51 protein-coding genes and 3 tRNA genes (1 of these 54 running past the window's edge) are annotated in these 57,671 nt (G+C 58.4%); 39 read left to right on the top strand and 15 right to left on the bottom strand.

The genetic code is table 11. The features are described 5' to 3' along the window. On the top strand, positions 1-963 hold the 3' end of the coding sequence (gene uppB, locus J5276_RS08550) for a polysaccharide biosynthesis protein UppB (RefSeq protein ID WP_112154939.1). 1,302 nt of this gene lie to the left of the window's left edge; the window shows 963 of its 2,265 coding nt (coding positions 1,303-2,265); its start codon lies beyond the left edge, outside the window; it ends in the stop codon at positions 961-963. A gap of 21 nt (positions 964-984) precedes the next feature. Here the strand turns inward: uppB and uppA are convergent, their stop codons facing one another. Together uppA and J5276_RS08540 are read right to left on the bottom strand one after the other, a co-directional pair. After that, the gene (gene uppA, locus J5276_RS08545; protein ID WP_003512617.1) at positions 985-2,217 is read right to left on the bottom strand and encodes a polysaccharide biosynthesis GNAT family N-acetyltransferase UppA; all 1,233 of its coding nucleotides are present in this window, start codon (positions 2,215-2,217) and stop codon (positions 985-987) included. Positions 2,218-2,315: 98 nt separating this feature from the next. Beyond that, positions 2,316-2,528 (bottom strand): DUF2842 domain-containing protein, encoded by a 213-nt coding sequence (locus J5276_RS08540; RefSeq protein ID WP_003512618.1) that lies wholly within the window; start codon positions 2,526-2,528, stop codon positions 2,316-2,318. Between the two features lie 227 nt (positions 2,529-2,755). Between J5276_RS08540 and J5276_RS08535 the strand changes: the two genes are divergently transcribed. Continuing rightward, entirely contained in the window at positions 2,756-3,874 is a 1,119-nt protein-coding gene (locus J5276_RS08535; RefSeq protein ID WP_003512619.1) for a COX15/CtaA family protein, read from the top strand. A 6-nt stretch (positions 3,875-3,880) separates the two neighbouring features. Here the strand turns inward: J5276_RS08535 and J5276_RS08530 are convergent, their stop codons facing one another. The 6 genes from J5276_RS08530 to J5276_RS08505 all read right to left on the bottom strand — a co-directional run bounded on the left by J5276_RS08530 (position 3,881) and on the right by J5276_RS08505 (position 8,846). Beyond that, entirely contained in the window at positions 3,881-4,726 is an 846-nt protein-coding gene (locus J5276_RS08530; protein WP_019565460.1) for an aminoglycoside phosphotransferase family protein, read from the bottom strand. Positions 4,727-4,736: 10 nt separating this feature from the next. Continuing rightward, entirely contained in the window at positions 4,737-5,669 is a 933-nt protein-coding gene (gene argC / locus J5276_RS08525; protein ID WP_019565461.1) for an N-acetyl-gamma-glutamyl-phosphate reductase, read from the bottom strand. Positions 5,670-5,740: 71 nt separating this feature from the next. Continuing rightward, positions 5,741-6,694 (bottom strand): agmatinase, encoded by a 954-nt coding sequence (speB, locus tag J5276_RS08520; protein WP_111799011.1) that lies wholly within the window; start codon positions 6,692-6,694, stop codon positions 5,741-5,743. 131 nt (positions 6,695-6,825) lie between these two features. After that, entirely contained in the window at positions 6,826-7,293 is a 468-nt protein-coding gene (gene rpsI / locus J5276_RS08515) for a 30S ribosomal protein S9 (RefSeq protein WP_003512631.1), read from the bottom strand. Between the two features lie 2 nt (positions 7,294-7,295). Next, on the bottom strand, positions 7,296-7,760 hold the full coding sequence (rplM, locus tag J5276_RS08510; RefSeq protein WP_038490710.1) for a 50S ribosomal protein L13: 465 nt from the start codon (positions 7,758-7,760) through the stop codon (positions 7,296-7,298). 249 nt (positions 7,761-8,009) lie between these two features. Beyond that, on the bottom strand, positions 8,010-8,846 hold the full coding sequence (locus tag J5276_RS08505; RefSeq protein WP_112154938.1) for an EamA family transporter: 837 nt from the start codon (positions 8,844-8,846) through the stop codon (positions 8,010-8,012). Positions 8,847-9,085: 239 nt separating this feature from the next. Here J5276_RS08505 and J5276_RS08500 point away from each other — a divergent pair, with 239 nt between their 5' ends. The 4 genes from J5276_RS08500 to J5276_RS08485 all read left to right on the top strand — a co-directional run bounded on the left by J5276_RS08500 (position 9,086) and on the right by J5276_RS08485 (position 11,905). Next, entirely contained in the window at positions 9,086-9,232 is a 147-nt protein-coding gene (locus J5276_RS08500) for a hypothetical protein (RefSeq protein ID WP_162163069.1), read from the top strand. 497 nt (positions 9,233-9,729) lie between these two features. Further along, a complete protein-coding gene (locus J5276_RS08495) occupies positions 9,730-10,164 on the top strand; it encodes a CoA-binding protein (RefSeq protein ID WP_025593243.1) in 435 nt (144 codons plus the stop codon). Positions 10,165-10,237: 73 nt separating this feature from the next. After that, complete coding sequence (locus J5276_RS08490; protein WP_035198148.1) at positions 10,238-11,521, top strand: O-acetylhomoserine aminocarboxypropyltransferase; 1,284 nt, start codon at positions 10,238-10,240, stop codon at positions 11,519-11,521. Between the two features lie 15 nt (positions 11,522-11,536). Then, entirely contained in the window at positions 11,537-11,905 is a 369-nt protein-coding gene (locus tag J5276_RS08485) for a cupin domain-containing protein (RefSeq protein ID WP_112154936.1), read from the top strand. 56 nt (positions 11,906-11,961) lie between these two features. Here the strand turns inward: J5276_RS08485 and J5276_RS08480 are convergent, their stop codons facing one another. Then, a complete protein-coding gene (locus J5276_RS08480; RefSeq protein WP_162632847.1) occupies positions 11,962-13,215 on the bottom strand; it encodes a cytochrome P450 in 1,254 nt (417 codons plus the stop codon). An 85-nt stretch (positions 13,216-13,300) separates the two neighbouring features. Beyond that, complete coding sequence (locus tag J5276_RS08475) at positions 13,301-14,548, bottom strand: diguanylate cyclase (protein ID WP_111789281.1); 1,248 nt, start codon at positions 14,546-14,548, stop codon at positions 13,301-13,303. Positions 14,549-15,003: 455 nt separating this feature from the next. Between J5276_RS08475 and clpP the strand changes: the two genes are divergently transcribed. From clpP to J5276_RS08450, 5 genes are all read left to right on the top strand, one after another. After that, positions 15,004-15,636 carry an ATP-dependent Clp endopeptidase proteolytic subunit ClpP gene (gene clpP / locus J5276_RS08470; protein ID WP_111789280.1) on the top strand — a complete coding sequence of 211 codons (633 nt, stop codon included), beginning with the start codon at positions 15,004-15,006 and terminating at the stop codon, positions 15,634-15,636. 291 nt (positions 15,637-15,927) lie between these two features. Then, positions 15,928-17,205: an ATP-dependent Clp protease ATP-binding subunit ClpX gene (gene clpX / locus J5276_RS08465; RefSeq protein WP_003512644.1), complete on the top strand. Its 1,278-nt coding sequence runs from the start codon at positions 15,928-15,930 to the stop codon at positions 17,203-17,205. 412 nt (positions 17,206-17,617) lie between these two features. After that, positions 17,618-20,035: an endopeptidase La gene (gene lon / locus J5276_RS08460; RefSeq protein ID WP_003512645.1), complete on the top strand. Its 2,418-nt coding sequence runs from the start codon at positions 17,618-17,620 to the stop codon at positions 20,033-20,035. Between the two features lie 288 nt (positions 20,036-20,323). After that, entirely contained in the window at positions 20,324-20,599 is a 276-nt protein-coding gene (hupB, locus tag J5276_RS08455; RefSeq protein ID WP_003496481.1) for a DNA-binding protein HupB, read from the top strand. 357 nt (positions 20,600-20,956) lie between these two features. Continuing rightward, a complete protein-coding gene (locus J5276_RS08450; protein ID WP_111789279.1) occupies positions 20,957-23,155 on the top strand; it encodes an esterase-like activity of phytase family protein in 2,199 nt (732 codons plus the stop codon). 207 nt (positions 23,156-23,362) lie between these two features. Here J5276_RS08450 and J5276_RS08445 read toward each other — a convergent pair whose 3' ends face one another. Together J5276_RS08445 and J5276_RS08440 are read right to left on the bottom strand one after the other, a co-directional pair. Continuing rightward, entirely contained in the window at positions 23,363-23,503 is a 141-nt protein-coding gene (locus J5276_RS08445; RefSeq protein WP_003512649.1) for a hypothetical protein, read from the bottom strand. 311 nt (positions 23,504-23,814) lie between these two features. Beyond that, positions 23,815-23,890: transfer RNA gene (locus tag J5276_RS08440), tRNA-Val, on the bottom strand. 226 nt (positions 23,891-24,116) lie between these two features. Here J5276_RS08440 and J5276_RS30340 point away from each other — a divergent pair. From J5276_RS30340 to dnaE, 26 genes are all read left to right on the top strand, one after another. Next, on the top strand, positions 24,117-24,248 hold the full coding sequence (locus tag J5276_RS30340; protein WP_003512651.1) for a hypothetical protein: 132 nt from the start codon (positions 24,117-24,119) through the stop codon (positions 24,246-24,248). Positions 24,249-24,337: 89 nt separating this feature from the next. Further along, a tRNA-Asp gene (locus J5276_RS08435) sits at positions 24,338-24,414 on the top strand. 41 nt (positions 24,415-24,455) lie between these two features. Further along, positions 24,456-24,532: transfer RNA gene (locus tag J5276_RS08430), tRNA-Asp, on the top strand. Positions 24,533-24,967: 435 nt separating this feature from the next. Then, positions 24,968-25,333: an NADH-quinone oxidoreductase subunit A gene (locus J5276_RS08425; protein ID WP_003512653.1), complete on the top strand. Its 366-nt coding sequence runs from the start codon at positions 24,968-24,970 to the stop codon at positions 25,331-25,333. Continuing rightward, on the top strand, positions 25,324-25,908 hold the full coding sequence (locus tag J5276_RS08420; RefSeq protein WP_003512655.1) for an NADH-quinone oxidoreductase subunit B family protein: 585 nt from the start codon (positions 25,324-25,326) through the stop codon (positions 25,906-25,908). Before J5276_RS08425 ends, J5276_RS08420 begins: the two co-directional genes overlap by 10 nt. A gap of 21 nt (positions 25,909-25,929) precedes the next feature. Next, entirely contained in the window at positions 25,930-26,532 is a 603-nt protein-coding gene (locus J5276_RS08415) for an NADH-quinone oxidoreductase subunit C (protein ID WP_003512657.1), read from the top strand. Continuing rightward, entirely contained in the window at positions 26,529-26,957 is a 429-nt protein-coding gene (locus tag J5276_RS08410; RefSeq protein WP_038490727.1) for a GFA family protein, read from the top strand. Before J5276_RS08415 ends, J5276_RS08410 begins: the two co-directional genes overlap by 4 nt. A 1-nt stretch (position 26,958) precedes the next feature. Next, positions 26,959-28,149, top strand: a complete 1,191-nt coding sequence (locus tag J5276_RS08405) for an NADH-quinone oxidoreductase subunit D (RefSeq protein WP_112154935.1) — start codon at positions 26,959-26,961, stop codon at positions 28,147-28,149. Next, positions 28,149-28,409 (top strand): hypothetical protein, encoded by a 261-nt coding sequence (locus J5276_RS08400; protein WP_013635948.1) that lies wholly within the window; start codon positions 28,149-28,151, stop codon positions 28,407-28,409. Before J5276_RS08405 ends, J5276_RS08400 begins: the two co-directional genes overlap by 1 nt. Positions 28,410-28,425: 16 nt before the next feature. After that, positions 28,426-29,535: an NADH-quinone oxidoreductase subunit E gene (locus J5276_RS08395; protein ID WP_019565474.1), complete on the top strand. Its 1,110-nt coding sequence runs from the start codon at positions 28,426-28,428 to the stop codon at positions 29,533-29,535. 10 nt (positions 29,536-29,545) lie between these two features. After that, positions 29,546-30,850, top strand: a complete 1,305-nt coding sequence (nuoF, locus tag J5276_RS08390) for an NADH-quinone oxidoreductase subunit NuoF (RefSeq protein ID WP_003502381.1) — start codon at positions 29,546-29,548, stop codon at positions 30,848-30,850. A gap of 155 nt (positions 30,851-31,005) precedes the next feature. Beyond that, positions 31,006-33,087 carry an NADH-quinone oxidoreductase subunit NuoG gene (gene nuoG, locus J5276_RS08385; RefSeq protein ID WP_019565476.1) on the top strand — a complete coding sequence of 694 codons (2,082 nt, stop codon included), beginning with the start codon at positions 31,006-31,008 and terminating at the stop codon, positions 33,085-33,087. A 12-nt stretch (positions 33,088-33,099) separates the two neighbouring features. Next, positions 33,100-34,146, top strand: coding sequence for an NADH-quinone oxidoreductase subunit NuoH (gene nuoH, locus J5276_RS08380; protein WP_013635951.1), 1,047 nt, complete (start codon positions 33,100-33,102; stop codon positions 34,144-34,146). Between the two features lie 36 nt (positions 34,147-34,182). Next, entirely contained in the window at positions 34,183-34,674 is a 492-nt protein-coding gene (gene nuoI, locus J5276_RS08375; protein ID WP_003512679.1) for an NADH-quinone oxidoreductase subunit NuoI, read from the top strand. Between the two features lie 141 nt (positions 34,675-34,815). Continuing rightward, positions 34,816-35,430 (top strand): NADH-quinone oxidoreductase subunit J, encoded by a 615-nt coding sequence (locus tag J5276_RS08370; protein ID WP_003512680.1) that lies wholly within the window; start codon positions 34,816-34,818, stop codon positions 35,428-35,430. Positions 35,431-35,459: 29 nt separating this feature from the next. Then, positions 35,460-35,768, top strand: a complete 309-nt coding sequence (gene nuoK / locus J5276_RS08365) for an NADH-quinone oxidoreductase subunit NuoK (protein WP_003496445.1) — start codon at positions 35,460-35,462, stop codon at positions 35,766-35,768. Between the two features lie 7 nt (positions 35,769-35,775). After that, entirely contained in the window at positions 35,776-37,773 is a 1,998-nt protein-coding gene (gene nuoL, locus J5276_RS08360) for an NADH-quinone oxidoreductase subunit L (protein WP_013635952.1), read from the top strand. Next, positions 37,773-39,284, top strand: a complete 1,512-nt coding sequence (locus tag J5276_RS08355; protein ID WP_013635953.1) for an NADH-quinone oxidoreductase subunit M — start codon at positions 37,773-37,775, stop codon at positions 39,282-39,284. The genes nuoL and J5276_RS08355 overlap by 1 nt, the downstream gene beginning before the upstream one ends. Before the next feature lie 18 nt (positions 39,285-39,302). Next, a complete protein-coding gene (gene nuoN, locus J5276_RS08350; RefSeq protein WP_003512691.1) occupies positions 39,303-40,745 on the top strand; it encodes an NADH-quinone oxidoreductase subunit NuoN in 1,443 nt (480 codons plus the stop codon). Between the two features lie 26 nt (positions 40,746-40,771). Beyond that, on the top strand, positions 40,772-41,512 hold the full coding sequence (locus tag J5276_RS08345) for a biotin--[acetyl-CoA-carboxylase] ligase (protein ID WP_162632848.1): 741 nt from the start codon (positions 40,772-40,774) through the stop codon (positions 41,510-41,512). Between the two features lie 207 nt (positions 41,513-41,719). Beyond that, positions 41,720-43,387: a ribonuclease J gene (locus J5276_RS08340; protein ID WP_019565480.1), complete on the top strand. Its 1,668-nt coding sequence runs from the start codon at positions 41,720-41,722 to the stop codon at positions 43,385-43,387. Positions 43,388-43,535: 148 nt separating this feature from the next. Further along, positions 43,536-43,841 (top strand): DUF1467 family protein, encoded by a 306-nt coding sequence (locus J5276_RS08335; RefSeq protein ID WP_003512694.1) that lies wholly within the window; start codon positions 43,536-43,538, stop codon positions 43,839-43,841. Positions 43,842-44,527: 686 nt separating this feature from the next. Then, a complete protein-coding gene (gene proS / locus J5276_RS08330; RefSeq protein WP_003512695.1) occupies positions 44,528-45,850 on the top strand; it encodes a proline--tRNA ligase in 1,323 nt (440 codons plus the stop codon). Between the two features lie 122 nt (positions 45,851-45,972). Continuing rightward, complete coding sequence (locus J5276_RS08325; RefSeq protein ID WP_003512696.1) at positions 45,973-47,280, top strand: lipoprotein-releasing ABC transporter permease subunit; 1,308 nt, start codon at positions 45,973-45,975, stop codon at positions 47,278-47,280. Between the two features lie 15 nt (positions 47,281-47,295). Then, positions 47,296-47,979: an ABC transporter ATP-binding protein gene (locus tag J5276_RS08320; RefSeq protein WP_174011330.1), complete on the top strand. Its 684-nt coding sequence runs from the start codon at positions 47,296-47,298 to the stop codon at positions 47,977-47,979. A 483-nt stretch (positions 47,980-48,462) separates the two neighbouring features. After that, positions 48,463-51,963 (top strand): DNA polymerase III subunit alpha, encoded by a 3,501-nt coding sequence (gene dnaE, locus J5276_RS08315; RefSeq protein WP_112154934.1) that lies wholly within the window; start codon positions 48,463-48,465, stop codon positions 51,961-51,963. Between the two features lie 12 nt (positions 51,964-51,975). Here the strand turns inward: dnaE and J5276_RS08310 are convergent, their stop codons facing one another. The 3 genes from J5276_RS08310 to J5276_RS08300 form a co-directional block, all read right to left on the bottom strand. Next, a complete protein-coding gene (locus J5276_RS08310) occupies positions 51,976-53,214 on the bottom strand; it encodes a L,D-transpeptidase family protein (protein ID WP_112154933.1) in 1,239 nt (412 codons plus the stop codon). Positions 53,215-53,379: 165 nt separating this feature from the next. Then, positions 53,380-54,663, bottom strand: coding sequence for a DNA polymerase IV (locus J5276_RS08305; protein ID WP_019565485.1), 1,284 nt, complete (start codon positions 54,661-54,663; stop codon positions 53,380-53,382). A 69-nt stretch (positions 54,664-54,732) separates the two neighbouring features. Beyond that, positions 54,733-55,041, bottom strand: a complete 309-nt coding sequence (locus J5276_RS08300) for a DUF3572 domain-containing protein (RefSeq protein WP_019565486.1) — start codon at positions 55,039-55,041, stop codon at positions 54,733-54,735. A gap of 131 nt (positions 55,042-55,172) precedes the next feature. Between J5276_RS08300 and J5276_RS08295 the strand changes: the two genes are divergently transcribed. Together J5276_RS08295 and J5276_RS08290 are read left to right on the top strand one after the other, a co-directional pair. Then, entirely contained in the window at positions 55,173-55,544 is a 372-nt protein-coding gene (locus J5276_RS08295) for a response regulator (RefSeq protein WP_003496409.1), read from the top strand. Between the two features lie 18 nt (positions 55,545-55,562). Continuing rightward, positions 55,563-56,933 carry a PleD family two-component system response regulator gene (locus tag J5276_RS08290; protein WP_019565487.1) on the top strand — a complete coding sequence of 457 codons (1,371 nt, stop codon included), beginning with the start codon at positions 55,563-55,565 and terminating at the stop codon, positions 56,931-56,933. The last annotated feature ends 738 nt before the right edge of the window (positions 56,934-57,671 follow it).

Raw genomic sequence — 57,671 nt, 5'->3', positions numbered from 1 at the left:
ACCGGCGCCATCACCATCGTCGTCACGCTGGCGGCCTTCCTTCTCTCCTGCATCGTCGTCATGCTCGTGGAACTGTTCACCGGGCGGGCGTTGAAGCCGGTTGGCAAGACCCATGTCCCGCCGCTGTCCGATCCACCACCGCCCGCGAGAGCGCGTGCTGACACGGATGAGACACCGGATACGCCGGAGCAACCGCTTCCCGCACGTGAAGAGGATGCGACGCCTGCGGTTCGTTCCATGCCTGCCGCTGCCCGCCAGTCCATTGTCGAACAGGAAGCGCAGATACCGGTCGCAGCCGTTGCTGCCAAATCGGCCCTGCCGGTTGCAGACGCTGCGGCTGCGAAAGTGGACGCTGCGGAAGAAGAGATCGACAATGCCGACAATTTCTCGATCGACTCCGTCGCGTCTTTCCTCGCCACCCGTCTTGCGAAATCCGTCGCAGCGGTCGTGTCTCCAGCTGGCGACAGTGGTTCGACCACCACCGTCATGCTGGCGCGCGCCCTGTCCGAAATGGGCCGTTCGGTCGTTCTCGTCGATATGACGGCATCGGCCTGTCCGACGCGCCTGATGGCGCCTGAGACCGGACTGCCGGGCGTCATGGACCTTTTGGCGGGTGCCGCCGCCTTTGGCGAAACCATTCACGGCGACCGGCTTTCCGATGCCCATATCGTGCCGCGCGGCAATGCGCAGCCGCGTGAGGCCATGCGCGCCATCGACCGGCTGACGATGATCCTCAGCGCGCTTTCCGACGCCTATGACACGGTTCTCGTGGAGTGCGGCGCGGTTCAGATATCGAGCCTTGAGAAAATGCTGCGCAATCTGCCGGCGGAAATCGTCGTGTCCGTTCCCGGTAATGATAGCGAATTGCTGGAAAAGACCCTCGGAGAACTGGTTGCCCACGGCTACGAGCAGGCATTGCCGATGACCGGCATGCGCAAACCGGACCGTCTGAGCGCCGCCTGAGATGCTGTGGCCGATAACCGGTCAGTCGGCAGCGGGCGTTGCGTCCATGCTCGGCCGACCGGCGCGGAAACGCTGAATGAACGCATAGAGTGCCGGATTGGATTTGATCAGGCTCTTTGTCCGGGCAATGGCAACATAGGCAGAGGCCGCCGCGCGGCCCTTCAACGTCACCGGCAGGAAAATATCATGCTGCACGGTGAAAAGCGGACACCAGCTGCGTTTGTAGGGCTGGTCACCGACGCCGAAATCGAAGATCGCCGCATTTTCACTGCAAGCCCGTTCGATCATCAGCCAGAACAGCAGCTCACCGGGGCTGATTTCCGCGAAGGTCTCATCGATAGAACCGAACTGGCAGATGATGTGATCCTGCTTGCGCGAAAGGCCGGATATGGCAGCGATGAAACCTTCATTTTGACCATGCAGACGAATGGCGTGGAGTTCCAGAAGACTGTCTGTGCCGATCTCCGGAAAATTTGCGAGGTCATAGAAAAAGTCTTTTACCGATTGATCGCGAAAAACATCCGGAATGCCCTGCGATGCGAACCGGGCTGCCTTCTGTCGGAAAAACGTCTGCAATAATTCGCACTTTTCCCGTGGCGAACGGGCGATCACATGGCTGTAACCACCCATTTCCTCGGCTCTCCGGCTCTGGATGCGGAATTTCTTCCGGCGCCTCTTGGCGTTGATCTGCCGAAGCGTGCTCTCAAAATTTGCCAGTAAGGGAATCTGGAAGGCCGGGTTCTGGTTTTCGACGGATGCCAGATGCGAGAGCGGGTTGGTCCTGCCACGCCAGATCAGCGGTATGTTCTGCAGGGCCAGAATATCCGCCTGGCCACGCAGCAGCTTTCGCGCTTCGCGGGCAATGGCTGCCGCCGTTTTGTGGCTGGCTGCTTCGGCGAAGGACCGGTCGAAAAGCCCGGTATTGATATTGTTGAAACGGCCGCCGGGAAAACGTGCTTTGCGGATGCCGCCTTCCAGAACGATTTCGAGCGGCAGCAGGAACACGGTCTTGCCGCTTTGCCTGCCGCGAATGATGAGGAGGGGTCTGTCCTGCGTTTGCCCCCAGATGGAGCACCAGCCGTAACCCTGATGCAGCGAATTGAGCGGGTCGCTCTCCAGCTGTTCCCAGTCGGCGCGGATAGTGGAGGCATCGTCGACGAGATCGATAGCCAGGCGATCGGCGCCCCGCCGCTCGTTTTGCACGGCGGCTGGTCCTTCACCCTCGCTGACTATGACCGGCGCTTCAGCCGCCATCCACGCTCTCCGGTTGTTTCGGTGAGACTATATCGTTGAGCGGCAAACAAGAGGTTTATAAAATTGCGACCTCTGGATGTCCCGTAGAAGGCAGGTGCCTATTCCTGTTTTTTGGAGCCGGCCATCCATTTGATGACCAGCATGGCGGGCAGTATCCACAAAAGCCCACTCAGCACGAAGTAGGCAAGATGCACCCACCATGGAGATTGCGCCAGCGTCGCCGACGCGATGGCTGTCGCCGCTACGGCGTAGATGACGACGAGGCAGATGATGACGATGGTGCCGATGAGCGATCTGAGGCGAGGGTGCATGAAATCTTCCGTAACCGAGCATGTATCCCAAAAGTGTCATCGGTTTTGGGGAAAAGACATGCGTAAAACAAAAAATCTAGATCGTATTGGTGATTCGAAGCAGAGACAGGACGATCTAGTGTCTGGCGAAACTATACCGCCGCGACCGGATGCCGCAAACCCTGAGGCCTTGTTTTGTTGTGCCGGTTGGGGCTAATCAACATGACTGTATGATGGAGACCTCAAAGATGCATTCGAGCGGCATGACGATGGCAAATGGTTCTGCGGAAATGGTGGTGGAGGCTGCCCTGCAGAAACAGGAGAAGGATCGCCGCCTGCTGCGCATCTGGCTGCGCGTCGTCCTCTTCACTCTGTTCTGTCTCGTGCTTGTCGGCGGCGCCACGCGGCTGACCGAGTCTGGCCTGTCAATTACCGAATGGAAGCCCATCCACGGCGCCATTCCGCCGCTTTCCGTTGCCGAATGGGAAGAGGAATTCCAGCTCTACAAGCGTATTCCCCAATATCAGGAAATCAACCGGGGCATGTCGCTCGATGAGTTCAAGACGATCTTCTGGTGGGAGTGGGCGCATCGACTGCTTGCCCGCGCCATCGGTCTCATCTTCGCCCTGCCGCTCGCCTTCTTCTGGCTGACCGGCCGCATCGAAAGGCGCTTGCGCCTGCCGCTCATCGGCCTTCTGGGGCTTGGCGGCTTTCAGGGCTTCGTCGGCTGGTGGATGGTGTCTTCCGGCCTCGTCAACCGTACAGATGTCTCGCAATATCGCCTGGCAACGCATCTGACGATCGCGTGCCTCATCTTTGCGGGCTGCATGTGGATATTGCGCGGCCTGTCGCACCATTCGCCAGATGCTGCCAATGAAACGACCGGCCGCCGTTTTGCCGCGCTGCTGACCTTCCTCTGTCTGTTCCAGATTTATCTCGGCGCGCTGGTGGCGGGGCTGAATGCCGGCCTGTCCTACAACACGTGGCCGCTGATGGACGGCTCCCTGGTGCCCGGCGATCTTTTCCTGCAACAGCCCTGGTGGATCAACTTGTTCGAAAACCCGAAGACGGTGCAGTTCGTCCACCGCCTCGGCGCCTATACGCTGTTTGCCGCCACGCTGTGGCATATGGTGTCCTTGGCTCGCGCCTTGCCCGGCACGCCGCATGCCCGCCGCGCCGTACTGTTCTTCGTGTTGATCTCCATTCAGGCGGCGCTCGGCATCACCACGCTTCTGATGCATGTGGACATTCATGTGGCGCTCGCCCATCAGGGCATGGCGCTGCTGGTGCTTGGTTTTGCAGTCGCCCATTGGCGAGGCTTCCTCGGCGAATACCCGGCACCTGTCGCGGTTGAGATCAGGGACTGAAAACCATTAAAATTGCTTCAGGACAGACTTGATGGTTGTCGCGACGGCCAGTTCGTCGTCGCGTTCGCGCGTGTTGCCATCTTCCTCGTGCCATGCCGCCGAAAGGCAGCCGTAGGCGAACGCATATTGCAGAAGCACCCGTTCGTTCCGTTTGAGCGCTTTCGCAAAAGTCGACGCCATGGAGGCGATGCGTGCCTCGCTGCGTGTCAGATCGAAGCGGTCGAGCGGATTGGAGAACATGTTGGCGACGTCGAGTGCTGCATCGCCGATCAGGCCTGCCGGGTCGATGATGATCCAGCCACGCGAACTGCGCATGATGTTTTCGTGATGCAGATCGCCGTGCAGCGGTCGAATATTGCTTTGGTGCCCGATAAGCTCCTCGGCAAGCGAAGCGGCTTCGATGTAGGGGCTGTCGGTGCCTTCGCTGCGATCGTGCTCGGCTTTACGGAACAGACTTTCGAAATATTGCGGCAGCGTCAGCAGGCTTGCTGGTGGCGTCTGCGTTGAAGGCTGGTGATAGTGAAGGAGAACATCGGCGGCGATTGCGGTCGTGGCATCATCGTCGCCGTCGCGAAAAAGCACGTCGCGCAATGTCTCATTGCCGGCATGTTCCATGAGCAATATGTCGTCGGAGCGATCGAGCAGCTTCACGCAGCCGACACCTGCCCGCCATTCGATGAAATCCGCCCCGCGAAGGCTGTCTTTCAGAACCTTGTGTTTAAGTACCTTGGCGATGGCAAGGGAACCATTGCCAAGTCTGACTTCGTAAACCACCCCGGCCGGCGTATCGGCAATCTGTTTTGCGGCCTCGATATTCCACGAGGCCGGAAAAAAGGGGATAGCTCGGCTCACGCAAAAAGCCTCATGCCGAGAGCATCAGCTCCATGTTCTGGACAGCCGCACCCGATGCGCCCTTGCCGAGATTGTCGAGCAGCGCGACGAGATTGATGTGTTCGCCGCCCGGCGTGCCGAAGACGAACAGCTTCATCGTGTCCTTGCCCGCCAGTTCCTCGGCATCGATGCGGGACAGCCCCTTGCTTTCGGCAAGTGGAACGACGCTGACGATGTCCTGTCCGGCATAATGGGCGGTGAGCGCGGCATGCACGGTCTCGATGGTCGCGCCGTCCTTGAGGTCGGCGGCAAACAGCGGAACCTGCACGATCATGCCCTGCGGGAAGCGCCCGACGGAGGGTGCAAACAGCGGCGCGCGGTCCAGCTGGCCGTGAATGGTCATTTCCGGCACGTGCTTGTGTGCAAGCGTCAGGCCATAGAGGAAGTTGTTGGCACTGATCGCATCGTCCCTGCTCTGATCTTCCATCTGCGCGATCATCTGCTTGCCGCCGCCGGTATATCCGGACACGGCGTTGACACTGACGGGATACCCATCGGGCAGAATGCCGGCGGCGCGCAGCGGACGCAGAAGGCCGATCGCGCCGGTCGGGTAGCAGCCCGGATTGGCGACGAAGCGGGCGGAACGAACCTTTTCGCCCTGTTCCTTGTCCATTTCGGCAAAACCGTAAGCCCAGTCCTTGTGAATACGATAGGCGGTCGAGGTGTCGATGATGCGGACATTGTTGTTGCCTGCCACCATGGTGACAGCTTCTCTGGAAGCATCATCCGGCAGGCAGAGAATCGAAATGTCGGCGTTGTTGAGCATGTCCTCGCGGATAGCGGCGTTGCGGCGCTCGGCTTCGGGAATGGACAGCAACTCGATATCGCGGCGACCAGCAAGGCGCGTGCGGATCTGCAGACCCGTTGTGCCGTGTTCGCCATCGATGAAGATCTTCGCTGTCATGTCCTTGTCCTGACTTTTCAGAGGGTTGCGAGTGTAATCGGATTCAGTTTGCTAAGCGCCCGGGCGTCGGTTCAGCCGGCCTTCGCCAGCCGTTCGGCGCGCAGGCCAAGCATATACATTGCAACGGTCGCTCCGGCAATGGCAGTGATATCAGCATGGTCGTAAGCGGGCGCGACCTCCACCACATCGGAGCCGCGAATATCGAGCTGGCCGAGTCCGCGAAGGACGGACAATATCTTGGCGCTTGTCGGCCCACCGGCCACAGGCGTACCGGTTCCGGGCGCAAAGGCTGGATCGAGGCAATCGATATCGAAGGTCAGATAAGTGGGCATGCCTGCCGTGTGCTTGATGATCAGCGAGGCGATATCGTTCGCCCGCATCTCCTCCACCTCGTAACCGTGGAGAATGCGGATGCCGAAATCCTCAGGCGCATGGGTGCGAATGCCGATCTGGATGGAACGATCGGCATCGATCAGACCATCGCGCACGGCACGGGCCACGAAGGAACCATGGTCAATGCGTTTGCCGTCGTCGAACCAGGTATCCTGATGCGCATCAAAATGCACCAGCGCCAGCGGGCCGTGCTTTGCCACATGCGCCTTCAGCAGCGGCCAGGTGATGAAATGGTCGCCGCCAAGCGTCAGCAGATAATCCGTCTTGGAGATGATCTTGCGCGCTTCCTTTTCGATTGTATCAGGCGTTTTCCAGTGATTGCCGTAGTCGAGCAGGCAGTCGCCATAATCGATGGTCGGCATATGGGCGAAAAGATCGCGGGCGAAGGGATATTGCGGGTCGTTATCGAAAATCGCGGAGGCGCGGCGGATCGCCTGCGGCCCGAAGCGTGCACCCGGCCTGTTGGATGTCGCCGCATCGAAGGGGACACCCCAGACGGCCGTCGATACGCCCTTGAGGATCTTGGTATATTTGCGCCGCATGAAGGAGAGGACGCCCGCATGGGTCGGGTCGGTCGCAGCCGATGTCAGCGTTGCTGCGGTGAAGGCATGGTCGATGGTTTTTGATGGCATTGATCACCCCATTGCGGTTTGCGCTGAGGGTGCTGTCTTCTCGCCGAAAAAACAAGGAGGATGGCAATGAAAAAAGGCGGAGCCGAAGCCCCGCCTTTTCGAAGTTTTGAACGAACGGTTCCGGGAAGCGATTAGCGCTTGGAGAACTGGAACGAACGGCGGGCCTTGGCCTTACCGTACTTCTTACGTTCGACAACGCGGCTGTCGCGGGTCAGGAAGCCACCCTTCTTCAGAACGGCGCGCAGGCCCGGTTCGAAGTAGGTGAGGGCCTTGGACAGACCGTGACGAACGGCACCGGCCTGACCGGACAGACCACCACCGGCAACGGTAGCGATGATGTCGAACTGGCCCGTGCGTGCAACGGCAACGATCGGCTGCTGAAGGATCATCTGCAGAACCGGACGTGCGAAATACGTGGTGAAATCGCGGCCGTTGATGATGATCTTGCCAGAACCCGGCTTTACCCATACGCGGGCAACGGCGTTCTTGCGCTTGCCGGTCGCGTAGGAGCGGCCGAGAGTGTCAACCTTGCGGACGTGCACGGGAGCAGAAGCTTCCGATGCAGGGGCGAGGTCTTTCAGAGAGGAAAGATCGGCCATTATCAGGCGCTCCTTACGTTCTTCTTGTTGAGCACGGCTACGTCGAGAACGACGGGCTGCTGTGCTTCGTGCGGGTGGTTCGAGCCGGCGTAAACGCGCAGGTTCTTCATCTGACGACGGCCGAGCGGGCCGCGCGGGATCATGCGCTCGACGGCCTTTTCAACGACGCGCTCCGGGAAGCGACCTTCGATGATCTGGCGAGCCGTACGCTCCTTGATGCCACCCGGGTGACCGGTGTGCCAGTAGTACTTCTTGTCGGAGTACTTGTTGCCGGTGAAGGCAATCTTTTCCGCGTTGATGACGATGACGTTGTCGCCATCATCGACGTGGGGGGTGTAGGTGGCCTTGTGCTTGCCGCGCAGGCGGGTTGCAATGATGGTGGCGAGGCGACCAACAACGAGGCCTTCGGCGTCGATGATGACCCACTTCTTCTCCACCTCAGCAGGCTTCTGAACGAAAGTAGACATGGATTTCACTTTCTAACGTGGACCCGTCATCCTCTTTAAGTAAGAGCATACGGGCGTTTCTTGTTGCTTGGTTTGGTCACCCAAAGGCGACCGCAAATGACCATATTCCCTTTGGAATCCGATCTGGCGCGCTTATACGGTGTGCTGGATGAAGCGTCAATATGACAGATTTTGCTGACTGTAAAAATAAGTCAATAAAAACAATGGTTTATTTATGTGGTATTATTTTACCCCATAGATTTGCCTGTTTCATCCCAGCCGCATGACCAGAACACCCGCTGCGATGATGCCGCCAGCGAGATAACGCCAGACGCTGGCGCGTTCTTTGAGGATGACGACGGAGATCACCAGCGCAAACAGAATTGAGGTTTCGCGCAGCGCCGCGACGACGGCGACGGGGGCCTTGGTCATGGCGTAGAGCGCCAGCCCGTAGGAGAGGATGGAGCCGCCGCCGCCGATCAGGCCGCGCCACCAGTTTCGCTGCACATGTCGCGCGACGGCGCTTACGCCACGCTGGTAAAAGGCAAAACCGAAAAGCAGCACAGGCGGCAGTAGCGACATCCACAGCGTATAGGAAATCGCGTTGCCGGAAAGCCTTGCGCCGACACCATCAACGAAGGTGTAGGATGCAATCACGAAGGCGTTGATGAGCGCGACAATGATCGCCTTTCCGCCGCCGCGCCGCGCCTCGAAGGCAAGCGTCAGGATGCCGCCGGAAATGATGGCAATCCCGGCAAGCGCGAGCGGGCTTAAAATCTCGCTGAGAAAAAGGCTGCTCGTCGCTGCGACGATCAGCGGCGCCACGCCACGCATGACGGGATAGACGAGGCCGATATCGCCGATCGTATAGGCGGCGGCGACTAGCCGGAAATAGGCAAATTGCAGAACGGCCGAGGCGATGAGAAAAGGAATGGCCACCGGCGCAGGAAACGGCAGGAAGGGCAGGAAGGGTAAAGAACAAGCTGCGGCGCCCGCCGCGATCAGCGAGGCGTCCAGCGACTTGTCGGATCCGGATTTTACCAGCGCATTCCATCCGGCATGCAATATCGCGCCCAGAAGCACCAGAATTAGAATGTCAAATGTCACGATAGAGACTCGCTCATGGGCTATTCTAGGCAACCTACAGCATCGGCTTGAAAACCGGAATCCATTTTCCGTGGTGGCTGTGGGAGACGCAAATCCTCCTGTCGTAAGCGGTTGCTTCTTTGCGGATTATGACGCGTGTCAAGTTTCGGGTTTGTGCGTGTTGCGGGATGGAGTGGGTAACTGTGCGAGAGGCGATATGCGGCCGTGCTCACGATTTCATCAGCAGGACATACGCGCCGATGCCGGATGCACAGCTTATGGTTTTGCTGTGGAACGTGTTTTTCGCAAAAATGCGACCGATTGCGGCGATTATTCCTGCTCAAAATTGCCCATATCCAGAAGATAAAACTGTATCAATCAAGCGAGCACATGCAGGCTCAAAATGAAAAGAAGTTTCAATTCATTACTGAATGGCTCGCTACAACGTTACAGTTTTACCTATAACTTGATTTACAGAATAACTTTCTGAAAATTAGATACACCTAATGCATCGGTGAACGGAATGAAAACAAACAGGAGACGAAGGGCGCATAAGATGCACGCAAATGTTGTTTCAGCAAATATTCATCGAAATGTATGCTTTTGAAAAACTGGATAAAAATACTCAGCACAACGCCGCTTAAGGTGTTTTTGTGAAATCATTTTGCGCAAACTAGGTGTACTTTCGTGACACCACGAGTCCGGCTTGTTCAATATTTTCATTCGGGCGGGGGTTCAAGAGAAGGATGAGGGTTCCTAGATCTAGGAAAGCGGCCGCAAAAAAGCGGTGCGAAAAGCTCGTCCGCGGATTTATGCGGGAGACGCAATTCTCGCTGGGCCATTGAGCGTCGAGCCGGCGCATGAGGTCCTTGAACCGCGCGATATGGCAGAGGGAAAAGTTGACATGCAGCATGATACCTATGAACCGGATTACCTCAGAAAAATTCTGACGGATGTCAGGACCATCGCCCTGCTTGGCGCCTCTCCCAATCCGGATCGGCCGAGCCACGGCGTCATGCGCTTTCTGCTGTCCAAGGGTTACCGCGTGTTTCCGGTCAATCCCGGTCAGGCGGGCAAGGAGATATTGGGGCAGAAAGTGTATGCGCGGCTTGCTGACATTCCCGAACCCGTTGATATGGTCGATGTGTTCCGGGCGCCGGAATATTTGTCGGCAATTGTCGAAGAGGCGATATTGCTGCCGCAGCGGCCATCGGTGATCTGGGGCCAGCTTTCGGTCAGAGACGACAATGCGGCGGCCAAGGCCGAGGCCTACGGCATGAACGTGGTGATGGACCGTTGCCCCGCAATTGAGTATCCGCGTCTCAATATTGTGCGATAGTTGGTACGGATTGGACTTATCATTTGGCGGCAAGGCATTATGATCCCTCCAAAATATCATTGGAGGAAACATCATGCCGAGCAGCAATCCCGGGTTCTCAACGTTGGCCGTGCACGCGGGCGCACAGCCCGATCCGACCACCGGTGCGCGCGCGACGCCGATCTACCAGACAACGGCCTATGCCTTCCGTGACGCCGATCACGCAGCCGCGCTGTTCGGATTAAAAGAGTTCGGCAATATCTACACGCGCATCATGAACCCCACCCAGGCGGTTCTGGAGGAGCGTGTCGCAGCGCTTGAAGGCGGCACGGCGGCACTTGCCGTTGCATCCGGTCACGCCGCGCAATTGCTGGTCTTCCACACATTGCTGCAACACGGCGACAATTTCGTCGCGGCACGCCAGCTTTATGGCGGCTCCATCAATCAGTTCGGCCACGCCTTCAAGGGTTTCGACTGGCAGGTGCGCTGGGCCGATGCGGCTGATCCGGCCAGTTTCGAACGGCAGATCGACGACCGCACACGCGCCATCTTCATCGAAAGCCTCGCCAACCCGGGCGGCACATTCGTGGATATCGCCGCGATTGCAGATGTCGCCCATCGTCACGGCCTGCCGCTCATCGTCGATAACACCATGGCAAGCCCCTATTTGTTGCGGCCGCTGGAACATGGCGCGGATATCGTATTGCATTCGTTGACGAAATTCCTCGGCGGCCATGGCAATTCCATGGGTGGCATCATCGTCGATGGCGGCACTTTCGACTGGTCGGCCACGGATAAATATCCGTCGCTGTCGCAGCCCCGCCCAGAATATTCCGGCGTCGTGCTGCACCAGACCTTCGGCAATTTCGCCTTCGCGATTGCCTGCCGCGTTCTTGGCTTACGCGATCTCGGCCCTGCGATCTCGCCCTTCAATGCCTTCCTCATCCTCACAGGCATAGAGACCCTGCCGCTGCGCGTTCAGCGCCACTCCGACAATGCCCTGGCCGTCGCCAAATGGCTAAAGGCGCACCCCAAGGTGGGCTGGGTGCATTATGCCGGGCTGGAGGACAGCGACAACTACGCAATCCAGCAGCATTATTCGCCAAAGGGCGCTGGTTCCGTCTTCACCTTCGGCATCAAGGGCGGTTATGCCGCCGGCAAGGCGCTGGTGGAAGGTCTGCAACTCTTCTCCCATCTTGCCAATATCGGCGATACCCGCTCTCTCGTCATCCACCCGGCTTCCACGACACATGCGCAGCTGACACCGGAACAGCAGACGGCGGCGGGTGCCGGACCGGATGTGGTGCGCCTCTCGATCGGCATCGAGGATGTCAAGGACATCATCGCCGATCTCGAACAATCGCTTGCGAAGCTCTGAGAGACCGGGGTCGTCATGACGAATTTTCTCGCATTCGAAGATACACGAACCGCTACGGCCGGTGATGTCGAGGCGGACGTGGAGCACAGTGCACCCGCACCGGAAAGGCTGATTTCCGGCGACCCCAAATTCACCACGTGGAATCTGGAGGAAGCGCCCGGTGGCATCTATGCCGGCATCTGGCAGTCGACGCCCGGCAAATGGCGGGTGGTCTATGACGAATGGGAATATTTCAACATTCTCGAGGGTCACTCGATCCTGACGGAGGATGGCGGATCCCCGCGCGACCTGAAACCGGGCGACAGGCTGGTCCTGCGGCCGGGCTTCAAGGGAACCTGGGAGGTCGTCGAAACGACCCGCAAGGATTATGTCATCCGGTTGTAGGCCGGATGATTTCTATTGGTCCATCGCCGGGATAAAGGTTGTTCCCGGCGTGGCTGTCACCAGCTGAGATCGAGCCGTTCCAGACCATGGAAGTGATAGACGTCCTTGACCTTGGGTGGCTCGGCAATCTTCAGGCCCGGCAGTCGCTTGAAAAGCAGAGGCAAGGCCAGGTTCAGCTCCAGCCTTGCCAGCGGCGCGCCAATGCAGAAATGTATGCCGGCGCCGAAGGAGACGTTGGCGCCTTCGTTTCGGTCCGGCCTGAATGCCAGGGGATCGGAAAACTTGGCCGGATCGAGATTGGCGGCCGCCAGAATGAGGCTGACCTTGTCGCCGCGTTTGAATTCCACGCCGTCGATCTCGACCGGCTCCAGAACCCAGCGCTGGAAAATATGGACGGGCGCGCAGATACGCAGCGTTTCTTCCACCGTGCGTTCCGTTGCCGTCTCGTCGTGGAAAAGGGTGTCGGGCGAGATGCCGCTTTCCAGAATGATGCGCACGGAATTGCCGATCTGGTGCACCGTCGCCTCATGCCCGGCGTTCAACAGAACGATGGTGGTCGAGATCAGCTCGTCGTCGGTCAGATACTGGCCCTTGTGCTCCGTATGGATCATGTGGCTCAGCAGATCGTCTTTCGGCTCCGCCCGGCGCTCCGCGATCACACTGCGCACATAGTCTGAAAACTCATGTGCGGCCCTGTCGGCCAGAAGCTCGTCCTCAGGCGTGCGCTTGAACATGTACATGCCGACATAGGCATGTGACCATTTCAGAAGCTGCGGCCCCATTTCCTCGGGAATGCCGATCATGCGCGCGATCATCGTGACCGGGATGATATCGGCATAGGAAGAGAGCAGTTCCGTCTCGCCGTTTCGTTCGAAGGCGTCAATCAGCCGGTTGGCGAGTTCCTCTATTTCCGGCTTCATCTTGTCGACATGCCGCGAAACGAAAGCGCGGTTGATGAGGGTGCGCAGCCGTGTGTGTTCCGGCGGCTCCAGCTCCAGAAGCGAGTGCTGCTCTGCGGCGTCGAAATGCTTCACATGCTCGAGCGGCTCTGCCAGACCGATCTCCTCGCGGCTCGCAACATGCAGGATCTGCCGTCCGAACCGGCGGTCGCGCAGGAGGGCGCTGACATGGTCGTATTCGGTGAAAAACCACTGCCGCTGCTCTTCCCAATAGAAAGTGGGACATTGGGCATGCAGGGCAGCATAGACCGGGTTCGGATCGTTGTAGAAAGCCGGATTGCGTGCATCGAGTGAAACACGACGCGTGGCGGGATCGATTTTGAGAAAGGGAAATGTCGCTGTCATGTCCATGGTTTATTCCGCGCGCCGCACTTTGGGAAGGGCGTGAAAATGCCGTTCCATGTGTTTATCCGCATGTCACTGTGCGGTTACTTTGTCACCGGTTGGCGATGGCCGCTATCCGGTTCAGCGCCGCAACCTGCCGGTTGGCATTGTTGTCCATCGGGTTTTCGTCCCGGTCCGGGGAGGGGACGACAACATTGGCTGAATTGACGTGGATCACGGTGCGGTTGCGGCCGGCCTTCTTGGCCGCGTAAAGCGCGCGGTCGGCCTCCGTCATCATCACGCTCAGGTCCGCATCCTTGATCATGGCTTCGGATATGCCGACGCTGGTCGTGACCTCGATGTTTTCGCCGCGTGCGCTGATCTTCGAAAGGCGCAGGTTGCTGCGGATGGCTTCCGCAAGCGTCACGGTGCTGGAGGGGCTTTCCACTTCGGCGACGAGCGCGAATTCTTCGCCGCCCATCCTGACGAACAGGCCGCGCTCACCGATGACCCGCTGCGCCATATTGCAAAAATGCACAAGCACCGCGTCTCCCGACTGATGGCCGTATTTGTCGTTGATCTTCTTGAAATGGTCGATGTCGAACAGCGCCAGCGCCACGTAACGGCTGGAGCCGGGCGACCTTTTTTTGATGTGTTCGAACTCTTCAAGCAGCCCTCGCCGGTTGAGGACGCCGGTCAGGTGGTCGGTCATGGCCAGCCGGTGCAGGCGGGTTTCCGTGTCTTCCATGATGATCTTGGCGCTCATCATGACGATGATGGTAAAGCCGAGAATGCCTGAAAAGGCGAGCGCTGCCGTCAGCGGAATGGCGTTGGGGGCGGCGGCGTTGACGGGAATGACGATGGACGCCACGAGCGCCCCGCAAAATGCCTGCAGGATGAAGGTGGCCGCCAGCACCTTGCGGCTGAATGACGCGCGTGCCTTGCTGGCCAGAAGAATGCCGGCCAGCATGAAATAACCGGTGGCGGCACAGATGTGATAGAGCAGGATGCGCGGGACCATGTTTTCGCGTACGGGGCCGATCAGCATGCCCGCCACCCATAACAGCGGCGGTATGGCGATCCAGCCGGCGGTCTTGCGCTGTTCGAAGGACAGGAGACCGGCGAGCCAGAAACTGAAGGCCGAAAGGGCAAGCGTATTGCCGACTTCGATCGACAGGAAGTTGGGAATATCGCCGCGCAGCGCCACCATCACCGTGCCGGCGCTCGTTGCGGCAAAACCGGCGGCGAAATAGATATTGTGCCGGCGGGCAGGGCGGTGCAGCCACAGGGTTCCCAGCAGCAGGGCAAGGGTCAGCGTTTCCGACGCCCAAAGCAGCATGCCCGTCTTTGCATCCAGCATTGCAAAATCCTATCTGCGCTATCATGCCGTAAAAGCGGTTCGCGGCACGATGTGCGCAATGCCCGCCGAATTGGTGGAGATGCCATTTCGCCTCAAAAGAGGCTCCCGCCCCCTGACGGGAAACCGGAAATTCGCGGGCGTAGTATCAGCCGCAAATACCTAACGAGTTCTTGCCAGTGAGAAGTTATATCTGGGCAACACACCGGTTTTTGCGTTTGCGGTTTGCTCCTGTTAAAAAATAATGCGGGCGACAGAGAATGGTTCGGTTGGCATCGGCTTGTCCATAGCCGTTACCCCGCGGGTGGAAAACGCCCGTAAACGCTGTTGAGCCGTTAAGGATATGCGGCTTCGTGTCTTGAAGTACCGGGCAGGGACACTCTATGTAGGGAGAACGAAGGTTAGAAGTGATTCCGGAGCGGTTTTCCGCGAAGGGCAGAGTTTGACAAAGGACGGACATGAAAAATCCAGTTGATACCGCCATGGCTCTGGTGCCGATGGTCGTAGAGCAGACCAATCGCGGCGAACGCTCCTATGACATATTTTCCCGTCTTCTCAAGGAACGCATCATTTTCCTCACCGGACCGGTGGAAGACCAGATGGCCTCGCTCGTCTGCGCGCAGCTGCTTTTCCTCGAGGCTGAAAACCCGAAGAAGGAAATCGCGCTCTACATCAATTCGCCGGGTGGCGTCGTGACCGCCGGCATGGCGATCTACGATACGATGCAGTTCATCCGCCCTGCCGTTTCGACGCTTTGCGTCGGCCAGGCCGCATCCATGGGCTCGCTGCTTCTGGCTGCTGGCGAAAAGGGAATGCGTTTCGCAACTCCGAACGCCCGCATCATGGTGCATCAGCCCTCCGGCGGCTTCCAGGGGCAGGCTTCGGATATCGAGCGTCACGCCCGCGACATCATCAAAATGAAGCGTCGCCTTAATGAAGTCTACGTGAAGCACACCGGCCGTACGCTGGAAGAGGTTGAAAAAACCCTTGATCGCGACCACTTCATGGATGCCGACGAGGCCAAGGAATGGGGTGTGATCGACAAGATCCTCACCTCGCGCCAGGAAATGGAAGGCGCCGCCGCGAATTAAGGCGCGACGCTTTTTGACGGTTGTTTAACCCCGCAAAGTAATTTCGGGGCTTTCAACCGCAACAGAAAGCGATATTAGTATATATAAAGGCTGTGTTGAATTTTTATGACGTGGCCTTTGGTTTGATGGGGAATTCGTTGCAGCCGGTTGTCAGCTCATGTATCTGATACCGGTTAGTACCCCGGGAAACGAGGCGGATACGGCGATGCACCCAAGGGCGGCCGTATCGGCGGGCGGTAAGTTGACCGCGATCCGTTTGGCGGACCTGCGGCGTGCTGGAAGGAAAGTGATATGAGCAAAGTCAGCGGCAGCAACGGCGGCGACTCTAAGAATACACTCTATTGTTCATTCTGCGGCAAGAGCCAGCACGAAGTCCGGAAACTCATTGCCGGACCGACGGTATTCATCTGCGATGAATGCGTCGAATTGTGCATGGACATCATCCGCGAGGAGAACAAGACGTCGATGGTGAAGTCGCGCGAGGGTGTTCCCACCCCGCAGGACATCATCAAGATCCTCGACGAATACGTCATCGGCCAGAAGCAGGCGAAAAAGATCCTGTCGGTGGCCGTTCACAACCATTACAAGCGCCTCGCGCACGCCTCCAAGAATGGCGATGTCGAGCTTGCGAAGTCGAACATCATGCTCGTCGGTCCGACGGGTTGCGGCAAGACCTATCTTGCCCAGACGCTCGCCCGCATCATCGACGTTCCCTTCACAATGGCAGACGCAACGACGCTGACCGAAGCCGGTTATGTCGGCGAGGACGTGGAAAACATCATCCTGAAGCTGTTGCAGGCTGCGGATTACAATGTCGAGCGCGCCCAGCGCGGCATCGTCTATATCGACGAAGTCGACAAGATTTCCCGCAAGTCGGATAACCCGTCCATCACGCGTGACGTGTCGGGCGAGGGCGTTCAGCAGGCGCTTCTGAAGATCATGGAAGGCACGGTCGCTTCCGTTCCGCCGCAGGGCGGCCGCAAGCATCCGCAGCAGGAATTCCTGCAGGTGGATACGACTAACATTCTCTTCATCTGCGGCGGCGCGTTTGCCGGCCTGGACAAGATCATCTCGGCCAGGGGCGAAAAGACCTCGATTGGCTTCGGTGCGACCGTCAAGGCGGAAGACGATCGCCGCGTTGGCGAGGTGCTGCGCGAACTGGAGCCGGAAGATCTGGTGAAATTCGGTCTTATTCCGGAATTCATCGGCCGTCTGCCGGTTCTGGCTACGCTGGAGGACCTTGACGAGGATGCGCTGATCCAGATCCTGTCCGAGCCGAAGAACGCGCTGGTCAAGCAGTACCAGCGTCTGTTCGAGATGGAAGATGTGGAACTGACCTTCCACGAGGACGCGTTGCGCGAGATTGCCCGCCGGGCGATTACCCGCAAGACGGGTGCCCGCGGTCTGCGCTCGATCATGGAAAAGATCCTTCTGGATACCATGTTCGAACTGCCGACGCTGGAAGGCGTGCGCGAAGTGGTGATCTCCAACGATGTCGTCAGCGGCATCGCTCGCCCGCTCTACATCTATGCGGATCGTCAGGAAGAAAAGGCCAATGTTTCGGCTTGATTGACCGATCCGACGCTTTGATGAATTCAAAAGGCCCGCACTCGTGCGGGCCTTTTCTGTTGTGGCAGGTGCGAAACTTGCCGCTAACTTGGAGTAACCCGATTTTGCGTTTGGAGCGGATTGCGCTTTGCTGATAAAGTCTTAAAACTGATTTGCAGCGCGATATGACGGAAATGTGAATTACCGTCGGCGACCCGGTTCCTGATCCTGTGGGATAACCGGAAATGTCGGGAGTAATAGCCGGCGCTGTATTTGTTTGAATTTTACGGCCGTGCCGTTGCGCGGGGTCGTCTCTTCCGGTGACTTGAAATCGGCGTTCCGAAACTCCACTTTCAGTCTCGAGAAATGAATATGCCGGACGCCCCAAGACGTCAGGCAAAGTGTCCTGAAAGGGACCATGAAAGGAAATGATATGACGAACATCACGTCTGCGGCATCCGGCGGTATCTATCCGGTACTTCCCCTGCGCGACATTGTCGTTTTCCCGCATATGATCGTTCCCCTGTTCGTCGGGCGGGAAAAATCCATTCGCGCTCTCGAAGAGGTCATGGGCTCGGACAAGCAGATCATGCTTGTTACCCAGATCAACGCCAGCGATGACGATCCGTCCCCGGAAGCCATCCACAAGGTCGGCACGGTCGCTAACGTTCTCCAGCTGCTGAAGCTGCCCGACGGCACCGTGAAGGTGCTTGTGGAAGGCAAGGGCCGCGCCCAGATCGAGGCCTATACCGACCGCGAGGATTTCTACGAAGCGTCTGCGACGCCGCTGCAGGAGCCTGCGGAAGACCCGGTTGAGATCGAGGCGCTGTCGCGTTCCGTCGTTTCGGAGTTCGAGAGCTATGTGAAGCTCAACAAGAAGATTTCGCCCGAGGTTGTCGGCGCTGCCGGCCAGATCGACGATTATTCGAAGCTGGCCGACACGGTTGCTTCGCACCTGTCGATCAAGATCACCGAAAAGCAGGAAATGCTGGAAACCGTCAGCGTGAAGCAGCGGCTTGAAAAAGCGCTCGGCTTCATGGAAGGCGAAATTTCCGTGCTTCAGGTCGAGAAGCGTATCCGCTCGCGCGTCAAGCGCCAGATGGAGAAGACGCAGCGCGAATATTATCTGAACGAACAGATGAAGGCGATCCAGAAGGAGCTCGGCGACGGCGAGGATGGCCGTGACGAGATGGCCGAACTGGAAGAGCGCATTGCCAAGACCAAGCTTTCCAAGGAGGCAAAGGATAAGGCCGAGGCGGAAATGAAGAAGCTTCGCCAGATGAGCCCGATGTCTGCGGAAGCGACTGTCGTGCGCAACTATCTGGACTGGCTGCTCAGCCTGCCCTGGGGCAAGAAGTCGAAGGTCAAGGTTGATCTCAACAGCGCCGAGGCGGTCCTCGATCAGGATCATTTCGGTCTGGACAAGGTCAAGGAACGCATCGTTGAATATCTGGCCGTGCAGGCTCGCGCTTCGAAGATCCGTGGCCCGATCCTGTGCCTCGTCGGTCCTCCCGGCGTCGGCAAGACTTCGCTCGCCAAGTCGATCGCCAAGGCGACCGGCCGCGAATATGTGCGTATGGCGCTGGGTGGTGTGCGTGATGAGGCGGAAATCCGCGGTCACCGCCGTACCTATATCGGCTCAATGCCGGGCAAGATCGTTCAGTCGATGAAGAAGGCCAAGAAGTCCAATCCGCTCTTCCTGCTCGACGAGATCGACAAGATGGGCATGGATTTCCGTGGCGATCCGTCGTCAGCACTGCTGGAGGTGCTCGATCCGGAACAGAACTCCACCTTCATGGACCACTATCTTGAAGTGGAATACGACCTGTCCGACGTGATGTTCGTGACCACGGCCAACACGCTGAACATTCCAGGTCCCCTGATGGACCGTATGGAAGTGATCCGCATCGCCGGTTACACGGAGGACGAAAAGCGTGAAATCGCCAAGCGTCACCTGCTGCCGAAGGCGATCAAGGAACACGCCCTGCGTCCGGAAGAGTTCTCGGTAAGCGACGACGCTCTGATGATCGTGATCCAGCAGTACACCCGCGAGGCGGGCGTGCGCAGCTTCGAGCGCGAGTTGATGAAGCTTGCGCGAAAGGCCGTGACCGAGATCATCAAGGGCAAGGTCAAGTCCGTGGAAGTCACCGCAGCCAATGTCCCGGATTATCTGGGCGTTCCGCGGTTCCGCCACGGCGAGGCCGAGCGTGAGGATCAGGTTGGTGTCGTCACCGGTCTGGCATGGACGGAAGTCGGCGGTGAGTTGCTCACCATCGAAGGCGTGATGATGCCGGGCAAGGGCCGCATGACGGTCACCGGCAACCTCAAGGAAGTGATGAAGGAATCCATTTCGGCAGCGGCATCTTATGTCCGCTCGCGCGCCGTGGACTTCGGCATCGAACCGCCGCGTTTCGACAAGAGCGACATCCACGTTCACGTTCCGGAAGGGGCTACCCCGAAGGACGGACCGTCTGCCGGTGTTGCCATGGCAACCGCCATTGTCTCCATCATGACCGGTATCCCGGTCTCCAAGGATGTGGCGATGACGGGCGAGATCACACTTCGTGGTCGCGTGCTGCCGATCGGCGGCCTGAAGGAAAAGCTGCTTGCGGCGCTTCGCGGCGGCATTAAGAAGGTGCTCATCCCGGAAGAAAACGCCAAGGACCTGGCGGATATTCCTGATAATGTGAAGAACGAGATGGAGATCATCCCGGTTTCTCGCATGGGTGAGGTCATCAAGCACGCGCTGCTTCGCATGCCCGAGCCAATCGAGTGGGACGGCAGCATCGAAACGCCTGTTATCGCAACTGTCGACGGGGTCGACGAGGGCGGACAGACGATCGCACATTGATTGCCACGTCGTTGTGAAAGCCAGAATCGGTTTTCGCGACACCTGTGCGTAGATTCAATGTGTTAGATGCCGAAAGGCGCGATGCTTCTTTGATGCTCGCAGAACTGGTGCGAAATTGGCACGTTTAAGGGAAAGGCCGGCAGAAATGTCGGCCTTTTTTGTGAAAAACCCCGCAGACCCCTTGTTTTTCAGGCGATTCCAGCGCTTTTGAGTTGCTGCGCGCGGATACAGACGTATTCTGCGCCGGCTTAATTTGAGTCGTTTCAAACCATTGAAAGGGGTGGAAACATGAACAAGAACGAGCTCGTCTCTGCTGTTGCCGAAAAGGCTGGTCTCACGAAGGCAGATGCTGCTTCCGCTGTTGATGCCGTATTCGAAACCGTACAGAACGAACTGAAGAGCGGTGGCGACATCCGTCTCGCTGGCTTCGGCAGCTTCTCCGTAAGCCGTCGTGAAGCCTCCAAGGGTCGTAACCCTTCCACGGGTGCTGAAGTCGATATCCCGGCTCGCAACGTACCGAAGTTTTCCGCAGGCAAGGGCCTGAAGGACGCCGTCAACTCGTAAGGTTTCCGAAAGGCCGTGACGTCCGGCGGCGGGCGGGCGGCTTTTCAGGTTCACGAGGAAACATGTTTTGACGCCCTGACGCCATCATGCCGGCACGTAAACCGGGCGGCTTTTCGAATTGCTTTTTCGGATAGCCCTTTTTTCGAACCGGCAAGATGTACTTGAAAGTAGGAGAGCGCGCCTGTGTAGCCTCCATCCGGTCACACGGCGCTCTGATACGCGGAATGTGCGCAAGAACAGGAAAGCCCGGCCTTCATGGTCGGGCTTTTTGATTCCTCCGGCAGGAAATGTCATGCCGCTGTCATGTCTCTGACGCAGAAGCCATAGGGTGTTTTTTGGATCCAAGGGGGATTTATAATGGCGTTCCGACTTTCTCAGATGGCTTTGACTGCTGCTCTGCTCACTTCCGCGGCCTTTCCGGCTGCTGCCGAGCCGGTTTTCAACCGCATCGCATCTTTCCCGGTCGTAAAGAACCTGCCAGCGGACAAGGACGCGAAGGCCGTCACTTCAGCTGAAATCGTAACCGCCAGCGAAGACGGTAAGACGCTGATCTATTCGGACAGCCCGCTTGGCGGCATTGGTTTCGTTGACATCACCGATGCGAAGGCACCCAAGGCTGGCGGCGCGTTGCTGCTGGAAGGCGAACCGACCTCTGTTGCCGTTGCTGGCGCCAAGGTTCTGGCCGGTGTCAACACGTCCGAAAACCGAGCCAAGCCGTCCGGCAAGCTGGTGACGGTCGATATCGCCACCAAGAAGATCGAAGCGAGCTGCGATCTCGGCGGCCAGCCCGATTCTGTCGCAATTTCCCCGGACAAGACCTTCGCCGCCATCGCGATCGAAAACGAACGCGATGAAGAGGTGAACGAGGGCGCCCTGCCACAGATGCCGGCCGGTTATCTGGTGACGGTCGGTCTGAAAAACGGCGTTGCCGACTGCGCGACGCTGAAGAAGATCGACGTGACCGGCCTTGCCGAAATCTCCCCGGAAGATCCGGAGCCGGAATTCGTCTCGATCAATGCCAATGGCGAGATCGCGCTCACGCTGCAGGAAAACAACCACATCGTCATCATCGACGGCAAGACCGGTACGGTAAAGACGCATTTCTCCGCTGGCACGGTTGATCTGGAAGGCGTCGACACGAAGACGGACGGCCAGATCAAGTTCACCGACAAGCAGGAAGGCCGCAAGCGTGAGCCAGATGCCGTGAAGTGGCTGGACAATGACCGAATCGTCATCGCCAATGAGGGTGACTGGCAGGGCGGCGCGCGCGGCTTCACCATTTTCGACAAGACCGGCAAGCTTCTTTATGAAGCCGGTGCCACCCTTGAGCACGCCGCCGCCAGCATCGGCCACTATCCGGAAAAGCGTTCAAAGGCCAAGGGCATCGAGCCGGAAGGTCTGGAGGCGGCAACCTTCGATGGCCAGAAGTACTTCTTCGTTCTTGCCGAGCGCGCGTCTCTCGCTGCGGTCTACAAGGATACGGGCGGCACACCGGAACTGGTCCAGCTTCTGCCCTCGGGCATTTCGCCTGAAGGCGCCGTCGCCATTCCGTCGCGCAATCTCCTCGTCACTGCCAACGAAGCCGATCTCGTCGAAGATGGCGGCGCTCGCTCGCATGTCATGATCTATGAACGTGCAGAAGGCCAGATTGCCTACCCGCAGCTCGCTTCCGCCACCGTTGACGGCACACCGATCGGCTGGGGCGCTCTCTCCGGTCTGGTGGGCGATGCTGAAAAGCCTGGCATCCTCTATGCCGTGTCCGACTCGGTCTATGGAAACCAGCCGTCAATCTACACCATCGACGCAACGAAGAAGCCCGCCACCATAACCAGCGCCCTGCGCATCAAGCGCGACGGTATCGCAGCCCAGAAACTCGACATCGAAGGCATTACGCTTGACGGTAAGGGCGGCTTCTGGCTGGCCTCGGAAGGTGACAGTGCCAAGCTAGTGCCCCACGCACTCTACAATGTCAGCGCCAAGGGCGAGATCAAGGCTGAGATCGCTCTGCCGAAGGAATTGCTGGCTGGCGAAACCCGCTTCGGTTTCGAAGGCGTGACTATGATCGGCAAGGGCGACGACGCGACGCTGTGGATGGCCGTACAGCGCGAATGGGGCACGGACGAGAAGGGTTTCGTCAAGCTCGTCTCCTACAATCCGAAGTCCAAGGAATGGGGCGCCGTGCGTTACCCGCTCGACAAGACCGAGGCAGGCTGGGTCGGCCTTTCTGAAATCACCGCACAGGGCGACTATGTCTATATCGTCGAGCGCGACAATCAGGTCGGTGACAAGGCAAAGATCAAGAAGCTTTACCGCGTCGCGATCGCTGACCTGAAGCCGGGCAAAATCGGTGGCGAACTGCCGCTGGTGGCCAAGCAGGAAGCACATGATTTCCTGCCGGACCTCAAGGCCCAGACGAATGGCTATACCGTTGACAAGCTGGAAGGCTTCACCTTCGACAAGGCAGGAACGGCCTATATCGTCACTGACAATGACGGCGTCGACGGATCTTCCGGCGAAACGCTGTTCTTTACCGTCGATCTGAAGGCGATCAACTGATCGGTCCGAATAGAATCGCAAATGAGAAAAGCCGGGCATAGCCCGGCTTTTTTGTGCGGCGGAAGAAACCCCGATCTGGGAATGCCGATTCCCCACGATGAGTCGCATACCAGCCGTTAAAACCGGCATGGTCGCGTCGCTATCGCAAAATCGAGGGTGTTATCCGGAGGACTTCCATGAATGTGCAGTGGACCAGATCGCTAGAGATCACCGCCCCATGGAATTCTTGCTTTTGGGAGTGCTGTCTTTTTCCGAGTCCTGCTGGACCCAGCGGAAAAAAATATAAACAGGCAGCGCAATAAGCGCGAGTGTTACAAACGCGTCGACCGACATGGTTTCATCCATCATTTATACCGTTCATCATGAAACGGCTCGAAAACAATGCATGAAATCTCTTTAAAAAGTCTGAATCTGCTTATTTTTCGGGATGTTGCGGGGTGGCACACCTATTGGAGCCGGCCTGTAAGAATGTGGAACAGAAGTGCCGACCTGGCATAGACTCACGCCGGAAAAGCCGCTCCACCAGCCCAAGGCCGCGGCCGTCTACAGAATCGGGGGCAGAGGCCGTGATTCCCGATGCAGGAAGTTGACGGTAAAACGCACCGGTATCCGAAAGAGCTCCGGCTTGGTAATGCGCACAATTTGAAGAAGCTGGGAAATGGTGGGCGATGAGAGACTCGAACTCCCGACATCCTCGGTGTAAACGAGGCGCTCTACCAACTGAGCTAATCGCCCTTCGCGTCTTGCAGATCGTGTCTGCCGCGTCGGTGGCCGTGATGTATTCGGATCGGAAAAAAACCGCAAGGGCTTTTGTGAAGTTTTTTTGTTTTTTTTCCGGACAGCTTTGCCCATTGGCAGAGGTGATCGGCAAAAAGCCGGGAACTGCGGGCTTTTCTATAAAAACAACGTCCGGCCGTTACCTTTGGCGGTATGCTGAAATCGCGTTACGGACGCCCCGGCTGTGGACAAGTTTTTTGTTTTTGTTGGGAAAAGCCCGGAAAACAAGGCATTCGCTGCAATGCCGGTCAAAGGCCTTTCAGTTTTTTCCGATCAAAATGAAGAAGCTTATTCTTTTGTCGTGAAACCTGCTTGACACCCCCGCACGAACGCCGTAGTTAGCCGCTCAACGAACAGCCGAGGCTGGTTCGTACGGCGAGACTAAGGTCTTGTCGGTCAGGATAAGCGGGTGTAGCTCAGTTGGTTAGAGTGCCGGCCTGTCACGCCGGAGGTCGCGGGTTCGAGCCCCGTCACTCGCGCCATCCTGTTCCTCGGAAAAAACGCAGACGAATGTCTGTGGAGCGCGGGTGTAGCTCAGTCGGTTAGAGTGCCGGCCTGTCACGCCGGAGGTCGCGGGTTCGAGCCCCGTCACTCGCGCCATTTCTTTCACCGAAATGACACTCCCAAACGAAGCAAGCAGGCGTCGTCCTGCCATGTCGGCAATGGCGATTTCAGCGCCTGTTTCCGGCATTCGCGAGCGCGGTTTTTCCTGCTGTTTTTAGTCAAGTTTCGATATCGAGAGATCGTCACTTCGCTGCCATTTTGACGTAAAATTCGTGTGACTTTTTTGCGGTTGCGTCGTTCAATCGATTATTATTGTATTTGAGGGGCTTAGCCCGGAATTGTGGCCCAAATTTGCGTCAATTCCGGCAATATTGTTGCCAATCAATGCGGCAGGTGTCTTGAAATGGTGCCTAAACTCTTGCAGAGAGAGCGCGGCTGCGCTAACCACTTTGGCGTTGCAACATATTTGTGCGCCTTTAGACTTTCAGTCGCAAAGGCAGGTCCGGCACCCGGCCGGACAGGGAAGAGACCATGACTGAACTCCTCAGTTCCTATATTCCGATCGCAATCTTTATCGGTATCGCTCTTGTCATTGGCCTGGCGCTTCTCATCGCGCCTTTCGCTGTCGCTTATAAGGCGCCGGACCCGGAAAAGCTCTCCGCTTTCGAGTGCGGTTTCAATGCCTTCGACGACGCCCGCATGAAGTTCGATATCCGGTTTTATCTGGTGTCCATTCTCTTCATCATCTTCGACCTGGAAGTCGCCTTCCTGTTCCCCTGGGCTGTGTCCTTCGGTGATATGGGCTGGTTCGGTTTCTGGTCTATGATGGTGTTCCTCGCCGTTCTCACCATCGGCTTTATCTATGAGTGGAAGAAGGGAGCGCTGGAATGGGCATGAGCCAGAACAACAGCACGCTCGTTGCACCGCAGCCGAAGGGGATCATCGATCCCGCGACCGGCAAGCCTGTCGGCAGCAACGATGCCTACTTCACGGAAATCAACGACGAGCTGGCCGACAAGGGCTTTCTCGTCACCTCGACCGACGAGCTGATCACCTGGGCGCGTACCGGCTCCCTGATGTGGATGCAGTTCGGTCTTGCCTGCTGCGCCGTCGAGGGTCTGATGCAGGCTTCCGGCCCGCGTTACGACATGGAGCGCTTCGGTGTCGCCCCGCGCGCCTCGCCGCGCCAGTCGGACGTGATGATCGTCGCGGGAACGCTGACCAACAAGATGGCGCCGGCACTGCGCAAGGTCTATGACCAGATGCCTGAGCCGCGCTACGTCATCTCCATGGGCTCCTGCGCCAATGGCGGCGGCTATTACCATTATTCCTACGCCGTCGTGCGCGGCTGCGACAGAGTCGTGCCGGTGGATATCTACGTTCCGGGCTGTCCCCCCACGGCGGAGGCGCTGCTTTACGGCGTGCTTCTGCTGCAGAAGAAGATCCGGCGTACCGGTACGATCGAGCGCTAAGGGCAAAGGACGGATTAAGGAATGAGCGAAGCTCTAAACGATCTTGCTGCTTACGTTAAGGAAGCGCGTGGTTCCCTCGTGGTTTCGGCCGATATTGCCTATGGCGAGTTGACGCTGAACACGACGACGGAAAGCGTTATCGCGCTTTTGACGTTCCTGCGTGACGATGTGCAGTGCGGTTTCGTCAACATCATCGATATCTGCGGCGTCGACTGGCCGCAGCGCGAGAAGCGTTTCGACGTCGTTTATCACCTCTTGTCGCCGCGCCAGAATCTGCGCGTGCGCATCAAGCTGCAGGTGGCGGAAGACGAGGGCGTTCCCTCGGCAACCTCCGTTTACATGGGTGCAGACTGGTTCGAGCGCGAAGCCTGGGATATGTATGGCATTCCTTTCGAAGGCCATGCGGATCTTCGCCGAATCCTCACCGATTACGGTTTCGAAGGTCATCCGCTGCGCAAGGATTTTCCGGTTACCGGCTTTGTGGAAGTACGCTACGATGACGTTCTGAAACGGGTTCTCTATGAACCGGTCGAACTGAAGCAGGAATTCCGCAATTTCGATTTCCTCTCTCCCTGGGAGGGGACTGACTATGTTCTCCCAGGTGATGAAAAGGCCAAGCAATGAGCGAAGCCCCCGCGACAGAGCACGGACAATGTCTTTGCGGCGCCGTTGGCTTCAATGCCAGCATCGGCGCCCGCGAATTCGGCGTTTGCCATTGCTCGATGTGCCGCCGCTGGTCCGGCGGAACATTTCTGGCTGTCGAATGCGCTGACGTCGCCATCGAGAACGAGGAACATTTCGGTGTTTATACCTCGTCGGAATGGGGCGAGCGCTGCTTCTGCAAAAATTGCGGCAGCACGCTGATGTGGCGCTCCAAGGATGGCAAGCATTTTGCCGTCTCGTTGCAGGCTTTCGACAACCCTTCCAGTTTCCATTTTGCGTCGCAGATTTTCACGGATGAGAAGCCTTCGAGCTATTCTTTCGCGCAAACCACGCAGAACATGACCGGCCCCGAATTCATCGCCATGATCACCTCGGCGGAGCACTAGAATGACTGAGCATAACGTCCGCAATTTCACGATCAACTTCGGTCCGGAACACCCTTCCGCGCACGGCGTGCTGCGTCTGGTTCTGGAACTGGACGGCGAAATCGTCGAGCGCGTCGATCCGCATATCGGTCTTCTGCATCGCGGTACCGAAAAGCTGATCGAGACCAAGACATACCTTCAGGCGGTGCCTTATTTCGACCGTCTCGACTACGTCGCGCCGATGAACCAGGAACACGCTTTCGCGCTCGCCGTCGAAAAGCTGCTGGGTCTCGAAATCCCGATGCGCGGCCAGTTGATCCGCGTGCTTTATTCGGAAATCGGCCGCATCCTGTCGCACATCATGAACGTGACGACTCAGGCCATGGACGTCGGCGCAATGACGCCGCCTGTCTGGGGCTTCGAGGAACGTGAAAAGCTGATGGTGTTCTACGAGCGCGCCTGTGGCGCCCGCATGCACTCGGCCTATGTCCGTCCGGGCGGCGTGCATCAGGATCTGCCGCCGGAACTGGTCGAAGATATCGGCAAATGGTGCGATCCCTTCATTGCCGTTCTCGACAATATCGAAGGCCTGTTGACCGACAACCGCATCTACAAGCAGCGTAACGTCGATATCGGCGTCGTCTCGCTTGAAGATGCCTTTGCCTGGGGTTTCACGGGCGTCATGGTGCGCGGTTCGGGTGCTGCCTGGGATTTGCGTCGCGCGCAGCCCTACGAGTGCTATTCCGATCTGGAGTTCGATATCCCCGTCGGCAAGAACGGCGACTGCTATGACCGTTACCTGATCCGCATGCAGGAAATGCGCGAATCGGTGAAGATCATGAAGCAGTGCGTCGATCTTCTCTCCGGCAAGCACCGCATCGGCCCGGTCTCCTCGCTGGATGGCAAGGTGGTTCCGCCCAAGCGCGGCGAGATGAAGCGTTCGATGGAAGCTCTTATCCATCACTTCAAGCTCTATACCGAAGGCTATCACGTTCCCGCCGGCGAAGTTTACGCCGCCGTCGAAGCGCCGAAGGGCGAGTTCGGCGTCTACGTGGTCGCCGATGGTTCGAACAAGCCCTACCGCTGCAAGATCCGCGCGCCGGGTTATGCACATTTGCAGGCGATGGATTTCCTGTGCAAGGGCCATCAGCTTGCCGACGTTACAGCCGTGCTCGGCTCCCTCGACATCGTGTTCGGGGAGGTCGACCGCTGATGCGTCTGCCGCTGGCCATCTTGGCTTTTCTTGCTGCGATGTCGACCTCCGTTCTCGCCCAGACGGCGACGGAAGAGGGGGGCGTATCGCTATCAAGCAGCGGCGGTTCCACCATCAAGCAGCTTCTGTCTTCGGGATACGAGATCAAGGCCTCGGTTCCCAATGGCAGCAAGTTCATCGTGTTCATGCAGAAAGACAAGGCGGCTTATGCCTGCGAATTCGTCACGGTGGCGAGATCGCGTTGTGAGACGTTAAACTGAAAAGGCGTGAGGAAGTATGTCCGTTCGTCGACTAGCCGAAGATCAGTTCCAGCCCGTGGCATTTGCCTTTAACGCGGATAATACCGCATGGGCGGAAAAGACGATCCAGAAATATCCGGAGGGACGCCAGCAATCGGCGGTTATCCCGCTGCTTATGCGTGCGCAGGAGCAGGACGGCTGGGTTACCCGCGCCGCCATCGAAAAAATCGCCGACATGCTGGATATGGCCTATATCCGCGTCATGGAAGTGGCGACCTTCTACACCCAGTTCCAGCTGAAGCCGGTCGGCACACGCGCCCATGTTCAGGTTTGCGGCACCACGCCCTGCATGCTGCGCGGCTCCGAAGCGCTGATGGATGTCTGCCGCAAGAAGATCCACCACGATCCGCTGCACACCAACGAGAGCGGCACGCTGTCCTGGGAAGAAGTGGAATGTCAGGGCGCCTGCGTCAATGCGCCGATGGTCATCATCTTCAAGGATGCCTATGAGGATCTGACGCCCGAGCGCCTGGAAGAGATCATCGACACGTTCGAGGCAGGCAAGGGCGACACGGTCAAGACCGGCCCCCAGATCGACCGTCACCAGTCGGTGCCCGTTGGCGGCCTGACGACGCTGACGGAAGAGATCAAGCCAGATCGCTCCAATCTCGACAAGCCTGCGGAAGCTCCGGCGGAAGCAGCCCCCGTTCTTCCTTCGAATGCCGCCAAGCCGAAGACGGACGCACCGGAAACCGATCCGAAGCTGAAGACGCCTGCGAACGAGCCCAAGGCTGCTGCGGAAAACGCAAAGGCAGGGGAACAGCAATCGGCAGGCAAGGAAGCGACAGCATCCAGACCGTCGCTTGAGTCGGCCGACCGTCCCGCAGGCATTGAAAAGCCCGCTGCGCCCGATGACCTGAAACTCATTTCAGGCGTTGGCCCGAAGATCGAAGGCACGCTTAACGAGCTCGGCATCTTCACCTATGCGCAGATTGCCGGCTGGAAGAAGGCCGAGTGCGACTGGGTGGATGGTTATCTGAATTTCAAGGGCCGCATCGAACGCGATGAGTGGATCAAGCAGGCCGAGGCGCTCGCCAAGGGTGGCGAAGCCGAGTATATCAGGGTCTTCGGCAAGAAGCCGCGGTAAAGGGTGAAGCATGTTAAAAGATCAGGATCGCATCTTTACCAATCTCTACGGCCTCAAGGACAAGTCCCTGAAGGGCGTGATGGCGCGCGGCCATTGGGATGGCACCAAGCAGATCATCGAAAAGGGTCGTGACTGGATCATCAACGAGATGAAGGCTTCCGGCCTTCGCGGTCGCGGCGGCGCAGGCTTCCCGACGGGTCTCAAGTGGTCCTTCATGCCCAAGGAAAGCGACGGCCGTCCGCATTATCTCGTGGTCAACGCCGACGAATCCGAGCCCGGCACCTGCAAGGACCGCGAAATCCTGCGCAACGATCCGCATACGCTGATCGAAGGCTGCGTTATCGCCGGTTTCGCCATGGGTGCACACACCGCCTATATCTACGTGCGCGGCGAATATATGCGCGAACGTGAGGCGCTTCAGGCCGCCATCGACGAATGTTACGATGCGGGCCTGCTCGGCAAGAACAACAAGAACGGCTGGGATTTCGACATCTACGTCCATCACGGCGCAGGTGCCTATATCTGCGGCGAAGAGACGGCACTGCTTGAAAGCCTCGAGGGCAAGAAGGGCCAGCCGCGCCTGAAGCCGCCGTTCCCGGCCAATATGGGTCTTTACGGTTGCCCGACGACCGTCAACAACGTCGAATCCATCGCCGTTGCTCCGACCATTCTGCGCCGAGGTGCGGCATGGTTCTCGTCTATCGGCCGTCCGAACAATGTCGGCACCAAGCTGTTCATGGTCTCCGGCCATGTCGAGCGTCCATGCACCTTCGAAGATGCGCTGGGCCTGTCCTTCCGTGAGCTGATCGAACACCATTGCGGTGGCATTCGCGGCGGCTGGGACAATCTGCTTGGCGTCATTCCCGGCGGCGCATCCTGCCCCATCGTGCGCGGTGAGGACATGAAGGACGCCATCATGGACTTCGACGGCATGCGCGAAGTGAAGTCGTCCTTCGGCACCGGCGGCATGATCGTCATGGACAAGTCCACCGACGTCATCAAGGCGATCGCCCGCATCGCGGCCTTCTTCAAGCATGAAAGCTGCGGCCAGTGCACGCCGTGCCGTGAAGGCACCGGCTGGATGTGGCGCGTGCTGGAACGCATGGTGAAGGGCAACGCGCAGAAGCGCGAAATCGACATGCTGTTCGAAGTGACGAAGCAGATCGAAGGCCACACCATCTGTGCGCTCGGCGACGCCGCCGCATGGCCGGTACAGGCGCTGATCCGCAATTTCCGTCCGGAAATCGAAAAGCGCATCGACCAATATACCTACAGGGCCATGGATGATGGCGCTGTTCTGGAAGCTGCCGAATAAGCTTTCGCAGTTTGCATGCGGCGCGGGGATGATCCCGGCGCCGGAAAACCATGAAGCGCCTGACCGACGAGATGAAGTCTCGGGCGCGATTAAGGATTTGTTGCGGACCGTGTGAGAGACACGGGACGAACAGGCAACAGGACGTAAGTAGAACCATGGCAAAGCTCAAGGTTGACGGTAAAGAGATCGAGGTTCCGGATCATTTCACGCTGTTGCAGGCGTGCGAGGAGGCTGGTGCTGAAGTTCCGCGCTTTTGTTTTCATGAGCGCTTGTCGGTCGCGGGTAACTGCCGCATGTGTCTGATTGAGGTGAAGGGCGGACCGCCCAAGCCCGCCGCATCCTGCGCCATGGGCGTGCGCGACGTTCGCGGCGGCCCGAATGGCGAATTGCCTGAAGTTTTCACCAACACGCCGATGGTCAAGAAGGCCCGCGAAGGCGTGATGGAGTTCCTTCTCATCAACCACCCGCTCGATTGCCCGATCTGCGACCAGGGCGGCGAATGCGACCTGCAGGACCAGGCTATGGCCTTCGGTATTGCCGGTTCGCGTTACGCGGAAAACAAGCGTGCGGTTGAAGACAAATATATCGGTCCGCTCGTCAAGACGGTGATGAACCGCTGCATCCACTGCACGCGCTGCGTCCGTTTCACCACGGAAGTTGCCGGCATCGCCGAACTCGGCCTCATCGGCCGCGGCGAGGACGCTGAAATCACCACCTATCTCGAGCAGGCGATGACCTCCGAGCTTCAGGGCAACGTCGTCGATCTTTGCCCGGTCGGTGCGCTGACCTCCAAGCCTTTCGCTTTCACTGCCCGTCCGTGGGAACTGAACAAGACCGAAACCATCGACGTGATGGACGCTCTCGGTTCGGCAATCCGCGTCGATACCCGTGGCCGCGAAGTCATGCGCGTCATGCCGCGTGTCAACGAGGCAATCAACGAAGAGTGGATTTCCGACAAGAGCCGCTTCATCTGGGACGGCCTGAAGACGCAGCGTCTCGACCGCCCTTACGTCCGCAAGGATGGCCGCTTGCAGCCCGCAAGCTGGGGCGAAGCCTTCGGCGCTATCAAGCAGGCGGTTGCCGCGACCAGCGGCAGCAAGATCGGCGCGATTGCCGGTGACCTTGCTTCCGTCGAGGAAATGTTCGCGCTGAAGTCGCTTCTGGCGTCGCTCGGCTCGGCCAATGTCGATTGCCGTCAGGATGGCGCAGCGCTTGATCCGTCTTTGGGTCGCGCCAGCTACCTGTTCAATTCCACAATCGAAGGCATTGAGCACGCGGATGCGCTGCTGATCGTCGGCGCCAACCCGCGTTATGAAGCGGCCGTGCTCAATGCACGTATCCGCAAGCGCTGGCGTCGCGGTGGTTTCCCGATCGGCGTGATCGGCGAAGCCGGTGAGCTGCGCTACAACTACGAATATCTAGGCTCCGGCGCGGAAACGCTTTCCGATCTCGCCAATGGCTCTCACAGTTTTATTGAGAAGCTGAAGTCCGCCAAGAACCCGCTGATCATCATCGGCCAGGGCGCTCTGGCACGCGCCGATGGTGCAGCCGTTCTCGCGGCCGCTGCGAAGCTTGCCGTTTCGGTTGGCGCAATCAGCGAAGAGTGGAACGGCTTCTCGGTGCTTCACACTGCCGCTGCCCGCGTCGGTGGTCTCGACATCGGCTTCGTGCCGGGCGAGGGCGGTGTTGCTGCTGCCGAAATGGTAACGTCCATGGACGTTCTCTTCCTGCTCGGCGCCGATGAAATCGACCTGTCGAACAAGGGCGCCAAGTTCACCGTCTACATCGGTAGCCACGGCGACCATGGCGCGATGAACGCCGACGTCATCCTTCCGGGTGCAGCCTACACCGAAAAATCCGGTATCTGGGTCAACACCGAAGGCCGCGTTCAGGTGGGCAACCGCGCCGGTTTCGCACCGGGCGAAGCCCGTGAAGACTGGGCGATCCTACGTGCGCTTTCCGACGTGCTCGGCAAGAAGCTGCCGTTCGATTCGCTGTCGGCGCTGCGCGGCCAGCTTTATGTCGCGCATCCGCATCTGGCGGAAACCGATGAGATCGTTGCCGGCAACGGCGCGGATGTCGAGGCACTTGCCGCTCGCGCGGGCAGCCTCAATAAGTCTGCGTTTGCCTCGCCGGTAAAAGACTTTTATTTGACGAACCCGATTGCGCGTGCATCCGCCGTCATGGCCGAGTGTTCCGCATTGGCCCGCAACAATTTCCAGGCTGCGGCAGAGTAAGGGTAGGGGATTATGGAATCGTTTTTCTGGAGCTACGTCTGGCCCGCGCTGATCATGGTCGGCCAGTCCCTGCTGCTTCTCGTTTGCCTTCTGGTGGCCATCGCCTTCCTTCTGCTTGCCGACCGTAAGGTCTGGGCAGCCGTGCAGTTGCGCCGTGGTCCCAACGTCGTCGGCCCCTTTGGTCTGTTCCAGTCCTTCGCCGACCTTTTGAAATTCATCCTGAAGGAGCCCGTCATTCCCGCGGGCGCCAACAAGGCGGTCTTCCTTCTGGCGCCGCTGGTTGCCGTAACGCTGGCGCTCGCCACCTACGCGGTCATCCCCTTTGCCGATGGCTGGGTCGTTGCCAATATCAATGTCGGCATTCTCTACATTTTCGCGATTTCCTCGCTTGAAGTGTACGGCATCATCATGGGCGGCTGGGCTTCGAACTCGAAGTACCCGTTCCTCGGCGCGCTTCGTTCGGCGGCGCAGATGGTGTCCTACGAAGTGTCGATCGGCCTCGTCATCGTCACCGTGCTTCTGTGCGTCGGCTCGCTCAACCTCACGGATATCGTTCTGGCGCAGCGCACCGGCCTCGGCACGATGATCGGTCTGCCGGCCTCGTTCCTTGACTGGCACTGGCTGTCGCTGTTCCCGATGTTCATCGTTTTCTTCATATCGGGCCTTGCCGAAACCAACCGTCCTCCCTTCGACCTTCCGGAAGCGGAATCGGAACTGGTTGCCGGTCACATGGTCGAATATGGCTCGACGCCTTACATGATGTTCATGCTCGGCGAATATGCTGCGATCGTCCTGATCTGCTGCCTGACGACGATCCTGTTCCTTGGTGGCTGGCTGCCGATCGTGGATGTGTGGTTCCTGAACTGGATTCCGGGCATTGTCTGGTTCGCGCTCAAGGGCTGCATGGTTTTCTTCATGATCGCTCTGGTGAAGGCCTTCGTTCCGCGTTACCGCTATGACCAGCTCATGCGCCTTGGCTGGAAGGTATTCCTGCCGCTGTCGCTCGCCATGGTCGTTATTGTTGCATTCGTATTGAAGCTGACGGGGTGGGCTGGTTGATGTCCGTACTCCTCGCTCAGAAATCTGGAGTTTGAGATGGCCAGCCTTTCCCAAGCCGTCAATTCACTGTTCCTCAAGGAGTTCGTCGGTGCGATCTTCCTGACGATGCGCCACTTCTTCAAGCAGAAGGCCACGGTGAATTATCCTTTCGAAAAGGGCCCGGTGTCTCCGCGCTTCCGCGGCGAGCATGCGCTGCGCCGTTATCCGAACGGTGAAGAGCGCTGCATCGCCTGCAAGCTGTGTGAGGCGATCTGTCCCGCTCAGGCGATCACCATCGAAGCCGGTCCGCGCCGCAATGACGGCACCCGTCGCACGGTGCGTTACGACATCGACATGGTGAAGTGCATCTATTGCGGTTTCTGCCAGGAAGCCTGCCCGGTGGATGCCATCGTCGAAGGCCCGAACTTCGAATTCGCGACGGAAACCCGCGAGGAGCTCTATTTCGACAAGCAAAGGCTTCTCGACAATGGCGACCGCTGGGAGCGTGAAATCGCGCGCAACCTCGCACTGGATGCGCCTTACCGTTAAGGCGCAACCGTCTTTCCGGGGGAGACCCCGGAAAGCGAAGAAAGAGTAAAAGAGCCTGCACGGTTATCGCCGGCGGGGACGAAACGGGTAGAGCGCGCGATTGCGCGGTCTTTGCCCGGATGAGGACAAGAAGGCACCAACATGGGTCTGCACGCTGTATTCTTTTATATATTCGCTTTCGTCGCCGTGGCGTCTGCGTTCATGGTCATCGCATCGAAGAACCCTGTTCATTCGGTGCTGTTTCTGATTTTGACCTTCTTCAACGCAGCCGCGCTGTTCCTGCTGACGGGGGCCGAATTCCTCGCCATGATCCTGCTCGTCGTTTATGTCGGTGCGGTGGCGGTGCTCTTCCTCTTCGTCGTCATGATGCTGGATGTGGATTTTGCGGAGCTGCGCTCCGGCGTGCTGCAATATGCGCCGATCGGTGCGCTGATCGGTATCATTCTCGCGGCTGAACTGATCGTCGTGGTCGGCGGCAGCGTGCTTAACCCGCAGGCCGCCAAATCGATTACCATGCCGATCCCGTCACCGGCCGTGCGCACCAATACGGCCGCACTGGGCGACGTGCTCTATACCAATTACGTCTACTTCTTCCAGCTTGCCGGTCTCGTGCTGCTGGTGGCCATGATCGGCGCCATCGTGCTGACGCTGCGTCACCGCACCGACATCAAGCGGCAGAACATATCCACGCAGGTCGGACGTGACCCGAAGACCGCCGTCACCACGGTCAAGGTCAAGCCGGGCCAGGGCATCTGAAGGCGCGAACGGATCCAAGGAAACAGAATATGGAAATCGGTCTTTCCCACTACCTGACGGTCAGCGCGATCCTCTTCACGATCGGCATCTTCGGTATCTTCCTCAACCGGAAGAACGTCATCGTCATCCTCATGTCGATCGAGCTCATCCTGTTGGCGGTCAACATCAACATGGTGGCGTTCTCGGCTTTCCTGAACGACATCGTCGGCCAGGTCTTCGCACTGTTCATTCTGACCGTCGCAGCCGCCGAAGCGGCCATCGGTCTTGCAATACTCGTTGTCTTCTACCGCAACCGCGGATCGATCGCTGTCGAAGACGTCAATATGATGAAGGGCTGATAAGGCTATGATCTACAAGGCTATCGTCTTTCTTCCCCTGATCGGCTTCCTGATTGCCGGCCTGTTTGGCCGGTCGATCGGCGCCAAGGCTTCGGAATATGTCACCACCGGTCTGATGATCGTGGTCGCCGTCCTGTCGTGGATCGTCTTCTTCTCCGTCGCGCTTGCCCATGGCGAGCCGGGCGAGGTGATCAAGGTCACCGTGCTGCGCTGGATCCAGTCCGGCGGCATCGACGTCGAATGGGCGTTCCGCATCGATACCCTGACGGCCGTCATGTTCGTCGTCGTCAACACCGTCTCGACGCTGGTGCACCTCTATTCGATCGGATACATGCACCACGATCCGCATCGTCCACGCTTCTTTGCCTATCTTTCGCTGTTCACCTTCGCGATGCTGATGCTGGTGACCTCCGACAACCTGCTGCAGATGTTCTTCGGCTGGGAAGGCGTTGGTCTGGCGTCGTACCTGCTGATCGGTTTCTGGTTCAAGAAGCCTTCGGCGTCTGCTGCAGCCATGAAGGCGTTCATCGTCAACCGTGTTGGCGACTTCGGCTTCATTCTCGGCATATCAGGCGTCTTCGTGCTGTTCGGCTCGATCAATTTCGAGACCATCTTCGCTGCCGCCAGCACCTATCTGCCGGCTGAGGGGGCAGCTTCCACCGAAACCGTCATCAACCTGTTCGGCATGCAGCTGGACAAGGCCAATGCGATGACGGGCGTCTGCCTGCTGCTCTTCATGGGCGCCATGGGTAAGTCGGCGCAGTTCCTGCTGCACACCTGGCTGCCGGACGCGATGGAAGGCCCGACCCCTGTGTCCGCCCTCATTCACGCCGCAACAATGGTCACCGCCGGTGTCTTCCTGGTTGCCCGCATGTCGCCGCTGTTCGAATTGTCGCATGATGCGCTCACTGTCGTGACGCTGGTCGGCGCCATCACCGCCTTCTTCGCAGCGACCGTCGGTCTCGTTCAGAACGATATCAAGCGCGTGATTGCCTATTCGACCTGCTCGCAGCTCGGTTACATGTTCGTGGCACTTGGCGTTGGCGCTTATGGCGCGGCCGTGTTCCACCTCTTCACGCATGCCTTCTTCAAGGCACTGCTGTTCTTGTGCGCCGGTTCGGTTATCCATGCCGTCGATGGCGAGCAGGACATGCGTTACATGGGCGGCCTGCGCAAGCATATCCCCATCACCTTCTGGACGATGACCGTCGGCACGCTTGCGCTGACAGGTGTGGGCATTCCGGGCACGATGATCGGCTTTGCCGGCTTCTTCTCGAAGGACGTGATCATCGAATCCGCTTATGCGTCCCATTCGGTGCTGTCGGGTTTCGCCTTCACGCTGCTGGTCATCGCAGCGCTGTTCACCAGCTTCTATTCCTGGCGTCTGGCGTTCATGACTTTCTTCGGAAAGCCGCGCGCTTCGGCTGACGTGATGCACCATGTGCATGAATCGCCGATGGTCATGCTGATCCCGCTCTTCATCCTCACAGTCGGCGCGATCTTCGCCGGTGTTGTCTTCGAAGGTTATTTCTTCGGCCATGAATATGCCGAGTTCTGGAAGGGTGCTCTCTTCACGCTTCCGGAAAATGAAATCCTTGACGAGTTCCACCATGTTCCGCTGTGGGTCAAGTGGAGCCCGTTCTTCGCCATGGCACTTGGTTTCGTCACCGCATGGTACATGTATATCAAGTCGCCGGAGACGCCGAAGCGTCTGGCAGCGACCCATCGCGGCCTCTATCAGTTCCTCTTGAACAAGTGGTATTTCGACGAGCTTTACGACTTCCTCTTCGTGCGTTCCGCAAAGGCGCTTGGCCGCTTCCTGTGGAAGAAGGGCGACGTGGCCGTCATCGACCACTATGGACCGAACGGCATTGCAGCGCGTGTGGTTGACGTGACCAACCGCATGGTCCGCCTGCAATCCGGTTACCTTTATCACTATGCCTTTGCGATGCTGATCGGCATCGCGGCGCTTGTCACCTGGATGATGCTCGGGAGTGCGTTTTGATGACCGATTGGCCAATTCTTTCAACGGTCACCTTTCTGCCGCTCGTCGGCGTGGTGCTCTTGCTGCTGACCAATGAGAACGGCCCTTACGGTCGCCGCAACATTCTCAACGTCTCGCTGCTGACGACCGTTTTCACCTTCCTGGTTTCGTTGTTCGTCTGGATCGGCTTCGATAATTCGAACCCCGGTTTCCAGATGGTGGAAAAACACGCATGGTTCGGCAACATCGCCGCCTATCATCTGGGCGTCGACGGCATCTCCATGCTGTTCGTCATCCTCACCACCTTCCTCATGCCTTTCTGCGTGCTGGCAAGCTGGCAGTCGGTTGAAAAGCGCATCAAGGAATACATGATCGCCTTCCTGCTTCTGGAAGTTGTCATGATCGGCGTCTTCGTGGCGCTGGATACGGTTCTTTTCTACGTCTTCTTCGAAGCAACGCTGATCCCGATGTTCATCATCATCGGTGTCTGGGGCGGCAAGGATCGCGTCTACGCATCCTACAAGTTCTTCCTCTACACGCTGCTCGGCTCGGTTCTGACCATGCTCGCCATCATGGCGATGTACTGGCAGTCCGGCACAACAGACATGACCGAACTTCTGAAATACGGCTTCCCCGCTGGCATGCAGACCTGGCTGTGGCTTGCCTGTTTCGCGGCCTTCTCGGTCAAGATGCCGATGTGGCCGGTTCACACCTGGCTGCCGGATGCGCACGTGCAGGCGCCGACCGCAGGTTCCGTCATTCTGGCAGGTGTCATGCTGAAGCTTGGCGGTTACGGTTTCATCCGTTTCTCGCTGTCGATGTTCCCCTTGGCGTCGGACTATTTCGCTCCCTTCGTCTTCACGCTGTCGGTTCTCGCCATTATCTACACCTCGCTGGTGGCGATGATGCAAGACGACATCAAGAAGCTGATCGCCTATTCCTCCGTCGCCCACATGGGTTACGTGACCATGGGCATCTTCGCGGCCAATGTGCAGGGCGTGCAGGGCGCAATTTTCCAGATGCTGTCGCACGGCATCGTGTCGGGCGCGCTCTTCCTCTGCGTCGGCGTCGTTTACGATCGGTTGCATACCCGTGAGATCTCTGCCTATGGCGGTCTCGTGAACAACATGCCGAAATATGCCGTCGCCTTCATGATCTTCACCATGGCCAATGTCGGTCTGCCCGGCACCTCCGGCTTCGTTGGTGAATTCCTGACGCTGATCGGCGTATTCCGCGCCAACACGCTGGTCGCGCTGTTTGCGGCAACTGGCGTCATCCTCTCGGCCGCTTACGCGCTGTGGCTTTACCGCCGCGTGATTTTCGGTGCGCTTGAGAAGGAAAGCCTGAAATCGATGCTCGATCTGTCAACCCGCGAAAAGGTCATCCTTTATCCGCTGGTTGCGCTGACGATCTTCTTCGGCGTCTATCCGGCTCCGGTTTTCGATGCGACAGCCGCTTCGGTCGATCTTCTGGTAAACAACTATACGGCTGCATTGCAGGCGGCGCAAAATGTTGCGCTTTCTATGAATTGACGACAGGACCCGTTGGACATGACCGCTGAAATTCTTTTTGCCAGTCTGCACATCGCGACGCCCGAGCTGATCCTTGCGGTCGGCGCGCTGGCGCTGCTCATGATTGGCGTCTTCTCGGGCGACAAGTCGACAACGACGGTCACGGGCCTCTCCGTGGCCCTGCTGCTCGTCGTCGGTCTCTGGATCGTCTTTGCGCCCGCTTCGGGTGTGGCTTTCGGCGGCGTTTACGTCGCCGATGCCTTCGGCAACTTCATGAAGGTGCTGGCGCTGATCGGCTCGATCACCGCCATGATCCTTTCTGTCGGCCAGAGCCGTTTTGAGCCGGTCGGCCGGTTCGAATATCCGGTCCTTCTGGTTCTGGCGACGCTCGGCATCCTGCTGATGATTTCGGCCAACAACCTGATCTCGCTCTATATGGCGCTGGAGCTGCAGTCGCTTGCGCTCTACGTCGTCTGCGCCATCAACCGGGAAAGCCTGCGCTCCACCGAAGCGGGCCTGAAATATTTCGTTCTCGGTGCGCTCTCCTCGGGCATGCTGCTTTACGGCATGTCGCTGGTTTACGGCTTTACCGGCAATACCGGCTTTACCGAAATCGCCCAGGTTCTGACGGCGGAGACCCGTTCGCTCGGCCTCGTCTTCGGTCTGGTTTTCGTTCTTGCCGGTCTGGCATTCAAGATTTCCGCCGTGCCGTTCCACATGTGGACGCCGGATGTTTATGAGGGTGCGCCGACACCGGTCACGGCCTTCCTGTCTGCCGCTCCCAAGATCGGCGCCATGGCGATCTTCGTTCGCATCGTTGTTGACGCTTTCCAGCCGGTCTTTGCCGACTGGCAGCAGATCGTCGTCTTCATCTCCATCGCTTCCATGCTGCTCGGCTCGTTCGCGGCAATCGGCCAGAAGAACATCAAGCGCCTGATGGCCTATTCTTCCATCGGTCACATGGGTTACGCGCTGGTTGGTCTTGCGGCGGGCACGGAGGCCGGTATCTCGGGCGTCATTCTCTACATGACCATCTACATGGTCATGACGCTCGGCACCTTCGCCTGCATTCTCTCCATGCGTCGCAAGGAAATCGGCAATGTCGAAAATGTCGAGGATCTGGCCGGGCTTTCGTCGACCAACCCCTTCATGGCAGTTGTTCTGACGATCCTGATGTTCTCGCTTGCCGGCATTCCGCCGCTCGCCGGATTCTTCGGCAAGTACTACGTCTTCCTTGCTGCCATCGAAGCCAAACTCTATCCGCTCGCCGTCATCGGTGTGATCGGCTCGGTTGTCGGTGCGTATTATTATATCCGCGTCGTCAAGGTCATGTGGTTCGATGAAGCCAAGGGCAGCTTCGAGCGTCCGGCTGGCGAACTGAAAATCGTTTATGCGCTGTCTGGACTGTTCGTCGTCGCTTTCATCGTCTTCGGTGGTGCGCTCGGCAACGCAGTCACGGTTGCGGCAAAGACGTTCTTTTGAGCAATACGCACAAGCATACGGGCCGGATGTCCATCGATGACTTCCGGCACGAGGCGATGGCGGAAACGCCATCGACCAACATAGAATGTTTCGCCCGGGCAAGGGCAGGCCATGGCGGCAATCTGTGGATCACCGCCATCCGCCAGACTGGCGGGCGCGGTCGCCGCGGCCGGCCTTGGGTGTCTGAACCAGGCAATCTCTACGCTTCGCTTCTTCTCATCGATCCCGCGCCAATGGACCGCATCGGTTCATTGCCGCTTGCCTTTGCGCTCGCTGTCTACCGCGCCATTCGCGCTGTGCTGCCGACGGGTGGCGAACCGCTAGAGATAAAGTGGCCGAACGACGTGCTGATCGGGCGCCGGAAGACCTGCGGCATTCTGATGGAAGCCGAACTTCTGCCGGATGGACGCCGCGCCATCGTCATCGGCATCGGCATCAATATCGCCCACAAGCCTGAAAATCCGCTTTATCCCGTCACCATGCTGTCCGAACACGGGGCGTCGTGCTCCCCCGACGAGCTGTTCGCGCATCTCTTCCGCGAGACAGCGGATGTGCTGCAAAGCTGGGATGAGGGCAGGGGCGTTTCCGGTGTCATGGCCGGATGGCGGGCGGCTGCCTGCGGTATCGGCGAACATATCACCGTCAATTTTCCGGATCGCTCGATCGGCGGGCGTTTCGTTGGAATTGATGATAATGGTTATCTGCTGCTGGATGAGGATGAGGGCACAAGGCGCTCCATCGCCGCCGGCGACGTATTTTTTGGATGAGGTGGACGGCGTGTCTTCAAGGACCCGCGCCGAACCTCTTCCCACAGGTTGGAGCTTTCCTGCTGCTCATGAAAAGCAGGGTGACAAACCGGCTCCGCATCGGCCCGGTCGATCAGATGATGTTTCAGGTCCGATGCTGTTAAACGGGCGGCTGGGCGCGGCATATTGCCGTCGCCAGCGCGCTCTCGTGAGTGGATAAGAAGAACAATGACTAAACAGGACGAACTGGTATTTTTGCCGCTTGGCGGCGTCGGCGAAATTGGCATGAATCTGGCGCTGTACGGCTACGGTCCGGAAAACAAGCGCCAATGGATCATGGTGGATTGCGGCGTTACCTTTGCCGGCCTCGATCTGCCTGGTGTCGATCTGGTTCTCCCCGATATCAGCTATATCGCCGAGCAGAAGAAGAACCTCAAAGGCATCATCATCACCCACGCCCATGAGGATCACTACGGCGCGCTGAACGATCTGTGGCCGGGCCTCAACGTGCCCGTCTATGCCTCGGGTTTCACCGCCGGCATGCTGGAGGCAAAGCGCGCCTACGAGGGCAGTCGTGCCGAAATTCCAATCACCCCGTTCAAGGCGGGTGATCGCATCAATGTCGGCCCTTTCGAAATCGAGGCCGTCGGCGTCAACCATTCGATCCCCGAGCCAATGTCGCTGGTCATCCGCACGCCGCTTGGCAATGTCATCCACACGGGCGACTGGAAGATTGACGAGGCGCCGTCTCTCGGTCCGTTGACGGATGAGGCGCGTTTCCGCGCCATCGGCGAGGAGGGCGTGCTGGCGTTGATGTGCGACAGCACCAACTCGCTGCGTGACGGCGTATCGCCTTCGGAGCACGAAGTGTCTGAGGGGCTGCGCCAGATCATTGAAAATGCCGAGGGTCGCGTGGCCATCACCACCTTCTCCTCCAATGTCGGCCGTATCCGCTCCATCGCGCAGGCTGCGGAAGCTGCCGGACGCGAAGTGCTGCTGCTCGGCTCGTCGCTGAAGCGCGTCGTCAACGTTTCGCAGGATCTCGGCATCATGGAAGGTATCAAGCCGTTCCTGGCTGAAGACGAATACGGCTATATTCCGCGCAACAAGGTGGTCGTCATTCTCACGGGTTCGCAGGGTGAGCCGCGGGCAGCCCTTGCCAAGCTTTCGCGCGATGAGATGCGTAATGTGGCGCTGGCTGCCGGTGATACGGTGGTATTTTCCTCGCGCGCCATTCCGGGCAACGAAAAGGCGATCATCGAGATCAAGAACGGCCTGATAGAGCAGGGCATCCATATCGTTACCGACAATGAGGCTTTGGTGCATGTCTCCGGCCATCCCCGCCGTAACGAACTTCTGAGGATGTACGAATGGACCAAGCCGCAAATCCTGGTGCCGGTGCATGGCGAGGCGGCGCATCTGGTGGCGCAGAAGGAACTGGCTGAACAGGCCGGCATTTCTCAGGTGCCGAAGGTTCGTAACGGCAACATTCTCCGTCTGGCGCCTGGTCCTGCGGAAGTCATCAACGACGCACCGCACGGCCGCGTCTTCAAGGACGGCAACCTCATCGGTGACCTCGACGAGATGGGGATCAGCAACCGCCGCAAGCTTTCCTTCGCCGGCCATGTCTCCGTCAATGTGCTGCTGGACAGCCGCTACGACTTCCTCGGAGATCCCGATGTCGTACCTTTTGGCCTGCCGGAATTCGATGATGAGGGCGAGGACATGGAAGATACGCTCTATGACGCCGTACTCGGCGCCGTGGAAAGCATCCCCCGGGCCCGCCGCAAGGACCTTGCGCTGCTGCGCGAGTCAGTGCGCCGCGCCGTACGCGCCGCTGCCAATCAGGCATGGGGCAAGAAGCCGATCGTGACGGTTTTCGTCACCAAGGTCTGAACCGGAAAATCCCGGGTTTTCAAACCGTCACGCCCCGTCATGTCCGGACCATCTCGGACATGACGCAATCGCTGTCCGCGATCGTTCCTTCTCCTCTCTTGCAGCTTTTTACACATCTTGCAGGGAAGTGATTCCGGTTCGCGGATGAATGCGTTACAAGGGGCGCATCACGCAGGAGGACGTCATGCCGCTTCTTTCGGTCTTCGCCATTTATTTCATCGTCTGGTGGACGGTGCTTTTCGTTGTGCTGCCGATTGGCCTTCGCACTCAGGAGGAAGACGGCGATGTGGCGATCGGCACGGTTGCAAGCGCCCCGTCAAGGTTCAGGGGCGGGCGCATCGTCTTGTGGACAACGCTGATATCGGCTTTGATCTGCGGGCTCTGGTACGGCGTAACCTGGTGGTTCGGCGTCAGCATGGACGACCTTCCGAGAATTATCCCGGTTTTCGACTGAAGCACCTCACCCACGCCCTAGGATTAAGCGCGCCGCAGAATTTTGCAGCGTGGCGGGCTTTGTGATGCGATTTAAGGCAACATAAGCTGTGCTGCCGTTTTATGAACGGTCGCCACAAGATGCGCCAGTGCTGTCACATGGACGTCATATAAGTCGTGCACACACCATGAGCGTGTCTGGCGGGCAATTCGCTGTCACAATTTTACCGGAATAAGCATTCGGGGTTGTGAACTTCGCCGGAATCAAAAAAAAACAAGGCATTTCAGCCTTGTTTTTCAGGTTTCGCGTGATCTGTAACCGTTACCGGGGCAGCGACAAGCGCGCCTAAGATCGAATCCTCCCAAGACTGACCGCGAAAACGACAAGAATTTAGACTTCCTGCCTCTTTTGTGAGCTAAAGTTAGCCCAATCACCCATGCTTGTCATCTCATTTTTTGCATATTTGTTACAGTCGGCAAAAAATTCCCTGTGGTGCAATTTGTCGCACCGGATCAAGAATAATATTCCGGCCAAAGCGTTTTGACGCGAATTAGCTATCGCGAAAATGCCACGAAATCGCCTAGGCAGGTCTTTGCATGGCGGGTTTTCTTCTTGGTCAGAAACAGCTATGTACGGCGCCAATATCCCTCTATTCGGGGCGATTCCCGCGCTTTTGCGTGTTGTTGCCCATACCAATGGAAGTCGTCATGCGTCTCAGCCGTTATTTCATGCCCATCCTGAAGGAAAACCCCAAGGAAGCGGAGATTGTCTCCCATCGCCTCATGCTGCGTGCGGGCATGATCCGGCAGCAATCGGCGGGCATCTATTCCTGGCTACCGCTCGGCAAGCGCGTTCTGGACAAGGTCAACAGGATCATCCGCGAAGAGCAAGACCGCTCGGGCGCGATCGAGCTTCTGATGCCGACGCTGCAGACCGCTGAGCTGTGGCAGGAGAGCGGCCGTTATGACGATTACGGCAAGGAAATGCTGCGCATCAAGGACCGTCAGGACCGCCAGATGCTGTATGGCCCCACTAACGAGGAGATGATCACTGACATCTTCCGGTCCTATGTGAAATCCTACAAGAACCTGCCGCTGAACCTCTATCATATTCAGCTGAAGTTCCGCGACGAGGTGCGCCCCCGTTTCGGCACCATGCGCTCGCGCGAGTTTCTTATGAAGGATGCCTATTCCTTCGATCTGACCAAGGAAGACGCGATCCACTCCTATAACAAGATGTTCGTGGCTTACCTGCGCACATTCGAACGGCTTGGCCTGCGCGCCATTCCCATGCGTGCCGATACCGGCCCGATTGGCGGCAATCACAGCCACGAATTCATCATTCTGGCCGATACTGGCGAATCCGAAGTCTTCTGCCACAAGAGCTTCCTCGACCGCGCCATCCCCGCCGATGATACCAACTTCGACGATGTCGCAGCCCTTCAGGGCGTTTTCGACGAATGGACGGCCGACTATGCCGCCACCTCGGAAATGCACGACGAAGCTGCTTATGACGCCATTCCCGATGGCCAGCGCCTTTCCGCGCGCGGCATCGAAGTCGGCCACATCTTCTATTTCGGCACCAAATATTCCGAGCCGATGGGCGCCAAGGTGCAGGGTGCTGATGGCAAGGAACACCCCGTTCACATGGGGTCCTACGGCATTGGCCCGACACGCCTTGTTCCCGCCATCATTGAAGCATCGCATGACGAGAACGGAATCATCTGGCCGGCTTCGGTCGCTCCTTTCGATGTCGTGATTATCAACATGAAGGCAGGTGACGCAGCCTGTGATGCGGCGTGCGAAAAGCTGTATTACTCGCTCTCCAATGCCGGCAAGGATGTTCTTTATGACGATACGGACGACCGCGCGGGCCAGAAGTTCGCGACTGCTGACCTGATCGGCGTGCCGATGCAGATCATCGTCGGCCCACGTTCGGCAGCGAACGGTGAAGTCGAGGTGAAGGATCGCAAGACCGGCGACCGTGAAACCGTCACAATCGAAGCGGCAATGAACAGGGTGCTTGGCTAAGCGCGAAATGGTGAAAGTGACGAGCGGTTTTCGCCTGAAATCCGCTCCAGCTTTATGAGATCAAGATCAGGGGTCGGTTTTTTGTGAAAACCGGCCTTTCAAGTTCAGATCAGGGAGACGACATGGCAAAAGCCGAGGCTGACAAGGGTGCGGCTCCTTCCGCCCGGGAAAGGACCGCCCGGCCGTTTTCTGCTTTCGAGCGCATGGTGGCCTGGCGCTATCTGCGGTCGCGGCGCAAGGAAGCGTTCATATCCGTCATCGCCGGCTTTTCCTTCGTCGGCATCATGCTGGGCGTCGCGACGCTTATCATCGTCATGGCTGTCATGAACGGTTTTCGCACCGAGCTGATTTCGCGCATTCTCGGCATCAACGGCCATATGATCGTCCAGCCGATCGACCAGCCCTTCAACAATTACGATGAGCTGGCGAAGAAGTTCTCCGCCATTCCGGGCGTGACGATGGCCCTGCCGCTGGTAGAGGGGCAGACATTGGCCTCCGGTCGCGGTGGCGCCGGCTCCGGTGCGCTCGTGCGCGGCGTTCGCCAGGACGATATCGACAAGATCAAGGAAGTCGCCACCAACGTCAAAACCGGCGATCTCGTCGGCTTCATGGCGGGCGACGGGGTTCTGGTTGGCTCAAGGCTTGCCGCACAGCTTGGCGTGACGGCGGGCGACGATATCACCCTCATTTCGCCTGAAGGCGATGTGACGCCGATGGGTGTCAACCCGCGCGTCAAATCCTACAAGATTTCGGGCGTCTTCGAGATCGGCATGTCGGAATATGATGCGTCGATGATCTATATGCCGCTGTCCGAAGCCCAGCTTTATTTCAATGCCGAAGGCCTGGTGCAATCCATCGAGCTTTACGTCAGTCGCCCAGACAATGTCGACGGCATCCGCCCGCTGGTGGAGCAGGCAGCTGAGCGGCAGATCTATATCACCGACTGGAGACAGCGTAACCAGACCTTCTTTTCCGCCCTGCAGGTGGAAAGAAACGTGATGTTCATGATACTGACGCTCATCGTTCTGGTGGCGGCGCTCAACATCATTTCCGGCCTCATCATGCTGGTTAAGGACAAGGGCAGCGATATCGCCATTCTGCGCACCATGGGCGCCAGTTCCGGCGCCGTCATGCGTATCTTCTTCATGACGGGAGCTGCCATCGGCACGGTGGGCACATTCGCCGGTGTGGCACTCGGCGTCATCGTCTGCCTCAATGTGGAATCGATCCGGCAGTTCTTCTCCTGGGTATCAGGCACGGTGCTGTTTGATCCGCAGCTCTATTTCCTCAGCCAGCTTCCGGCCGAAATGGATATCAGCGAGACCATTACCGTCGTCATCATGGCGCTGACGCTTTCTTTCCTGGCAACCATCTTTCCGGCATGGCGGGCTTCCAAGCTCGATCCGGTGCAGGCCCTGCGTTACGAATAAGGACCGCTTCACAATATGGCAAAAAAATCAGTGCTGCGGCTTACCGGCGTCGAGAGGACCTATGGTCAGGGCGAGACGTCGCTCTCCATTCTGCGCAAGGCCGATTTCGAGTTGAAGAGTGGTGAGATGGTGGCGCTTGTTGCCCCCTCGGGCACCGGAAAATCCACGCTGCTGCATCTCGCCGGGCTTCTCGAGCATCCGGATGCTGGCGAGGTCTTCATCAATGACGCGCCCTGCAATGGTCTGCCGGATGAAAAGCGCACGGCGATCCGCCGCAGCGACATCGGTTTTGTCTACCAGTTCCATCATCTGCTGCCGGAGTTCACGGCGGTGGAGAATGTGATGATGCCGCAGCTCATCGCCGGTTTGACGCAGGGCGAGGCCCGCAAGCGTGCGAGCGCGCTGCTCGATTACATGCGGGTCGGCCATCGCGGCGAACATCGCCCTGCTGAGCTTTCCGGCGGTGAACAGCAACGTGTGGCGATCGCGCGTGCCGTTGCCAACGCACCGCTCCTGCTTCTCGCCGACGAGCCGACCGGCAATCTCGATCCCGAGACCGCGCATTACGTGTTCGATGCGCTGGAAGCGCTGGTGCGCCAGTCCGGCCTTGCCGCACTGATCGCCACCCATAATCACGAGCTTGCCAACCGCATGGACCGCCGCGTGACGCTTGCAGACGGCATGATCGTAGACTTCTGATCGTGATGCAGTAAGGCGACCATAGCGCCGCCTTTGCGATCTTTTCTGCGGCTGAGTCTGTCTACGTTCAGGTTTCCCGCGAAGCCACTCGTCCTTCCACAATTGAATTTTCACGAACCCGGAGGTGTTTTTGCCTCCGGGTTTTTTTGCTTTGGAGTCAGTGGCTTGCCATTCACGAAGGTGGAACCGCAGCCGATTCTGCCGCGTTAGCAAGGAGACTATCAATAAAAGCCTGTTGACAATCGAACAAAATAAGAACAAAGTTAGAACATAACGAGTAAGGAGAGACCAATGACTGATTTCATCCGTGACGTTGCCGCTTTCGCCTCCATCGCTGTGTTCGTCGCCAGCTTTTCGGTGATCCTCACTGCCCTGTGAAGGGCACACCGGCGCAGAAGCCTGTATAGACGCCGAAAGGCGGTGGACTTTGAAGGCCGAAAATCGGAAAATCGCCCCCTCGATTCAGAATGACAGGATGACGATATGGGCGAGTCGGTTACGCGTGGAGAGACCTCTGGCGAAACGCTGAAAACACCCGGTTTCGTCCATCTGCGGGTTCACTCCGCTTACTCCCTGCTTGAGGGGGCTTTACCCCTCAAGAAAATTATGTCCAAGGCCGTTGCAGACGGCCAGCCGGCCATAGCCATTACCGACACCAACAATCTTTTCGTCGCACTGGAGTTTTCCGAAAAGGCGCGTGATGAGGGCTTGCAGCCGATTATCGGCTGTCAGGTGTCGATCGACATGCAGGATGCGGTGGATGATCGCCGCAATCACAACAGCCACCTTGCCAAGCTTCCAGCCATCGTGCTGCTCGCGGCTGATGCCGGAGGGTACGAGCGGCTGGTGGACCTTATCAGCCGCGCCTATCTGGAAGGCGAAAGCGGTGGCCAGTCCGTGCATATTACCCGTGCATGGCTGGAGGAAGCCTCCAATGCCGGGCTGATTGTGCTGACGGGTGCCTCCGGTGGTCCGGTGGATATGGCTCTGAAGGAAGGGCATGCGGCGCAGGCGAGAGAACGCCTGCTGGCGCTGAAATCACTCTTCGGTGACAAGCTTTATATCGAATTGCAGCGTCAGTCCGGTTTCGACCGCGTCCATGAGCGGCGTATGATCGGGCTTGCTTATGAACATGATATTCCGCTGGTCGCCACCAACGAGGCGTTCTTCCCTTCGAGGGCCGATTATGAGGCGCATGACGCATTGATGGCGGTGGCGCATAACGCCATCGTTTCGGATGACAGCCGGTTCCGCCTGACCCCCGACCATTATATGAAAAGCCGTGAGGAGATGGCGGAGCTGTTTGCCGACCTTCCGGAGGCACTGGAAAACACCGTCGAAATCGCAATGCGGTGTTCTTATGTGCTGAAGAAGCGTGGGCCGATCCTGCCGCGCTTCACCGGTGCCAGCGACGATCCCGAAGCGGCGCAACGGGCAGAGGCCGAAGAGCTTCGCCGTCAGGCCGTCGAAGGTCTTGATCTTCGCCTTGCGGCCCTCGGCATGGCACCTGGCTACACAGAGCAGGAATATCGCGACAGGCTGGATTTCGAGCTTGGCGTCATCGAACGCATGGGTTTTCCCGGCTACTTCCTGATCGTTGCGGACTTCATCAAATGGGCCAAGCAGCAGGATATTCCAGTCGGCCCCGGCCGCGGTTCGGGTGCAGGCTCGCTCGTGGCCTATGCGCTGACCATCACCGATGTCGATCCTCTGCGCTTCTCGCTGCTGTTCGAACGCTTCCTCAATCCCGAACGCGTGTCGATGCCCGACTTCGATATCGACTTCTGCCAGGACCGCCGCGAAGAGGTGATCCGCTACGTGCAGCGCAAATATGGCCGCGAGCAGGTGGCGCAGATCATTACCTTCGGTTCGTTGCAGGCTCGCGCGGCATTGCGCGACGTCGGCCGCGTGCTGGAAATGCCCTATGGACAGGTGGACAAGATCTGCAAGCTGGTCCCCAACAACCCGGCCAATCCGACGCCGCTGTCAAAAGCGATCGAGGAAGAGCCGCGCCTGCAGGAAGAGGCGGACAAGGAACCCGTCGTTGCCCGACTTCTGGATATCGCCCAGAAGATCGAGGGGCTTTACCGTCACGCCTCCACCCATGCTGCCGGTATCGTCATCGGTGACCGGCCGCTGTCGAAGCTGGTGCCGATGTATCGCGATCCGCGCTCCGACATGCCGGTTACCCAGTTCAACATGAAGTGGGTGGAAAGCGCCGGCCTCGTCAAATTCGACTTTCTCGGTCTGAAGACGCTGACGGTGCTGAAGGTTGCCGTCGATTTCGTTGCCAAACGCGGCATCAAGGTCGATCTCGCCGCAATTCCGCTGGACGACGCCAAAACCTACGAGATGTTGTCACGCGGCGAAACCATCGGCGTGTTCCAGGTGGAAAGTGCCGGCATGCGCAAGGCGCTTATCGGCATGCGCCCGGACTGCATCGAGGACATCATTGCGCTGGTGGCGCTTTATCGTCCGGGTCCGATGGAAAACATTCCAGTCTACAATGCCCGCAAGCATGGCGAGGAGGAGCTGGAGTCGATCCACCCCACCATCGACCACCTCCTGAAGGAAACGCAGGGCGTTATCGTCTATCAGGAACAGGTGATGCAGATCGCCCAGGTTCTGTCAGGTTATTCGCTCGGCGAAGCCGATCTTCTGCGCCGCGCCATGGGCAAGAAGATCAAGGAGGAGATGGACCAGCAGCGCGAGCGCTTCGTGGACGGCGCGATCAGAAACAGCGTGTCGAAGCCGCAGGCCAACACCATCTTCGACCTGCTGGCGAAATTCGCCAATTACGGCTTCAACAAGAGCCACGCCGCCGCTTACGCCATCGTGTCCTATCAGACCGCCTATATGAAGGCGCATTATCCGGTGGAGTTCCTTGCGGCCTCCATGACGCTGGATATGGCCAACACGGAAAAACTCAATGATTTCCGCCAGGATGCCAGCCGTCTCGGTATAGAGGTCGTGGCACCTTCGGTGCAGACGTCCTTCCGGCAGTTCGAGACGGGTGAGAACCGCATCTATTATTCGCTGGCCGCCATCAAGGGCGTGGGCGAGGGTGCGGTGGAACACATCGTTACCGTGCGCGACGGCAAGCCATTTGCGAGCCTGGAGGATTTCTGCCTGCGCATCGATCCGAAGCAGATCAACCGGCGTGTGCTCGAAAGCCTCATCAACGCTGGCGGTTTCGATTGTTTTGGCCGCGACCGTGCCGAGATGATCGGCGGGCTGGACCGTATCATCGGTTATTCGCAACGCGCGCAGGAAAGCCGCGTTACCGGCCAGTCGGACATGTTCGGCTCCGGCGGCGCAAGCGGTCCGGAAAAGCTCATCCTGCCTGCCTTCCAGCCGTGGCTCGCCTCGGAAAAACTGCTGCGCGAATATCAGGTGCTCGGTTTTTACCTGACCGCACATCCGCTCGATACCTACCGCCCCGTATTGGAAAAGTTGCGGGTGCAGAATTTCGCCGATTTTTCCGCCGCAGTGAAACAGGGTGCGACCGCCGGGCGTCTGGCCGGCACCGTCACCGGCAAGCAGGAGCGCAAGACCCGGACCGGAAACAAGATGGGTATCGTCACCTTCTCCGATGCCTCCGGTCAATATGAGGCGGTGTTGTTTTCCGAAGGGCTTGCCCAGTTTCGCGATCTGCTCGAGGTGGGCAAATCCCTTGTTATCACCGTGCAGGCGGAAGAGCGCCCGGAAGGCATCGGTCTTCGCATCCAGACGGCGCAATCGCTCGAGGAAAAATCCGTCCAAATGCAGAAGGCGTTGCGGGTTTATGTGCGCGATTCAGGCCCGCTGAAAACCGTTGCCCGCCACCTCAATACCAAAGGTGACGGATCGGTTTATTTCATCGTCATCAAGGACGAGGGGAGCCGTGAGATCGAGGTGGAGCTGACGGAGAAATACCGTATTTCCCCTGAGATCGCCGCCGCACTTCGCTCCGCCCCCGGCGTTGTTGATGTGGAGCTGGTGTGAGGCCTCAAGCCCTCAAACCGGCCCTTCCTTTGTCACGGTAATGAAGTCCGTCCCCATTCCTGTCTCCATCTGGTGACTGAGGTCGGAAACGGTAATCGAACTGCCGGTTGAAAGCTCTTTCTCGATTCGGGAGCGAATTTCAGCCGGTATTTCGAGGCGATCGAGCACGGCGCTTAGCTGGTCAAAGCCACCGGGCGCTTCGGTAACGGTGATGCCGAGCCGCTTGCGGGCTGCGGCCGGCAGATGGTTTTCCAGTGTTACGCCATTCCATTCGGCGGTTCCGGCTGCGCGGTTGACGGCAACGGCTTCGAAGAAATGCGTTCCGAGTGCCACCTCGGGATCCTTGATGTCGATCGCAGCCTCGAATAGCGGCTTGAAATCCTGTCGCACCATGATCTGGCCATTCGGTGGATGATCTTCGCCGGCGGACGCGTAAAGTGCAGCAACGAAATCGTCGGTCAGTAGCGGCCCGGTGGTTTTCAGCCCCTTCCAGCGCTTGAAACCGTTGACGGCGCTGATCGTCATTTCTCCGGTATAGCCGTCCGGTGCGCCGGCATCGAAGCCAAGGCGGGTCAGCACGGCCTGAATATCCATCACCTTTTCGCGCTCGCCGCGCCGGGTGATGAGGATGCGCAAGGGCGAGGGCTCCTTGCCTTTGGCCATCGGTTTGATGGCTTGCGTTTTTTCATTCACGGCCACCTCAACGGTGCCCAATGCGGCGTCGAAGGTCGCGGGGCGCAGCTCGACGTCGGATAAAAGCAGCTTGCCGTCATCGGCATCGTCCCGCGGCTCAAACAGGGCTGAATGTTGTACGGAGCGCAGAGAAACCGGCCGGTCGGTGATGATGACATGCACGCCGTAGCGGGTCTCGCCGAACAGCGACTGCGCGAATTTCGAAGGCAGGCGCACGCAGCCATGCGAGGCCGGGTAATTTGGCACCTTGCCTTCGTGCAACGCGATGCCCGACCATGTCAGTCGCTGCATGAAAGGCATGGGCGCGGCCGAGTAGATGTTCGATTCGTGGTACTTGCGTTTTTCCAGAATCGAAAAAATGCCGCTCGGCGTCTCATGCCCGGCCTTGCCGGTTGAGACCTTGGATGTAGCAACGATCTCGCCGTTCTCGTAAAGCGCCAGCGATTGATCGCTTTTCGAAACGACGATCTGCAGGGACTTGTTGTCGGCGGCAAGCGCCGGAAAGGCAAGAATGCTGGCCGACAGCATGCCGGTCAGAAGACGGAAGCGAAGGGACATGACGCAATACACCACATGCACAAAACTTCGTTTACTCAACCACGCGAAGTTTAATGAAGTTTAAGGATACGGCGTCTGCCACATCACTAATTTGTGTAATATCTAAAATAGGGGCGGGGTGTTGCAGGCCGCAGGGTTTCACGGCGTTTGCAAGCGGCATGGCCGCTATTTGCGTGTACCGAAAGTGTAGCCGGTCTCGACGCTGCCCTTGCCGAACTTGTCGCGCAACTTGTCCATTGCCGCTTCCGCCGCCGCCCGCCGTTCCGCCTGCCTGTCGACGAGATCGGGAGGATCGGCAAGGTCCGCATCGCGCAGATCACTGACGCCTATGCCGATCAGGCGAAACTTGGTGCCGTCGGTTTCTTTCGCAAGCAGCGAAAGGCCGGTGCGGAATATGCGGTCGGCAAGCTGGGTCGGGTCGTCAAGCTTGCGGTTGCGGGTGCGGAGTTTGAAATCGGCCGTCTTCATTTTCAGCACAACCGTCTGACCGGAAATGCCACTCTTCTTCAGGCGCCAGGCAACTTTTTCGGAAAGCGACCGCAGGATCGGTACGAGGTCCTCGTGGCGGGAAATATCGTTGAAGAAGGTGGTCTCGGAAGACACGCTTTTCACGGGGTCGTTATTGTGCACGTGCCGTTCATCGATGCCGCGCGAAAGCCGGAACAGCCGTTGTCCCATCACGCCATAGCGGCGCATCAGGTCGCCTTCCTCCATCTCCTGCAACTGCGCGATCATGCGGATGCCGTCCGCCTCCAGCGTCGCCGCAAACGCCTTTCCAACGCCCCATATCGTCGTGACGGGCCGTGCTGCCAGAAAGGAAAGCGCTTCCGCTTCGCCGATCACCGAAAAGCCGCGCGGTTTTTTAAGGTCGGACGCGACCTTGGCCAGAAATTTGCAGTAGGACAGCCCGGCCGAGACGGTCACGCCCACTTCTTTTTCCACCCGTTTCACAAATTTCGCCAGAACCCGGGCAGGTGGATCGTGATGCAGCCTCTCCGTTCCGGAAAGATCGAGAAACGCCTCGTCTATGGAAAGCGGCTGCACGAGCGGCGTCAAATCCTGCATCATGGTTCGGATCTGACGGCCGACGCGGCTATATTTTTCCATGTCGGGCTTGATGACCACGGCGTCCGGACAGGCTTCCAGCGCCTTGAACATCGGCATGGCGGAGCGCACGCCCTGGATGCGGGCAATGTAGCAGGCAGTGGAAACCACGCCGCGTTTTCCGCCGCCGATGATCAACGGCTTGTCGGCAAGCTCGGGATTGTCCCGTTTTTCAACGGATGCGTAAAAGGCGTCGCAATCGATATGGGCGATGCTGAGGTCGTAGAGTTCGTCATGGTAGACGAGGCGGGGACTGCCACAGGCGCGACAACGCCTCAGGCCCGCTGGCTGGCCGGCCAGACAGTCGCGGCAAAAACCGGGATCATAGAGATGCGACGTGGACATGGGCCGAAAACAAAACCAGAACGTCGCCAACCATACTCCGGCCGTGACGGTGGCTCAAGGGGTGGCCTGTCAATACTCACCCGAATCCAGCCCCGGGCCGGAAAAATGGTGCCAGGCGGCGGCAACCGTTTCGGGGGATGTGTCGGTCGCCGCGCAGAAGGCCATGAGGTCTGGTTCGTGGCTCATCAGAAAATCGGTGAGCCCCGCCAGAAAGCCGGGATCGTGGGCGGCATGGCGCAGCATATTGGCCTGCAATCCGCTCAGCGCCAGAAAACGCCCGAGCATTTCCGGCTCGTTTGCCAGCCAGCCAAGTATGGCGGCTGCCGTTTCTTGCGGATCTTTTCCGGCATTGTCTTTGTTTTTTGTATCTCTCAGCATTTCTCTACCGAAGTTACCTATTTTGAAACCAAATCGTTCTAGCCTTGTGCAACAAATGGACGATGGAATCGGTTCTCTGGCACCCTATATGTCTGGGAGAAGGTTTCAAAGCGAAACGGGGACTGCCCACCATGCCCAAGCAGGTCATGATAGTCGAAGACAACGAGCTGAACATGAAGCTCTTTCGTGACCTGATCGAGGCGTCTGGCTATACGACGATCCAGACACGCAACGGCATGGAAGCGCTGGATCTTGCCCGCAAGCATCGCCCCGACCTCATTCTCATGGATATTCAGCTGCCGGAGGTTTCCGGGCTGGAGGTAACGAAATGGCTGAAGGAAGATGACGAGCTGCACGTCATTCCGGTCATCGCGGTAACCGCCTTCGCCATGAAGGGGGATGAGGAGCGCATTCGTCAGGGCGGATGCGAGGCCTATGTGTCCAAGCCGATCTCCGTTCCGAAATTCATCGAAATCATCAAGACCTATCTAGGCGATGCGTAAGGCGGTTGGGGAACTGTTATGACGGCGAGAGTTCTGGTTGTTGACGACATACCCGCAAACGTAAAGCTTCTCGAAGCCCGGCTTGTCGCGGAATATTTCGACGTCGTAACCGCCGAGGATGGTTTCAAGGCGCTTGATATCTGCGACCAGGAACAGGTCGATATCATCCTGCTGGACATTATGATGCCTGGCATGGACGGTTTCGAGGTCTGCGAACGGCTGAAGGCCAATCCGAAAACGGCGCATATTCCTGTTGTCATGGTCACCGCACTCGATCAGCCCTCGGACCGCGTGCGCGGTCTGAAAGCCGGCGCCGATGATTTTCTGACCAAGCCCGTTAACGACCTTCAATTGATCGCCCGTGTCAAAAGCCTCGTGCGCCTCAAGGCCGTCAGTGACGAATTGCGGCTGCGGGCCGAGACCGCGCGCGAGATCGGCATCGAGGAGATGCTGCGCAGCGATGGCCTCATGCAGACGCCTGGCCGCGTTCTGGTGGCGGATGGCCGCGCCAGCTCGCAGGAACGCATCGTCAGGGCGCTGAAGCCGGTTGCCGAGGTCGATGCCGTCACGGAGCCTCAGGCGGCCCTGTTGAAGGCCGCGAGCAACCCTTTCGAGCTTGTCATCGTCAATTCCAATTTTGAGGATTACGATCCGCTGAGACTGTGTTCGCAGCTTCGTTCGCTGGAGCGTACCCGGTTCCTGCCGTTGCTTCTGGTAGCGGAACAGGGGGCGGATGACATGGTGGCGCGGGCGCTCGATCTTGGCGTGAACGATTATATTCTCCGCCCGATCGATCCCAACGAACTTGTCGCCCGGTCTCTGACGCAGATCCGGCGCAAGCGCTATAACGAGCATCTGCGGCTCAATCTCCAGCACACGATGGAGCTTGCTATCGTCGATGGGCTGACTGGTCTTAACAATCGCCGTTATCTCGACAATCATCTGAAGATACTTTTCGACCGCGCCGCCGTGCGTGGCCGCCCGATTTCCATTTGCATGACCGATATCGACCGCTTCAAGCTGGTCAACGATACCTATGGCCACGATGTCGGCGATGAGGTTCTGCGCGAGTTTGCAGCCCGCATCCGCAGCACGGTGCGCGGCGCCGATCTTGCCTGCCGTTATGGCGGAGAGGAATTCGTGGTTGTGATGCCCGACACGCCCATGGAGCTTGCCACAAGCGTTGCCGAGCGCCTGCGGGCAATCATCGAGGACAAGCCGTTTCACGTTCGTTCCATCGACCGCGAGTTGAGTATCACGGCTTCGCTCGGCATAGCCACCAGCAGCGGAGCATTCGGCGCGCCGGACGAGCTTCTGAAGCAGGCCGACAGGGCGCTCTACGAGGCGAAACACACAGGACGCAACCGCGTCGTGGCGGCCGCCGCCTAAAGGCGCAGACCCATGAGGCTGACAATCCGTGCCGCCTTTTGAGACTTTCGACGTTTACCGTTATCGATAGCCGCCCAAAGACCTGACGGCAAACTGTGGCAAGCGCGAAGTCCCTGACCTTGCCAGTATTTTATCTTCTTACAATGAGGGGGTGAAGTCTAACAGGGTTAATAGAGTTCAAGTTGAAAAATACGTTGAATTCAATCGCTCACGGAACTATAGTGTGCCAGCGTTGTATATTTAACCATGTTTTCCAGGTGATGTATCTCTGGCTTAAGAATTTGTTGATTTTTATTTTACTTCTGCGCACACTCCCAATCGAGAATAACAGTTCTTCCGGCGGTTTTTCCGTCTAGTGATGAAGAAACGATGGCGGTTTACACCGCTGATGTTTCGGTCGTCAGGGGCTGGTATTGCGTAGTTTGAATGCCCCATGATGCTCAGGTCCGCCGCATCTCCTGGATCGTGGGGTCGGTCGGCTGACGATGTCCGAATCGGTTCCTCGTGCCGTGATCACATCGTTGGCCGACCGCCTTATCTCCCAAAATATTCTGTGCTTGTGCTGCCGCTTATAGCGCAGAACATCCGGCTGCGCGCGCAGGCAGCGCGCTGTCGCAGCGGTTGGCGCATTTGACCGATGAGACGCTGATTAGGAGAGGCGCTGGTTAGGCGAGACGGTGATAAAGAGCTTTCCCGCCGTGCCGATAGCGCCGACTGGGTTCCAAACTCAAGAACCGC

Origin of the sequence: Agrobacterium sp. S7/73, assembly GCF_019355535.1 — a bacterium.
Taxonomy (GTDB): domain Bacteria; phylum Pseudomonadota; class Alphaproteobacteria; order Rhizobiales; family Rhizobiaceae; genus Agrobacterium; species Agrobacterium tumefaciens.
This window is presented reverse-complemented; position numbering and strand designations above follow the sequence as displayed.

Excerpts from the sequence above, each read along its gene's own strand:
- J5276_RS08320 (WP_174011330.1), top strand. The coding sequence starts at position 47,296 with ATGGCAAAAAAATCAGTGCTGCGGCTTACCGGCGTCGAGAGGACCTAT.
- argC (WP_019565461.1), bottom strand. The coding sequence starts at position 5,669 with ATGACAGCGAAGATCTTCATCGATGGCGAACACGGCACAACGGGTCTG.
- lon (WP_003512645.1), top strand. The coding sequence starts at position 17,618 with ATGACGAACATCACGTCTGCGGCATCCGGCGGTATCTATCCGGTACTT.
- clpP (WP_111789280.1), top strand. The coding sequence starts at position 15,004 with ATGAAAAATCCAGTTGATACCGCCATGGCTCTGGTGCCGATGGTCGTA.
- J5276_RS08415 (WP_003512657.1), top strand. The coding sequence starts at position 25,930 with ATGAGCGAAGCTCTAAACGATCTTGCTGCTTACGTTAAGGAAGCGCGT.
- J5276_RS08500 (WP_162163069.1), top strand. The coding sequence starts at position 9,086 with ATGCCGGATGCACAGCTTATGGTTTTGCTGTGGAACGTGTTTTTCGCA.
- J5276_RS08445 (WP_003512649.1), bottom strand. The coding sequence starts at position 23,503 with ATGATGGATGAAACCATGTCGGTCGACGCGTTTGTAACACTCGCGCTT.
- nuoN (WP_003512691.1), top strand. The coding sequence starts at position 39,303 with ATGACCGCTGAAATTCTTTTTGCCAGTCTGCACATCGCGACGCCCGAG.
- J5276_RS08495 (WP_025593243.1), top strand. The coding sequence starts at position 9,730 with ATGCAGCATGATACCTATGAACCGGATTACCTCAGAAAAATTCTGACG.
- nuoL (WP_013635952.1), top strand. The coding sequence starts at position 35,776 with ATGATCTACAAGGCTATCGTCTTTCTTCCCCTGATCGGCTTCCTGATT.
- J5276_RS08405 (WP_112154935.1), top strand. The coding sequence starts at position 26,959 with ATGACTGAGCATAACGTCCGCAATTTCACGATCAACTTCGGTCCGGAA.
- J5276_RS08420 (WP_003512655.1), top strand. The coding sequence starts at position 25,324 with ATGGGCATGAGCCAGAACAACAGCACGCTCGTTGCACCGCAGCCGAAG.
- rpsI (WP_003512631.1), bottom strand. The coding sequence starts at position 7,293 with ATGGCCGATCTTTCCTCTCTGAAAGACCTCGCCCCTGCATCGGAAGCT.
- hupB (WP_003496481.1), top strand. The coding sequence starts at position 20,324 with ATGAACAAGAACGAGCTCGTCTCTGCTGTTGCCGAAAAGGCTGGTCTC.
- J5276_RS08490 (WP_035198148.1), top strand. The coding sequence starts at position 10,238 with ATGCCGAGCAGCAATCCCGGGTTCTCAACGTTGGCCGTGCACGCGGGC.
- J5276_RS08450 (WP_111789279.1), top strand. The coding sequence starts at position 20,957 with ATGGCGTTCCGACTTTCTCAGATGGCTTTGACTGCTGCTCTGCTCACT.
- proS (WP_003512695.1), top strand. The coding sequence starts at position 44,528 with ATGCGTCTCAGCCGTTATTTCATGCCCATCCTGAAGGAAAACCCCAAG.
- J5276_RS08340 (WP_019565480.1), top strand. The coding sequence starts at position 41,720 with ATGACTAAACAGGACGAACTGGTATTTTTGCCGCTTGGCGGCGTCGGC.
- J5276_RS08370 (WP_003512680.1), top strand. The coding sequence starts at position 34,816 with ATGGGTCTGCACGCTGTATTCTTTTATATATTCGCTTTCGTCGCCGTG.
- J5276_RS08485 (WP_112154936.1), top strand. The coding sequence starts at position 11,537 with ATGACGAATTTTCTCGCATTCGAAGATACACGAACCGCTACGGCCGGT.
- J5276_RS08345 (WP_162632848.1), top strand. The coding sequence starts at position 40,772 with ATGTCCATCGATGACTTCCGGCACGAGGCGATGGCGGAAACGCCATCG.
- J5276_RS08425 (WP_003512653.1), top strand. The coding sequence starts at position 24,968 with ATGACTGAACTCCTCAGTTCCTATATTCCGATCGCAATCTTTATCGGT.
- nuoI (WP_003512679.1), top strand. The coding sequence starts at position 34,183 with ATGGCCAGCCTTTCCCAAGCCGTCAATTCACTGTTCCTCAAGGAGTTC.
- J5276_RS08290 (WP_019565487.1), top strand. The coding sequence starts at position 55,563 with ATGACGGCGAGAGTTCTGGTTGTTGACGACATACCCGCAAACGTAAAG.
- J5276_RS08300 (WP_019565486.1), bottom strand. The coding sequence starts at position 55,041 with ATGCTGAGAGATACAAAAAACAAAGACAATGCCGGAAAAGATCCGCAA.
- J5276_RS08355 (WP_013635953.1), top strand. The coding sequence starts at position 37,773 with ATGACCGATTGGCCAATTCTTTCAACGGTCACCTTTCTGCCGCTCGTC.
- J5276_RS08305 (WP_019565485.1), bottom strand. The coding sequence starts at position 54,663 with ATGTCCACGTCGCATCTCTATGATCCCGGTTTTTGCCGCGACTGTCTG.
- J5276_RS08400 (WP_013635948.1), top strand. The coding sequence starts at position 28,149 with ATGCGTCTGCCGCTGGCCATCTTGGCTTTTCTTGCTGCGATGTCGACC.
- uppA (WP_003512617.1), bottom strand. The coding sequence starts at position 2,217 with ATGGCGGCTGAAGCGCCGGTCATAGTCAGCGAGGGTGAAGGACCAGCC.
- dnaE (WP_112154934.1), top strand. The coding sequence starts at position 48,463 with ATGGGCGAGTCGGTTACGCGTGGAGAGACCTCTGGCGAAACGCTGAAA.
- J5276_RS08540 (WP_003512618.1), bottom strand. The coding sequence starts at position 2,528 with ATGCACCCTCGCCTCAGATCGCTCATCGGCACCATCGTCATCATCTGC.
- J5276_RS08335 (WP_003512694.1), top strand. The coding sequence starts at position 43,536 with ATGCGTTACAAGGGGCGCATCACGCAGGAGGACGTCATGCCGCTTCTT.
- J5276_RS08310 (WP_112154933.1), bottom strand. The coding sequence starts at position 53,214 with ATGTCCCTTCGCTTCCGTCTTCTGACCGGCATGCTGTCGGCCAGCATT.
- speB (WP_111799011.1), bottom strand. The coding sequence starts at position 6,694 with ATGCCATCAAAAACCATCGACCATGCCTTCACCGCAGCAACGCTGACA.
- J5276_RS08475 (WP_111789281.1), bottom strand. The coding sequence starts at position 14,548 with ATGCTGGATGCAAAGACGGGCATGCTGCTTTGGGCGTCGGAAACGCTG.
- J5276_RS08535 (WP_003512619.1), top strand. The coding sequence starts at position 2,756 with ATGCATTCGAGCGGCATGACGATGGCAAATGGTTCTGCGGAAATGGTG.
- clpX (WP_003512644.1), top strand. The coding sequence starts at position 15,928 with ATGAGCAAAGTCAGCGGCAGCAACGGCGGCGACTCTAAGAATACACTC.
- nuoH (WP_013635951.1), top strand. The coding sequence starts at position 33,100 with ATGGAATCGTTTTTCTGGAGCTACGTCTGGCCCGCGCTGATCATGGTC.
- nuoF (WP_003502381.1), top strand. The coding sequence starts at position 29,546 with ATGTTAAAAGATCAGGATCGCATCTTTACCAATCTCTACGGCCTCAAG.
- J5276_RS08395 (WP_019565474.1), top strand. The coding sequence starts at position 28,426 with ATGTCCGTTCGTCGACTAGCCGAAGATCAGTTCCAGCCCGTGGCATTT.
- J5276_RS08295 (WP_003496409.1), top strand. The coding sequence starts at position 55,173 with ATGCCCAAGCAGGTCATGATAGTCGAAGACAACGAGCTGAACATGAAG.
- J5276_RS08325 (WP_003512696.1), top strand. The coding sequence starts at position 45,973 with ATGGCAAAAGCCGAGGCTGACAAGGGTGCGGCTCCTTCCGCCCGGGAA.
- J5276_RS08480 (WP_162632847.1), bottom strand. The coding sequence starts at position 13,215 with ATGGACATGACAGCGACATTTCCCTTTCTCAAAATCGATCCCGCCACG.
- nuoG (WP_019565476.1), top strand. The coding sequence starts at position 31,006 with ATGGCAAAGCTCAAGGTTGACGGTAAAGAGATCGAGGTTCCGGATCAT.
- J5276_RS08410 (WP_038490727.1), top strand. The coding sequence starts at position 26,529 with ATGAGCGAAGCCCCCGCGACAGAGCACGGACAATGTCTTTGCGGCGCC.
- nuoK (WP_003496445.1), top strand. The coding sequence starts at position 35,460 with ATGGAAATCGGTCTTTCCCACTACCTGACGGTCAGCGCGATCCTCTTC.
- rplM (WP_038490710.1), bottom strand. The coding sequence starts at position 7,760 with ATGTCTACTTTCGTTCAGAAGCCTGCTGAGGTGGAGAAGAAGTGGGTC.